Below are 57,671 nucleotides of genomic sequence, written 5' to 3'. Positions count from 1 at the left end.
GTCACGGGCAAAACCAGTTTGTACAAATTGTCGTTGCTCGTTACTCATACCTGCATGGTAAGCGGCAGCGTTTAGCCCTGCATCTGCAATTTTTTCAGCAATATCGTCTACGCGTTTACGGCTGGTGCAATAAATAATACCGCTTTGGCTTTTTTGCTCTTTTAAGTAGCGAAGCAGTTGCACCATAGGTTTAAATTTTTCTTCTATGGTGTAGCGAATATTGGGGCGATCAAAGCTGCCAGTATGAATATAAGGCTGTTGTAGTTTTAGTTGCTCAACTATATCAAAACGGGTGGCTTTATCGGCAGTTGCAGTGAGCGCCATCATGGGTACATGTGCAAAACGTTGCTTTAATTCGTTTAAGCGAAAGTAATGAGGCCTAAAATCGTGACCCCAATGCGACACACAATGCGCTTCGTCAATGGCAAATAAGCTTACATTTAAATGCGATAAACGCTCTAAAAATTCGCGTTGTAATACTTTTTCAGGTGCCACATATAAAAGCTTAATTTGCCCCTGATGAAGCTGTTGATACACCAATTGCTGCTCTTCTCGCGCTAAGCTGTTATTTACGTAAGCGGCTTTAACCCCAAGTGCTTGAAGTTGACTTACCTGATCTTGCATTAGCGATATGAGCGGAGATATAACAATAGTGACGCCTTCAAGCACTAAAGCGGGTATTTGATAGCAAACCGATTTTCCGCCGCCAGTAGGGAGCAATACAAGCGAGTCTTGGCCGTTAATAGCAGCATCAATAACTGTTTTTTGGCCGTCGCGAAATTCACTGTAGCCAAACACTTGTTTGAGGACAGTTTCGGGTTTACGCACAAGGGTGCTAGAAGGTGGTGTTGATGTATTCATTGGCGGGTATTTTAGTGGTTTTTTAGTGAGATGTCTTTAGCTGAGTTACTTATACCAATCCGCAATACTACTTAATCAATTTGAGGGATCAAATCTGACGCTCGCTGCGTTAAAAATTTCTGATATAGAACAACTAAATAACGAGTTTTTTGCCTTGTTATAGACACTATTTTCTTACCTCCAGATAGATCACTTAATTAAGCTAATTGGTATTAACCTCAACTCTATTGTAAGTAAATTAAACTCTGGTAGTGTTGAAACCGCTTATTAAGATAGATCTGCTTCCTTAAAGTTAGGTTGCTAAGTAAATGATTTAACTAGAACCTCGTAGTTTTGCTTAAGTTATGCTTTACTCATCGTACCAGTTTAAGCATGGAGAATAATAATGAATAAAGAAATGTTAATTGAACAAGTGGGTGCATTATTTGTAAATGGCATGCCGTTTAACCAGTTTTTACAAATATCGGTTGAGTCGTTGAGCCCTGAACAGGCCAAAATTACGTTTCCGTGGCAGGATGTACTCATTGGTAACCCTGCGCAAAAAATACTGCACGGTGGTGTTATTTCAGCCGTACTTGATAATGTAGGCGGTATGCTCGCGGCAGCAAGCGTGATTGATAAGCTCACCGATTTAGATATAGGAAGTGTGCAAACAAAATTAGCCACGCTTGGGACTATCGACTTGCGCACTGATTATTTGCGCCCTGGTAAAGGAGAGAGCTTTACAGCGAGTGCCACACTTATTCGCTCAGGTAATAAAGTGTGTGTTTGTCGAATGGAATTACATAATGAACAGTCTGTTCAAATTGCTTTTGGGACAGGCACGTATTTAGTTGGATAAAACGTGTATGGGAAGTAAACTAGCGGCCTTTTAAATCACTAAGTGTTTATTATGTCGATTGATACTGAGCAGCGTAAAGGTGCTATTTTTGCTTGTCTTGCTTTTTTTATGTGGGGCCTTGCGCCAATATATTTTAAGTTGATTCAGCATGTTTCTGCCTTTGAAATTTTAATGCATCGGGTTGTTTGGTCGGTTGTATTTTTAGTACTAGTAGTAAGTGTTTTAAAGTATTGGGATAAAGTTAAACGCATTATTGTTCAGCCTAAGCTTTTGCTTATGCTTGTTATTACCTCAACATTACTAGGGTTTAACTGGGGTTTATTTATATGGGCTATAAATAATAACCATATGCTTGATGCGAGTTTGGGCTATTACATAAACCCTCTTTTAAATGTATTACTGGGTATGCTCTTTTTAGGTGAACGCCTGCGTAAGTTTCAAGGTGTAGCAGTGGCACTGGCCTTTACCGGTGTTGTGCTGCAGCTAATTAGTTTTGGCTCGTTTCCGGTAGTGGCATTTTCATTAGCTATATCATTTGCACTTTATGGGTTGTTACGTAAAAAACTACCCGTTGAAGCCTTGCCTGGCATTTTACTCGAAGCACTTATATTACTGCCTGTTGCACTCATTTATTGGTGGTTAATGGTGCCTACAACAACATCAAGCCTGCCAGCTAACGATTGGCATACTAATGCATTACTGATTAGTGCAGGTATTGTAACTACATTACCATTGCTGTGTTTTACCGGCGCCGCTAAGCGTTTGCAATACACTACATTAGGCTTTTTTCAGTATATTGGGCCAAGCCTAATGTTTATATTGGCAGTGGTGTTTTACGGTGAAGTGTTTGACGCTGAGAGATTAGTAACGTTTGCATGTATTTGGAGTGCGCTAGCTATTTTTAGTTGGGATTCTTACAATCAATCACGCAAACGTAAAAAAGCGGCTATTACAGCCGCTGAAGTATAATTAACCTAATAGAGCTGTTAGCTAACTACTTTATTACGACCAGATTCTTTAGCGTCGTAAAGCTTTAAATCGGCCTGTTTTAATAATTCATCAATTTGATAAACAGGTCCATCTGCAAAACCAATAGATATAGTAAATTTGATTTTTTCTTTACTAAACTCTTGGCTATTCGCCTCTATAAAGTACCTAAAACCTTCAAGTCTTTTTAGCGCTTCTTGTTTATCCGCATTTGCAAAGTAAACGGCAAACTCTTCGCCACCTAAGCGGGCCACTAAATACTTTTTAAAATATTTGCTAAAGCAAATGGAGAGCCCTTTTAATACTTCGTCGCCTACATCATGCCCGTGAGTGTCATTAATTATTTTAAAATGGTCAATATCAAGCATGGCTAGCGCTCCTGAACCTTGCTTATTTTTAATCTTTTTGAGTGATTTGTTTGTTTCTTCAAAAAAGTAACGACGATTAGGTAGATTAGTTAGGTAATCGGTGTTGGCTTGGCGTTTAATTGTGGCTATTTGTTCTAGCATATCGACGTTTTGGCTAAGCCTGCAGTAAAACTCTTCACTATTAAAAGGTTTATGTAAATAATCGTTTGCGCCATTTTTTAAAAATAAACTAGAAAGCCCTACAGAGTCAGAGCCCGAAATACCAATAATGGCTTTTTCGTCATTGCTATATAAGCGGCGAATTTCGCTACATAACTCATCACCATTCATGTTTGGCATTTCGTTATCAGTAATGATGACTGAAATGTGGGGTGAACTTTCGAGCATTTTTAATGCTTCTTGTCCGTCTTGTGCTTCAATAATTTGATATTTGTGACGAACTAACAAGCTGCAAATGTATCGTCGAGTCGATTTAGAATCATCAACAACGAGTACTTTTACATTTTCATTGCGAGGTAAGCGGTGTAATTGTTTTTCTAGGTATTGGTAAGCTTGTTTGTTTTCTTTAATGATGTAATCGATGATTGGGTATTTTTCGACGGTGTCGCGGGTTTTTTTATCAATATTACCCGTCATTACAATAGTTGGGATATCAGCATTAACAGTGCAGGGTACTGCTTCACCTGATGGGGCATCAGGTAATATAAAGTCAACTACAGCGCAAAAGTAGCTATTTTTACTTATAAGCTCTTTTGTTTGTGCTAATGACTCTGCTATATCAACTTCATAGCCTGCTTTAAGCGCGATGTGCTTTTGCACTCGCGCCATTGCAGGTGTATCTTCAACTATTAGTATTTTTCGCGTCACGGAACAACCCTGTTTATATTTTGCAAAAATATTTGCTTATACAAGTTGTAACTGTTAAAACGCAAAAAAGCAAATAACTTAAGTACTTACAGATTATCCGCTTCTGAATAATACTCTTGGCTAATCGGTGCCGGTCCTGACATTTTTGAGCGGCCAAATAAAGTATGAAACTTAGTTTTACAGGTCGTTAGCTTTAAGTATTTTACCCAAGCACGTTCGATTGGGTTAGTAGGTTCTTGTGAGCCAGTGACTACTGCTACAAACTGTTCTTGATGTTCGTTTTGCGGCTCAATTGTTTTACTGTATAAGCCTCTTAAAACAACACCGTGTTGTTCTAATATACTGGCTTCTAATAAGGTGAAGTTTCCGCTGCGGCTAAAACCACGTGGAAAATTCTGATCATCATAAAATTGACGTTGGCTAACAAATGCTTGGCGTAGTAATGAAATGTTATTGCTCATAGCTTTATCCTCATACCCTATTAATTAGCTGGAGTATGATGCAAGTTTGGCAATTTATTAAACAAATTATTTTTATCGTGAGGATAAAAAATTGGATATCGATTTATTAAAAACATTCGTTGAGGTAGTGCGTACGCGTCACTTTGGTAAAGCGGCCGAAAACCTTTATATTACGCAGTCTGCAGTGAGCTTTAGAATTCGCCAATTAGAGCAAGGGCTTGGTGTTAATTTGTTTATTCGCCAGCGTAATAATATTCAACTTACAGCACCTGGCGAGCGCTTATTACCGCACGCACAAATGATTATTACGGGCATGCAGCGGGCCAAAGTCGATGTTGCACTTGCCGACAATATGCATAAGCAAATTAGCTTAGCAGGAACGCCTAATATTTGGGATGCTTTTTTACAGTTTGGTATAACAAATATTGTATCGGCGATGCCGGGCGTGTCGTTAGTTGCAGAAGTTAAAGCACAACAAGAGAGCACTCGACTTTTATTAGAGCGTACTCTCGATTTGGCAATATTATTTGATCCACCAAAAGTAGATGAACTCGTAGTAGAGCGTATTTGTGAGTTGCCAATCATTCCAGTAAGCGGATACGACACCGCAACGAACGAAAACTTTTTTGATAATCAATATGTGTATGTGGATTGGGGAACTACTTTTTCTCTTTGGCATGCGCGTCAGTTTACAGGAAAAACGCCACCTTACTTTAGAACCAGCACGGGACGTATTGCACTTGATTTAATACTGCAATGTGGTGGTAGTGCATTTATACCTCAAGTATTGGTTGAAGGGCATTTAGAAAAAGGTGAGTTGTTTCATGTTAAAGGGGTAGAAAACACCTCAAGAGACGTATTTATTGCGTATCACAGAGACAACGAGCAAAAAGAGCTAATAGAAACCTTAGTTAATTTACTTTCGCAAATGACGCCAAGCTTGTCATTAAAGCAAGGTAAGTAAGTACGACCATCTACTAGGCTTTCATGTTATTTTGATTTCATATTTAATGCATTTTTATTAACAAAAAAAGACAGTAATATTTCTATTGTAATATTACTGTCATTTAGGAATGACAAAATGCAGCAGTTTTGAAAATTAGTCTTTTGTGATTATCCAAGGAAATAACATGAAATTTGTAAAATCGAGCTTATGCTTAGCACTATTAAGTGGTTTATCTTTTAATGCACTTGCCGACGTAGACATTTACGGTAAAGCGAATGTAACAGTGCAATCATCTGATGATGGCGAAGGGTCTTTTACCGAGATAAAAAGTAATGCATCTCGTCTTGGTGTTAAAGGTTCTGAAAAAATAAATGATAGTTTAGAAGCGGTATATAAGTTTGAGTTTCAAGTTGATGTGTCTGATGCTGATTCAAAAGGCGATAACGACGACAATATTTCTGCGCGTAACCAATATGTTGGTTTAAAAGGTGCGTTTGGTCAGGTTGTAATTGGTCGTAACGATACTGCGCTTAAGCAATCTCAAGGTAAGTTAGATTTATTTAACGACCTTGAAGGCGATATTAAAAATGTATTTAAAGGTGAAAACCGCTTAGGAAACACAGTTAGCTACTCATCAAACTCATACGAAGGCTTTAAAGTACTTGCTACTTTTGTAGCTGAAGACGATGTAGACGCTGATAACGGTTATTCAATGGCGGTGACATACGGTGACGTGGCTCTTAAAAAGAGCGCGGTATACGCCTCTATTGCAGCCGATAGTGAAGTAAATGGCTACGACGTAGTGCGTGCATCAATCCAAGGTAAAATCGAAAACTTTAAATTGGGTGCAATGTACCAAACACAAGAAGCAGTAGATGGCAGCGCAGAAGCGGATGGTTACTTGCTAAATGCTGCTTACAGCATGGGTAGCAACACATTTAAAGTGCAATACCAAGATATGGACTTTGACGACAGCGACGATAAGTCAGCAATTTCAGTTGGTCTTGATCACAAATTAAATAAAAACATTAAAGTATTTGGTTTTTACTCAAGCTTTGACATGGACAACAATGTTGACCAAGATTACGTAGGCTTAGGTATGGAATACAAGTTTTAACGACTAGTCTAATTAGTTAGAACACTCCCTTTTTAACCGCGCTCCTTTGAGCGCGGTTTTTTTTGCTTTAAATTATTTACCCGCCCATAATAGACCCTCATTTGGAATGAGGTGCAAATCCTCAACTATTCCCGTAACTGTAATTAGTACAACGCTTTAAGTCAGATACAAATGAGCAATACCAATCAGCATAAATATTTGAACAATTTAACGAATTAAATTTATCGCTTAATAGGTTCTATATCTAAATAGATTGGTATAATTTTTTAACGAGCGGGTTTACTCATTTTTATTAATGCACTAGTTATTGTTAGCTGTATTGTTAGTGAGTACACGCCTACCAAGGACTCACTGTTGCACACTAAATCAGCGCTAAACACGCCTTTACTAAACGTTAAAAACGTATCATGGGGTATTGGCAATAAAACGATTCTCAAAAAAATAAACCTTAAAATAACCACAGGTAAATTTGTTGGTTTAATTGGACCTAATGGCGCAGGTAAATCGAGCTTATTGCGTTGTTTATATCGTTTTAATAAACCAAGTGATGGCGTTGTAGAGTTTAACAACACCGACATTTGGCAGCTAAAAAGTGATGAGTACGCAAAAAAAGTCGCGGTTGTTTTACAAGAAACCCCTTCGCAATTTAACTTAAGCGTATTTGATGTTATTGCACTTGGGCTAACGCCTCATAAATCGCTATTTAGCTCAATAACCAATATTGATAAACAAAAAATCATCCAAGCTATCAACACCGTAGGGTTAGTGGATCATATTGATCAAAGTTTTGAATCGCTCTCAGGCGGTGAAAAACAAAGAGCGCTTATTGCTCGTGCTATTGTGCAGCAACCTCAACTATTAATTATGGACGAACCAACCAGCCATTTAGATGTTAAATACCAAATACAGGTTATGGAGCTTGCTAAATCGTTGGGTGTAACGGTATTTGCATCGTTTCACGATTTAAACTTAGCCTCTGCAATGTGCGATGAACTAGTGGTTATTAAAAACGGTGAAATTACACATACAGGCACGCCAAGTGAGGTATTAACCGAAAACATGCTAGGCGACGTTTTTGGTGTTTGCGCCCAAGTAAATAACCACCCGCAAATATCGAAGTCGGGAAATAGCATCCCTCATATCACTTACTTTTATGGCTACAAATAATATGAGCGCAGTTAATACTCGCCAATCATTTGCGCTATTTATAAGTGTTGTAGCTGCTTTATTTAGCTTATTTGCAGCACTTAGTTTTGGCGCAGCAGAGACCTCACTTCAAGATGTATTTAATAGCTTTTTACTCTCAAATGATGCGTCTTTTAATTCGCGTATTATTTTTGAACTAAGAATGCCACGCACATTACTCGCCTTTTTAGCAGGCTCTGGCTTAGCAATTGCGGGGCTTATTTTACAAACGGTAACGCGCAACCCTTTAGCCGATCCTTACTTATTTGGTATATCGTCGGGTGCCTCATTTGGCGTGGTGTTACTTATGGCGCTAGCAGGCATTAGCGCAGGCTTTATGCTATCGGCAGCAGCACTGCTGGGCAGCTTACTCGCTATGAGTTTATTAATACTTATTGCAGGTAGGCAGCAAAGTGCACAGGTAGAATCAATGTTATTAGCTGGTGTTGCTCTGTCATTTTTATTTAGTGCATTTACCAGTTTGTTGCTTTATTGGAGCGACCCTCAGGCGGTAGCCGCTATTTTATTTTGGACACTGGGCAGCTTTGCTCGTGCGCAGTGGGCTACGCTTTGGTTACCTTTATTGGTAATCACATTGTGTACGTTTGTAATGCTGAGCTTTAGAAGGCAACTCAATGCTATGTTACTTGGCGATGAAAGCGCAATTACATTAGGTGTTAGGGTCCAGCGCTTTAGAATACTTATGCTGGTTTTGAGCTCATTAATTACCGCTGTGCTGGTGGCTATGTGTGGTGGTATTGGGTTTGTAGGATTAATGGTGCCGCACATTGTGCGCTTTTTTATATCCCAAGGCACCATCGCTGGCTTACTGGTAACCAGCTTAGTGGGCGGTACATTTATGGTGTGGGTTGATGTACTTTCGCGCTCCTTGCTAAAAAACCAAGAATTGCCCGTAGGCGTTATTACTGCTGCTATTGGTAGTGTGTTCTTTTTAAGTTTATTGTTTTTTAGAAAGCGAAGGGTGTAATTCCATGAAAACCTTAATGGTGCAAGGCACTACTTCCGACGCAGGTAAAAGCACTTTAGTTGCAGCCCTTTGCAGGGTATTTGCTAAGCGAGGGGTAAAGGTTGCGCCTTTTAAACCACAAAATATGGCACTTAATAGCGCAGTAACAAAAGATGGCGGCGAAATTGGTCGTGCGCAAGCTTTGCAAGCAATAGCAGCTAAAGTAGAGCCCGAAATAGATTTTAACCCTATATTACTTAAGCCTAATAGCGACACGGGCGCACAAGTGATTATTCACGGAAAAGCCATTAGTAATATGGAAGCTGGCAAATATCACGACTATAAAAAAGTCGCGATGGATGCAGTAATTACCTCACATAACCGCTTAGCTAAACGCTTTGAATTACTCCTTGTTGAAGGAGCGGGGAGCCCTGCTGAAATAAACCTGCGTGAAAACGATATTGCCAATATGGGTTACGCCGAAGAGGTAGATTGCCCTGTTATTATAATTGCCGATATTGATAAAGGTGGTGTGTTTGCACATTTGGTAGGTACGCTTGCGTTGTTAAGCGAGTCAGAACAAGCGCGCGTAAAAGGCTTTGTTATAAACCGCTTTAGAGGCGATATAGGTTTGCTGCAAGGCGGGCTAGATTGGCTTGAAGAATACACAAACAAACCCGTACTTGGTGTATTACCTTATTTGCACGACCTAGCGCTTGACGCTGAGGACGCCGTTGCAATTGATAATAACGTAACCAATGCCACAATTAATATTGCAGTGCTGCTCGTGCCACACATTAGTAATCATACCGATTTTGATGCACTGCGTTTGCACCCAAACATTAATATAAATTATGTGCGCCACACGCAAACGATCCCAGAAGTTGATCTGATCATTCTACCAGGCAGTAAAAACGTGCTGGGGGATTTAACCTTTTTGAAAAATGAAGGCTGGGATTTACAAATTAAGCGCCACTTACGCTATGGTGGCAAAGTACTTGGAATTTGTGGCGGCATGCAAATGCTGGGCAATACGCTCAACGATCCCGATGGTATTGAATCGTCATTAAAGCAAGTAAATGGGCTTGCTCTGTGCGATTTTGAAACCACGCTGACAACACAAAAAGTATTAACCAAAATAACCGCTACACTACTTTTAAATAACCAATCAACACCCTGTAGTGGTTACGAAATACATGCAGGTATTAGCCAAGGTGCAGCGCTTAATAAGCCGTTTTTAACCTTTGACGAAAACCACCCAAATGGCTTTAAAACTGATGGCTTTATTAGTGACGATAATGCTATTGCAGGCACCTATTTACATGGTTTATTTGATGAAGCCGATGCGACATCGCAAATTTTAAAATGGGTAAAACCAAGCGCTACCATTAATCCTATTAGTATTACCGATCACCGCGAGCAGCAGTTAGAGCGCTTAGCAACCATGTGCGAAACGCATTTAAATATACAGCAAATTATCTCGATTTATGAAGGGCACAATAATGACTGAACAAAATAACGATAAGCACCAACAACGCCAACAAAAAGTAAAAGAGCAAGTGGATGCACGTGTTGCTGCCGCACAAGATGTTAAAGGTATTTTTCAGGTGATTACGGGTAATGGTAAAGGTAAATCAACCTCGGGTTTTGGCGTTGTAGCACGCTGCGTAGGTCATGGTAAAAAAGCAGCCGTTTGCCAGTATATCAAAGGTACTTGGGAATGTGGCGAGCGTAATTTATTACAAGGTGCAGGTGTTGAGTTTGTTGTAATGAACACCGGTTTTACCTGGGATACGCAAAATAAAGAAGCTGATACCGCAGCCGCCCAAGCAACATGGCAAGAGTCAAAACGCATGCTTGCTGATAGCAGTATTGATTTAGTATTACTCGATGAACTTACTTACATGGTGACTTACGGTTACGTTGATTTAGATGAAGTAGTAACAGCGCTTAATAACCGCCCGCCAATGCAGTCGGTTATTATTACAGGGCGTGCAGCGCACCGCACTTTAACCGACCTTGCCGACACAGTAAGCGAAGTGCGTAATGTAAAACATGCATTCGATTCAGGCATAAAAGCGCTTGAAGGGTTTGATTACTAATGTTTAAAGCGTTTTTTATTGGGCTGCTGCTTTTTAGTTTATCGGGCAGTGCACTTGCAGAGCAGACTAATGATTCTAAAAAACTGCGAATAATCGCGCTTGCACCACATATAGTTGAAAACCTATTTGCCATAGGGGCGGGCGATAATATTGTGGGCACGGTTGATTATGCCGACTATCCTGCTGAGGCCCAAAGTATTGAGCGCATAGGGGGTTATTACGGCATCTCGCTTGAAAAAGTATTGGCGCTTAAACCCGACTTAGTAATTGCGTGGAAAAGCGGAAATCAAAGCGAAGATTTAGCCCAAATAGAGCGCCTGGGCATAAAAGTATATTTAAGTAACCCGACCACAATCGCTGGTGTAGCCGACGAGTTACTTACTTTTGGTGAATTTACAGGGAATATTGAGCAAAGCCAGCAAGCGGCAAATGCATTTACACAAAAACTAAACGCGATTGTTAAAAGCCAGCAAGATAAAAAAAATATTACCGGATTTTATCAGTTATGGGCTGAGCCTATGATGACAGTAAGTAAAAATACGTGGATAAGCCAACTGATTGAAACATGCCATGTAAGTAATGTATTTGCCGATAGCGTTACAGATTACCCACAAATTAGTATCGAAAATGTCATTGTTACTAAGCCACAAGTTATTATTATCCCTGATGAAAAATCAAAAACGCCACAGCCGGTTGTTAATTGGCAAAAGTGGCCAGAAGTGCCCGCTGTTAAAAATGATCAATTTATTAGCGTAAATGCCGATTTATTACATCGTTTTACTCCGCGCATGCTAGATGGACTCGCGGATATGTGTGATAAAATAGACGCATCACGTAAACAGATTAAGAGTACACAATGAGCGATTGGGCTACATTTTTAGAAAGTGAATTACAGCAACCTTACATGCAGGAAACGTTAGAGTATGTGGCTAATCGCCGCAATGAAGGTGTTGCTGTTTATCCGCCTGAACCTCAAGTATTTAGTGCTTTTGATGCCACAGCACTAAATGACATCCGCGTTGTAATTTTAGGACAAGACCCATACCACGGAGAAGGGCAAGCGCATGGCTTGTGTTTTTCGGTATTGCCTGATGTAAAAAAGCTGCCGCCGTCGCTTAAAAATATGTACAAAGAGTTAGCTACCGACATTACTGGTTTTACTATTGCTGATCACGGTTACTTGCAAAGTTGGGCAGATCAAGGCGTGTTTTTACTTAATACCGTACTGACCGTTGAGCAAGGGCAAGCGCATTCCCATAAGCATTTAGGGTGGGAGCAATTTACCGATAACGTAATAGCGCACATTAATGAACACTGCGAAGGTGTAGTCTTTATTTTATGGGGCGCACATGCACAGAAAAAAGGTAAGGGCATAGACAGCGCTCGCCATCATGTTTTAAAAGGGCCGCACCCATCGCCACTTTCGGCGCATAGAGGCTTTTTTGGTTGTCAGCATTTTTCAAAAACGAATGAGCTATTACAAGCCCAAGATAAAAAGCCGATTAACTGGCAGGTGTAAATAACCTGGGCTCTGAATAATAAATTTATCTCATACAGCTAATTTCAGCGCATTAAAAAAGGCTTTCATATAATGAAAGCCTTTTTGTTTAGTTGGGGCGTATTGGATTAAAAATTTAGCTCATCAATCGCAATACTGTCTGTAAAAAAATCATATTCCTGTAATTCTTTACGTAAGCGGTGTTTGTCTTTTATTGCTTCTATTTCCCGCCATTTTCTTTTTTTATTTTTCTGAGAGGTTTTCCTTGTTGTATCTGGTCCTTCTAATATCTCTAATATATCGTTTAGGCTATCCATGTACTTCTCCTATTGATTTTATTGACCTCAAGAATACCTATACCACAGGCCTAGCTAAAATAGAACAAAAAAGTGACAGTAATGTTACGAAGATGTGATGAATTGATGAAGGTTTATATCAATATTTATATTAAGGAATAGCGTATTTTAGGCATAAAAAAACGCCGCAATAGCGACGCTTTTTAAAGTATGTTTAAAGCAAATTACATTGCTTTAAAACGTGCTTCCAGTTGTTCTTGTGCATCAGCAAAAGAGCGAATACCTTCAGCTAGTTTTTCAGTAGCCATAGCATCTTGGTTATGTAACCAACGGAACTGTGCTTCTGTTAAAGGCTCTGGTTTTGGCTCTTGTGGAACATCGCTTTCTAGCAAGTATTCTTGTGCGCCTTCTAAGTTACCTAAATCTTCTAAAAGATTAGGGCTAATAGTTAGCTTGTCACAACCTGTAAGTGCAATAATTTCGCCTGTATTACGGAAACTTGCACCCATCACAACTGTTTTGTAGTCATGACGTTTGTAAAATTCAAAAATGCTGCGTACAGACTGAACACCTGGATCTTGTAGCGGATCGGTTGGTTTTTCCATGCCGTTAGCAACGTGCCAATCTAAAATACGGCCAACAAATGGCGAAATTAAAAATACATTTGCATCGGCACACGCGCGGGCTTGGGCATCGCTAAATAATAAAGTAAGGTTACATTTAGTGCCTTCTTTTTCTAGCTGCTCAGCGGCTTTAATACCTTCCCATGTAGACGCAACTTTAATTAAAATTTTGTCTTTGCTTACGCCTTCTTTTTCGTAAAGGCTAAGTAGAGTATGTGCTTTATCAATCGTAGCTTGCGTATTAAACGAAAGGCGTGCATCTACTTCAGTAGAAATATAACCAGGTACAATCTCGCTAATTTCTTTACCTAGTAATACGGCAAAGTAATCACATGCTAGTTCAAGTTGTTTAGCTGGCTCTTGCTCGGTTTCTTTTGCATAGCTCCAAGCTTTATTTAGATAAGGCTTATAAGCTTCAATCTCGCTCGCTTTTAATAAAAGCGACGGGTTTGTTGTTGCATCTTCTGGTTGATGCTTTTTGATCGCTTCAATATCGCCAGTGTCGGCCACGATAGATGAATGTTGTTTTAGCCTTTGTAGAGCTGAAGTCATTTGCTTTCCTCATTCCAAGCAAGTTAAAAGAATAATCTAATCACTCTTAATATATACAATCCATACTGCAACAGTGTGACAATGCTTGATAGGTCTTATGTCCTGATCAATAAAAAAACGGCAATGCATGGGTTATTAAGAGAGGATTTATTTAAACAAAACGTGCTTTTCGTTTCATTTAATGTTGAAATTGACACTAAATAAATTACAAGTCAATAGCTAACTATGATCACTGTTATTTCACCTGCAAAAAATCTTGATTACGAAACGCCACCCGCAACAGACAAGTTCACTCAGCCTGAATTACTAGAGCACAGCGAAGAGCTCATGAAAGTATGCCGTGAACTAACACCAGCGCAAATTGGCAGTTTAATGAAAATTAGCGACAAGCTATCTGGGCTTAACGCAGCACGCTTTAGCGAGTGGGCGCAGCCGTTTACACAAAGTAATGCTAAACAAGCAGTGCTTGCCTTTAATGGCGATGTATACGGCGGTTTAGATGCAAGCACGCTTAAAGCTAGCGAGCTTGATTATGCACAAAACCACTTACGTATCCTTTCTGGCTTATATGGCTTATTAAAACCACTTGATTTAATGCAAGCTTACCGCCTAGAAATGGGCACCAAGCTTGAAAACTCGCGTGGCAAAAACTTATACGAGTTTTGGGGCAGCGTAATAGCGAATAAATTAAACGAAGTATTAAAAGCACAAGACGCGCAATACTTAGTTAACCTTGCTTCAAACGAATACTTTAAAGCGGTAGATAAGAAAGCATTAAATGCACAAATTATTACCCCACACTTTAAAGACTGTAAAAACGGTCAATACAAAGTAATTAGCTTTTACGCTAAAAAAGCACGCGGCATGATGGCGCGCTACATTATCGAAAATAAAGTAACGCAGTTAAGCCAACTTAAAGAGTTTACGGTAGCAGGTTATTACTTTAGCCCAGAGGCAACAGTTAAAGAGCTTGAGCCGGTATTTATGCGCGACGAACAAAATTAGGTTTATAAGCTTAAATAAAAAACTTAAAAGCCATGCATTGCATGGCTTTTTTGATGTTGGCGTTATATTTGCAATCTCATCTAATATTAATGAGAACACTAATTAAATAGGTGCAAATAAAATGATCAGCATTCCGTCAATTGACGAAGCCGAAAAACTAATAGAAGAAAAGCTCGGAGGGTGGTTTGATGTTGTAATAAGTCATATCCCTAATTTTATAGTTGCGATACTGATCGCAATTGTGTTTTCAATATTGGCACGCTTTGCTGGCAAGCTGATGAAAAACGTATTACGCCGCTCACTCGACTCAAAACAAATTGCCGACTTAATGGCGTCAATTTTTAAAGTTATTGTGTTGTGTATAGGCTTATTTATAGCGCTCGATTTTGTTGGCTTAAAAGGCACTGTTACCTCACTGCTTGCTGGTGCGGGTATTGTTGGTTTAGCAATTGGTTTTGCTTTTCAGGATATGACCGAAAACTTAATAGCCGGTATTGCTATGGGTGTACGCAAACCATTCAAAACAGGCGACGTAATAGAAACCGATGACGTGTTTGGTTCAATACATTCTATAAACCTACGTAACACGCTAATAGAGAGCTTTTATGGGCAGTTAATACTGGTACCAAACAAAGTATTATTTAGAAATGTACTAAAAAATTACACCACGCTAGGTGTTAGGCGCATAGAAGTACCTGTAGGTATTTCGTACGGCGACGACATAGAAAAAGCAAAGGACGTCATCGTCGAAAAAATAAATGAATTTGACTTCGTAATACGTAAAGACGAAACCGCTGTATACGCCGAAGGTTTTGGCGACAGCAGCATTAACTTACTGGTGTGGTTTTGGATTAAATACCCAGGTGAGCCTGACTTTATGACGGTACGCCACAAAGGTGTTGTTGCCGTTAAGCAGGCACTCGATGAGGCTGACATTAGTATTCCATTCCCAATTCGTACTTTAGATTTTGGTATTAAAGGCGGCGAAAAACTCGATGCCATGATAAGCGACAAAATAAGCCAGCAGTCATCAAATAAAGACAGTAGCGACGGTACTGACTCTAACCAAAGTGAGTAATTTAGTTAAAGCTCATTAGGCAAAAGCATTGGGAAATAGTTACTTACCAACAGCGCATTTTTACAGAGTAAAAAATGCGCTTTTTAATTAGTTCAAGTCACTTTTCTTTATTCATTAATTATTTTCTCCAGCAGATTTTGTAACGTATTTTTTATAAGGTAAGTTTCCCTTTTATCTATTTATTATGCAATTATTGGTTATACAAGGTGTATTTTTTTTAGATATTAGGGTTACAAACAAATGAAGTTAAGGATTAAATGGTTTACAAAAATAATTTTATTTTCAAGCCTAGTTATTAGCTTTATTTCAGTAGGTAACGAATATAATGCTAAATATGATGTGAGTTATAAATTAAATATAGATAACAATACCGCTGAAATACTTTTTCTCGATAAAAACAAAAACCTTACCTCTACATTAATCTTACCAAATAAAGCGGCATATATTGAAAAAGAGAAGTTACGAGAGTTTTGTAGCTCAGATGATGTTTTATGCCCTAGAAAAAGTTATGAAAGTAACGTTATCACTTGGTCACCTGATAATGAATATTTAGCTGTGTTTGTGGGTAATACAAAAGGGTTTTGGTTTATCCCCAGTAAAGAGATAACAAAAGCCGCATTCAATAAAAATAATGTAGTTAAAGTCGGCGTACATACTCAAAACGATAAAATAAATATTGCTCTATTTCATGGCGCGGCAGGATGGGTTGATAATCATCATTACGTTTTTTCAGCGGGTTTAAGTGGTGACAATTTTGTTTATAAGTTTAACCCAAAAACAAAGGAACTTAAGGGTTTTCCTTTTGAGCTAAATGAAGATTCTACGGTAAGCAGTTTTAAAGAAGTTTTTGTTGAAAGTTTTAATTCACAAAAAAGTAGTTTTAAATTAAGTGATGTTATTCAACAACTAGATAAATTGAAATAACTACAAAAAATAAACATAAAAAAGCGCAGCTTGTGTTGGAGTAACAAGCCGCGCTTATGAATTAGTTATACAAATAAGTTTATGTGGTGCGTATTAAATAACGCTAATTTTGTTACGAATGATTTTAACCCCATCCATATTTTCTAAAAACTTTTGAGCCAGTGCGCGCTGAAAACCAGTTTGTGCTTCACCGTATAAATCTACTTCACCATTTTTTACCTGCACGCGAATATCACTTAACGCTAGGTTAGGATTAGTTCGTAGGGTGTTGGTGATAGCTTGTTGTAAGTTAGGTTGAGTGGCTACACTGCTTACTACGGCCATGTTGGTTGCTGCACTTACTTTTGTAGCGCAAGCTAATAAAAATAAACAACAAAATGATACTAAAGCGATAGTTAACTTGAAGCGGTTCATAACTTAATCCTTACATTACGGTGAATAGTGCAGCCACAATATGGAAATTCCATCGGCTAGGTTATCTTTGTAGTTACAATTTCGGTGCCAATATTAACGCTATGAAATATAAGGGAATTTTATTAAGTGGGAATTCAGGTGGGCAAAAATTACATTTAAATGAGTATGAGTTACATGCTTGGGTTACATATGTAACAGGTACAAACAGCAGAGCCTGCAAGGCTTGCATTAAAAAGCCGACAAAAGTCGGCTTAGTATAAAAATGTTTTAGGTTACTTTTTCTTTTTAACCTTAGCCTTTTTCTTGGCTTTCATTTTTACTGGATCTTTACGTTTTTTAGCCGGTGGCTTAGCTTCTTTATGCTGTGGCTCGACACCTCTAATTACACGGCGTTTTAATTTTTGTTCAACGTAGCGCTCTACTTTATATAAAATACCAATATCGTGTGCTTCAACTAGCGATATTGCTATCCCTTTTTTACCAGCACGGCCAGTACGACCAATACGGTGTACATATACGTCGGCAGTACGCGGCATATCAAAGTTAATAACGTGGCTGATGTCAGATACATCAATACCACGTGCAGCTACGTCGGTAGCAACTAATATGCTTGTTTTGCCACTGTGGAAGTTTTCCATGGCTTTCATACGTTTGTCTTGTGGCATTTCGCCGCGTAACCACGCCGCTTTTACATCATTAGTTGTAAGTTCGCCAATCAATGTTTCTAAGCGTTCGCGAGTTTTAACAAACACAATCGCTTTAGTTACGTCAGGGTTTTTTAGCGTATTAACTAATAATTCAAGTTTGTGATGATAATCGTCGGCTAAATGTACCCATTGGTGAATTTTAGCTTTTTCTTTACGTGACGATTCGGCTTCTAATAGAGCTGGGTCGCTTAATGTTTTTTCAGCAAACCTTTCTACGCTGTCACCTTCAAGTGTTGCTGAGAATAAAAAACATTGGCGACGATTTTTAGCTTCGTCACAAATACGGCTCATTTCTTTTTTGAAACCCATATCTAACATGCGATCTGCTTCATCAATAATAAGCATTTCTACGTGTTCAGCATGAAAGTTTTCGGTTTCTAGGTATTCCATTAATCGACCTGGTGTGGCGATTAAAATATCATTATTTTTTTCAAAAATTTCTTTATGCGTGCCGTAGTTAATACCGCCTGTTACTACACCAATTTTTAGGTGTGTGCGTTTAGCTAGCAGTTCACATTGTTCATGAATTTGATAAGCCAGCTCACGAGTCGGGGTCATAACGAGTACGCGCGCAAAACCAGGGTCACGACGTGGGAAATCCAGTAAGTACTGAATAGCCGGAATTAAAAATGCCGCTGTTTTACCTGTACCAGTAGGCGCAGATGCTAAAATATCGCGCCCCTGTAGTGCTTCAGGAATAGCTTGTTGTTGAATGCTGGTTGGCGTCTCGTAGCCCATTTTATTAATGGCATCGAGTAGCTTGTTATCAAGATCAAATTCAGAAAATTGCATAGAGTGTCTAAAATAAGGGACAATTACCCTGATTATACGCGCTATGCTGCGCTTGGTGAATGAAAAGGTGAAAAAATGTCTGGTTTTGTATTTAAACAATTTAAAGTTGAACACGACCACTGTGCAATGAAAGTTTCTACCGATGGCATTTTGCTTGGCGCATGGGCTAATTTAAGCGGTGCAAAGTCATTACTTGATATAGGCACCGGCACCGGCTTACTAGCACTAATGTGTAAGCAGCGCAGTAATGAGCTTGATATAACTGCGGTAGAAATTGACGAAAGCGCCTATACCCAAGCATTACAAAATGTAGCTAATAGCCCGTGGCCAACTATAAGTATTACGCACCAAACTATTCAAAGCTTTAGTAGTGAAGTTAAATTTGACGTGGTTATCTCTAATCCACCGTATTTTAATCACAGTTTAAAAGGCGATAATGTTGCGCGTAATACCGCACGCCATACCGACGGCCTAAGTTTTGAAGAGTTAATTAATGCGTTTAAACGTTTAAGCCATAGAAGCTCTCGCTTTAGCTTAATACTCCCGAGAGTTGAAGGCGTGCTATTTATTGAGCTTGCTACTCAAAATGGGCTTTATTTAAATACTCATTGCCAAGTGAAAGCCACGCCAAATAAAGATATTAGCCGCAGTTTAATGACATTTAGCTACGTAAAAAGCGATATAGAATCATCAACACTGTGTATTAGAAACTTAGATAATACCTACACGGCTGATTATATAGCCCTGTGCAAAGCATTTTATTTGAAAATGTGAAGCAATTGTAAAATAGGAACGAATAACGCAAACTAACTAAAACTTATCGCTGAGAACAGATATGGATAGTCAGATACCTAAACCCTTTATAATTACACTTGCTGTATTACAGGCTATTGCTCTTACTCTTTTATATAGCAGTATAGAAAACAATGTGTGGCCAGCAACAAGCCCTACATGGCTAGTCTCACTTATTACATTTTCTATGAGCTTTCCTTTATTAATGCTAATGACTGTTAATAAAAATAATATAAAAACGTCGTTACTTTTAATCCTTCCTTTTTCCTTGTTGTTATCTTTACTGGGTGCGTATGCAGGCTTTCAGCAAGAGCCTCAAGAGTACGTAAGTAATAACACTTTAATGTCAGCTTTTATTTTTACTAGTTTAATAGCTGGCTTTAAAGGCCTTATGTACATTCAACAATTTGGTAGTTCGGAAAATGTTAGCTACAGTCGTTTGTTTAAGCTTTCTTGGCGCAATTTTATAATTTTTGGGGAATGCTGGCTGTTCGTGCTTATTTTTTGGGGAATTCTAAATTTAGGTGCGGCTTTATTTGATATTTTAGATATAAAATTTTTCTCTGAGCTACTAAGAAATGAATGGTTTTGGATCCCAATCTTAACGCTCGCATTTGCCTTTGCGAGTATCATATTTAGAAAGCTTTTGAACATTGAAGATAATATCGCTTTTTTACTACAAACTTTAATTAAGTTTTTACTTCCTGTTTTATCAGTTATTTCTCTCGGTTTTTTAGCAACACTTCCTTTTACCGGGCTCAATAAATTATGGGAAACCGGAAGTGGTAGTTTGTTAGTAATGTGGCTGCAGGTGCTCACCTTATTTTTTGTTAATACAGTTTATAAAGATGACTCATCAGTTCGCCCTTATTACTTGCTCTTGCATCGACTCGTTTTTATAAGCGTTGCGTTACTTCCCGTTTATAGTGTTATTTCTGCCTATGGAATTTACTTACGGGTAGATCAGCATGGGCTAACGGTAGATCGTTGTTGGGGTATTTTAATTTGGTTTTTATTGGCGTGTTTTTCGTTTAGTTATCTTGTTGGAATAATTACAAAGAGAGATAATTGGCTAGAGCCGCTTAGCAAAATAAATATTGTGATGGGCTGGGTTGTACTTGTAAGTATGCTTGTTGTTAACTCTCCTTTATTAAACTTTCAAAGCTTATCTACAAACAGCCAAATAGCGCGTTTAGATGCAGGTAAAGTAACAGTAGAAAAGTTTGATTATTACTATTTTGAGTACAGCTTAGGTCGTCAAGGTTATTTAGCTATGCAGTTATTAAAACAGAAAATTGAAACGAGTCACCCAGAGCAATACGCTATTGTCGATAGGATGTATGTAAATAATGAGTTTGCTTTAACGCTTGAACACACAGTCGATGATTTTATTGAGCGCAGTGTATTTTGGCCATCACAAGCGCTAATACCTCAAGGTTTAATAGAGGCAGTATTTTCTGAACAACATTTTTACGATCGTAACTCTTTAAAAGAACATACTTACTATTTCATTGGCATGGATTTAAACAATGATGATGAGCTAGATTTTATAGTGATAGACGAAAATAATGGAAATACGACCGCATATTTTTGGTTATTCGACATGGGTAAGTGGCGCTCAAGGTATATGAATGTCGAAAATCCTGAAGAGATTAGATACCTTAAAAGCATGATTGATAATAACGAATTATCTTTAGTTGAGCCTGAATATTCAAATCTAAAAATAGGGGATGTTGTTTTTAAAGTGAGGTAATACGTTACTTTTTTTTATGCTACTGCCCCTTAAACCTAAACTAATGATTATTAGTTTAGGTTTTTTCTTTTAGTTTTTTATTTTATGTACAGCGCTTTAATAGTGTGTTTATAAATCACCTGATATGATTTAGCCATTGGCCACTTAATTTAAAAGGCAACACAATGAAAAAGTTAAATAAATTAGCATTACTTAGCACGTTAGCAGCCACCATTTTTGCAAGCCAAGGTGTGTTTGCTGCTATTACGCCTGTAGGGCTTTGGAAAACGATTGACGAGGATACAAACCAAGCTAAGTCGTATGTACGTATTACCCAAACCAACGGTGTATTAAGCGGCAAAGTTGAAACCATTCTTAACCCGGCAAAACAAAATGATATATGTAGTAAATGCGATGATGAGTTAAAAGATCAGCCTATTTTAGGAATGACTATAATCACGGGTGTAAAAGCACAAGATGATGGTGTTTGGGGAGACGGTGAAATACTCGATCCAACAAATGGTAAAACCTACACTTTACAACTAACTCCGCAAGATGAAGGTAAAAAGCTCGAGGTACGCGGCTACATTGGCTTTTTTTACCGAAACCAATATTGGCTAAAAGTAGAGTAAGTTTTACTACTTATTTAATCACTGGGCGTTAAATAATTAAGTATTAACTGAAATCATTTTTGCGCTTTGCCTTTCTTACTCACTAAGCCAGCTATATTTAATTGGCATTCAATTTTGAGTAAATAATAAAGGAAAAAAGATGATTAAGTACATAGTTGCTTTAATAATGCTTAGCGCACTGTTAATAAGCGGTGGGGCAAATGCAAAGGATGATGCTGTAAATACGGGTTGGTTTAATAACACGGCTATTAAAGGGTACGACAGCGTTGCTTATTTTACGCAAAATAAAGCCGTTAAAGGCAGCGACAAATACACGTTTAGTTATTTAGGTGCCAACTGGCACTTTTCGAGTGAAGAAAACAAAACGACATTTGCAGAAAACCCAAAGCGTTATGCACCGCAATACGGTGGTTGGTGTGCTTATGCAATGGCTGATGAAGGTAACGCTGTAGGTATAGACCCAGAAGCATTTTATATTCACGAAGGTAAGCTTTACTTAAACTATAGCGAAAGCGTGCAGCAAAAATGGTTAAGTAATTTATTACCGTACATTGTTATGGCAGATGGGTACTACCCACAAACAACCAATGTTATGACGTTTCAATAAATTACTCATATTGCTAGGGCGTGTTGATCTTTGTGGATTGAAATTTGTTCAATCTAGGGGCGATTAAATCGCGGCGCGAGGTTTGTAACCTAGTGGGCTAAGTAAAAACCGAGCAACAAAGAGTTGATCGCCCCTAAAAAGAACCCAGAGGGCAGTGCATGTTTGGCATTTATGCTGCGTTATCGCCTATTTATGGGGAATAACCACACTACATAGGCTCTGCCTTGCCTAAAAACCAAACATACTGCTGCAAATTCCCCCACCAAAGATCAACACGCCCTAATTAAAAAGCCCGCAGCTAAACTAGTTGCGGGCTTTTTGCTTTTTATTTGTCAGTATTGATAAGTAAATTAAAGCGTTTCGCCGTATTCAGTCATTACCTGTTCAACCCACGTTGCAATACGGTCGTCGCTTAGCTCGTATTGACTGTCTTCGTCGAGTGCGAGTCCTACAAACTGTTTGCCATCAGGCGTTAATGCTTTTGAAGCTTCAAACTCGTAACTACTGTCGTTTGGCCAAAAACCAAGTTGAGTAAATGTTTGCGTATTTATTTCGTCGTGTAGCATGCCTAGCGCATCTTGAAACCACTGCCCGTAACCTTGTTGATCGCCCATGCCAAATAAAGCAATGGTTTTACCATTTAGGTTTACGTCGGCTATGTCGTCCCACTTTGACTCCCAGTCTTCTTGTATTTCACCAAAATCCCATGTTGAAATACCAAAGATGATAAAGTCATACTGCTCTGCATTTTTTAGTGGCTCGTCTTTAATATTGTGCAGGGTAACTATATCGGCACCAATAATGTCGCGAATCTTTTCTGCTGCCATTTCGGTGTAGCACGTAGTAGAACCAAAAAATAAACCAATTTGCATCGTATTTATCACTGTGTAATTGCCTGATATGATAGGCTCAAGTTTACCGTAAGGTATTTTTAATTGATACCTTAGCAAAGCATGAGAGCATAATGTGACAACGCTATCTGACGATTCTTTTGAAAATAACAGCAGTATGAGCAGTAATAGCGACTACCTAGAAACTTTTTTAGATAGCCTGTACTTAGAACAAGGCGTAAGCGAAAACACATTAAGTGCTTATCGCAGTGATTTAGATAAGTTTTGCCTATTTTTAAAGGGCGAAAATTTAATGACGGTAACAGGGCTTGATGTTGAAAGTTACTTAGCGCACCGAGTCGATTTAGGCTTAAAACCACGCAGTACGGCACGCAGTATTAGTGCGCTAAAGCGTTTTTATCAGTACTTTGTGCGCGAAAAACTAATTAGCGACACCCCCATGCTAAATATTTCTCAGCCAAAAGCAGGGCAGTCGTTACCTAAAACACTCTCAGAGGCCGAAGTTGAGGCATTATTAAATGCGCCTAATACCGAAGAAGCGATGGGACTGCGCGATAAAGCCATGCTAGAGCTACTTTATGCAACGGGTTTGCGTGTAAGTGAGCTTGTTGGACTGCGCATGGAGCAAATTAATTTGCGCCAAGCAGTGGTGTTTGTAAAAGGTAAAGGTAATAAAGAGCGCTTAGTTCCACTGGGTGAAGAAGCCATGTATTGGCTTGAGCAATTTTTAAAGGGTGGGCGTGCGCAAATGATAAAACATGCCACCGATTTTGTGTTCCCATCTAAACGCGGAGTAGGCATGACGCGACAAACCTTTTGGCATAGAATTAAACACTATGCTATTTTGGCAGCAGTTGAGTCTCCATTATCGCCCCATACTATGCGCCATGCTTTTGCTACGCACTTATTAAATCATGGGGCAGATTTACGTGTGGTACAAATGATGTTGGGCCATAGCGATTTATCAACGACGCAAATTTATACCCATGTTGCCAATGAACGGTTAAAGTCGGTACATGCAGAGCATCATCCGCGTGCGTAAGTTTGAAAGTAAATATCATTAAGCCGGTCAATATATTAAGTATTTTTAGGATAGAGAGAAGTTATGAAAAAATTAATGTTAGCAGGTGCCATGTTGTGCACAAGTATTAGTGCATTTGCAAATGGCGTTGCTGTAACACCAGATGCTAATGATCCTATTATTACTAAATTTGCCGAGCTTGGTGTAACTGTAAAGCAAATTAACCCAAGTCCAGTAACGGGTTTAAAAGAATTGATTACTAACAAGGGCGTGCTTTACGCAAGTCCAGACGGTCAATATTTAATGCAAGGTACGTTAATTGATTTAAATAATCGTAATAACCTAACAGAGCAAGCATTAAATGGCGTGCGTGTTGAAGGTCTTAAAGAATACGAAGAGTCGATGATTGTGTACAAAGCGCCAAACGAAAAACACAGCATTACTGTATTTACCGACATTAGCTGTGGTTACTGTCGTAAATTACACCGCGAGTTAGACGATTTACTTGATGCGGGTATTACCGTTAAGTACTTAGCGTTTCCACGTGGTGGCTTACAAGGTTCAGGTTACGCAGATTTAATGAACGTATGGTGTGCACGCGATCAGCAAGAAGCACTAACAGAAGCTAAATCGGGCACAAGCACTAAAGTAGTTGCAGGCTGTAGCGCACCGGTTGCAGAGCATTACCAATTAGGTCAAAGCTTTGGTATTAGCGGCACACCCGCTATTATTTTAGAAGATGGTACAATGATCCCTGGTTACCAGCCAGCAGCAGCACTAAAAGCAGCATTAGAAGCGAACAAAGCGTCGTAATTAAACGCTTAGTTATTATTAAAAAGGCCTTAATGGCCTTTTTTTGTCTTTTTAATACGACTCAATAAGTTAAAACCCTGCATGAAAAAACTAATCATTGCGCGTGAAAACGTTGACGACTCGCATCTGCCGAGTAATTTACACCCTGTAATTAAACAAATTTATGCTAACCGCAATGTATTCAATGCCGAAGAGCTAAATAACAGCGTAGCTACGCTTCACGACTTCAAATTGTTTAAAGACATCGACAAAGCCAGCGACTTATTAATTGAAGCATTAAAAGCGCAAAGCCAAATATTAATAGTTGGCGACTTTGATGCCGATGGCGCAACAAGCACTGCAACATTAATGCAAGGCCTTGAGATGTTTGGCTTTAAGCATTTAGATTACTTAATTCCTGACAGGTTTAGCTTAGGATATGGCTTAAGCCCCGCGCTTGCTGAGCAAATAGTGCAAATTAAGCCTGATTTAGTGATCACCGTAGATAACGGCATATCGTGTATTGCTGGTATTGATATTTTAAAAGCGGTTGGCATAAAAGTGCTGGTAACAGATCATCACTTACAAGGTGAACAGCTGCCAAATGCCGATGCAATCGTAAATCCAAATAGGCACGAATGTGATTTTCCGTCTAAATCTATTGCAGGCGTTGGCGTTGCTTTTTACTTATTAATAGCGCTGAGAAGCGTAATGCGAGATCTAGGTTATTTTGAGCAGCAACCGCCGCCTAATTTAGCTAACTTGCTCGACATTGTAGCGCTTGGTACGGTTGCTGATGTAGTGGCACTTGATGCAAATAACCGTACCTTAGTACACCAAGGTTTAGCACGTATTCGCAGTGGTAAAACACGCCCAGGCATTACCGCGCTAATTGAAGTGGCTAATCGCAATGCTGCCCGCTTAAGTGCAAGCGACTTTGGCTTTTCACTTGCACCGCGTTTAAATGCAGCAGGGCGATTAGACGACATGAGTTTGGGTATAGCGTGCTTGCTTAGCACCGATATAAACCAAGCGCGTAGTATTGCGGGCGAGCTCGATAGCTTAAACTTTGCAAGGCGCGAAATAGAACAAGGCATGCAAGCCGAGGCGCAAGCCGTGCTTGATAGGCTCGCATTTAGCGACGATAACATCCCTGATGCAATTTGTTTGTTTCAAGACGATTGGCATCAAGGTGTTATTGGAATTTTGGCTGGTCGCTTAAAAGAAAAATACCACCGCCCAACAGTTATATTTGCTGGTGGCGAAAACGGTGAAATTAAAGGCTCGTGCCGCTCTATTGAAGGGCTACACATGCGCGATTTACTCGAAGGGCTTAATACAGCCGACCCACACTTGATTAATAAATTTGGTGGCCATGCCATGGCAGCCGGCTTAAGTATTAACGAGCAACACTTTAACGACTTTAAAAAAGCGTTTGATGCCGCAGTTAGCGCGCAACTGAGTGAAGAAAGTAAACGCTGTATTGTATTTACCGACGGTGAGCTGCCAAACGACTGCTTTACGATGGAATTTGCCCAGCTATTAAAGCAATCGGGCCCGTGGGGTCAGCAATTCCCTGAGCCGGTGTTTGAGCATACCTTTGAAGTAATACAGCAGCGCATAGTAGGCGAAAAGCATTTAAAGCTCGTGTTAAAACATCAATCAGGTCGTTTAGTTGATGCCATTGCTTTTGGTATTGATGTAAAAGAATGGCCAGATACTGAGGCGAAGTTTGTAAAAGTAGCGTACCAGCTCGATATAAATGAGTTTAGAGGTAAATTTACGCTGCAATTAATAGTTAGAGAGCTTGAAAAAGTGCACTAAAAAATATGTAATATCATGCATAAAATGCTAATAAAGCGCGCGGTTTTTTGTTAAAATCGGGCGTTTTTATCATTTGACGATAATTTATTGCGAAAATCCCATTTTAAGGGGCGCAATTACCTAGCCATTTTGGAGTGATGTACATGTTTGAAGTGAATCCTGTGATTAATCAAATCAAGGAAATTCGCGAACGTACTGAATTGCTTCGGGGGTACCTTTGACTACGCTCTTAAACAAGAACGCTTAGAAGAAGTTAACGCCGAGCTTGAAGATTCAGCCGTATGGAATGAGCCTGAACGCGCACAAGCGCTTGGCCGTGAAAAATCAGCATTGGAAGCGGTTGTTGAAACAATCGACAACCTTGTAGCCGGTACAGACGACGTTGAAGGCTTACTTGAGCTAGCAGTAGAAGCTGAAGACGAAGATACCTTTGTTGAAGCACAAACTGAACTTGCTGATTTAAACGAGCAGTTAGAAGGTTTAGAGTTTCGTCGTATGTTTAGCGGTCCTCACGACTCAAACGATGCTTATCTTGATTTACAATCGGGTTCTGGCGGTACTGAAGCTCAAGACTGGTGTAATATTTTACTTCGTATGTATTTACGCTGGGGCGAAGCTAAAGGCTTTAAAGTTGAGCTAGTTGAAGCGACCGACGGCGACGTAGCCGGTATTAAAGGCGCAACAGTTCGCTTTGTTGGCGAATATGCTTACGGTTGGTTACGTACCGAAACTGGCGTGCATCGCTTAGTGCGTAAAAGCCCATTTGACTCAAGTGGTCGTCGTCATACTTCATTTGCTTCTGCGTTTGTATACCCAGAAGTTGACGATAATATTGAAATTGATATGAATCCGTCAGACCTACGTATAGACGTTTACCGTGCATCAGGCGCGGGTGGTCAGCACGTTAACACCACCGAATCGGCGGTTCGTATTACGCACGTACCAACAAATACCGTAGTGCAGTGTCAAAACGAGCGTTCGCAGCATAAAAATAAAGCCCAAGCGATGAAGCAGTTAAAAGCTAAATTATTTGAGCTTGAGCTACAACAGCAAAATGCTGAAAAACAAACGCAAGAAGACGCGAAATCTGATATTGGTTGGGGTAGTCAAATTCGTTCATACGTACTTGATGACGCACGCATTAAAGATTTACGTACAGGCGTTGAAAACCGCAATACCCAATCGGTACTTGACGGTAACTTAGATAAATTTATTGAAGCCAGCCTTAAATCTGGCCTATAACCACCAAGCTAATAAAGAGCTAAAAAATGACTGATAAAATCCAAGACGAAAACAAGTTAATCGCTGAGCGTCGCGGCAAGTTAGACGCTATACGCGAAAATTGCCCAGCCAACGGTCATCCAAACCAATTCCGTCGTGAGCATTACACGGCTGATTTGCAAGCCCAGTTTGGTGATAAGAGCAAAGAAGAATTAGTAGAGATGCAAGAAGTTGTGTCTATCGCTGGCCGTATTTTAGCAAAGCGTGGACCGTTTTTTGTAATTCAAGACATGAAAGGTCGCGTACAAGCGTATGCATCTAAAGATGTTCAAAAAGATCTTAAAGAAAAATATGGTCAACTAGACACTGGCGATATTATTGGTGTTAAAGGTGCGCTAAATAAATCGGGTAAAGGCGATTTATACGTAGAAATGACTGAGTATCAATTATTAACTAAGTCACTTCGTCCGTTGCCTGAAAAATTCCATGGCTTATCAGATCAAGAAACAAAGTACCGCCAACGTTACGTTGATTTAATTACCAACGAAGCAACGCGCGAAACATTCCGTATTCGCTCGCAAGTAGTTGAAGGCATTCGTCGCTTTTTAGCAGACCGTGACTTTATGGAAGTAGAAACACCTATGCTACAGGTTATACCTGGCGGTGCATCTGCGCGTCCGTTTGTAACTCACCATAACGCGCTTGATATCGACATGTACTTACGTATAGCGCCTGAGCTTTACTTAAAGCGCTTAGTGGTAGGTGGTTTTGACCGTGTATTCGAAATTAACCGTAACTTCCGTAACGAAGGGTTATCTACGCGTCACAATCCAGAATTCACAATGATTGAATTTTACCAAGCATACGCTGATTACATCGACCTGATGAACATCACCGAAGACATGCTACGTACAGTTGCAGAAAACGTACTTGGTAGTGCAGTTGTAGTTAATACAACTAAAGACGAAAACGGCGAAGTGATTGACTCAGTAGAGTACGACTTTGGCCAACCGTTTACACGTTTAAGCATGGCGGACGCTATCTTAAAATATAACCCTGAGTTTGATGCTGCGGTATTTAATGACCCAGAAAACCACTTTGACGAATTAAAAGCGTACGCTAAACAAGTGCACGTTAAAATTCCAGAAAACTGCGTTTGGGGGCCTGGTAAGTTCTTGTGTGAAATATTTGAAGAAACAGCAGAGCACATGCTTATTCAACCTACGTTTATTACTGGCTACCCGTGGGAAGTATCGCCACTTGCACGCCGTAACGACGACAATGCATTTGTTACAGACCGTTTTGAATTTTTTGTTGGCGGTCGTGAGCTTGCAAATGGTTTCTCTGAGCTTAACGATGCACAAGATCAAGCTGAGCGCTTTACTCGCCAAGTTGAAGAGAAAGACGCAGGCGATGATGAAGCAATGCATTACGATGAAGACTACATACGCGCACTTGAGTACGGCTTACCGCCAACTGCAGGTGAAGGTATTGGTATTGACCGTTTAGTAATGTTGTTTACTGACTCATCAACAATTAAAGACGTTATTTTGTTCCCGCATATGCGTCCACAAGCTGACTAAGCTTTGGGTAGAGCAAAGTAAGTTAATAAACGCCGCTTAATAGCGGCGTTTTTTTGTTTTTTAAATCGGCTTTTGTTATTTTAGTTAATAAGTACTACACTAAAAATTAAATGTAGTTATTAGTACTGGTTAATGTGCAATTCAGCTTCGCTAATTTATTGTTATTGGCAGTTTTAATATTAAAACTAACAGTGCTATAACTTTTTAGTATGATTGTTTTTTAAACATATGTTGTATTAATGTAAAGGTTTTAGCTAAAATACGCACGAAATTTAAACTGCTTAGCATTTAGCAGATCAATATAGATTCTTAAAGGACTTAGAATAATAGTATGAAAGATAAACGAGTAGATGATTTATCAGAAGAATGCACAACAGAGCAAGAACGAGATGCTTACTACCGTGCTTGTATTGCCGAATTTCAACAATTAGGTTACCAAGAACAGTATTTGGCTCAGTTAACGGATGACTTAGTTCCTGTGCTAGGTGTTAATCCTTCAAATAAAAATACGTAACCCGCTTAAATTTCAAACTAATTACACTTTTAAACCAAGCATATGTGCAATCTGTAACCATATAGTCGTTTTTGGTAGAAAAGTGTTTGACATATTTTCTGAAATCTTTATTATACGCCCCACAAGACGGAGAGGTGTCCGAGTGGCCGAAGGAGCTCCCCTGCTAAGGGAGTATAGAGTTTGTAGCTCTATCGAGGGTTCGAATCCCTCCCTCTCCACCATTTCTTTTAATGGCGTGTTTTGTAAAGTTTTAAAGTATGGGTGCATAGCTCAGCTGGATAGAGTACTCGGCTACGAACCGAGCGGTCGGAGGTTCGAATCCTCCTGCGCCCACCATACTTTAATAACTCTGCTTAGAGTCTAAATAAGAAAAAGCTCTACTTAGAGTTAAAATAAGTAAACTATAAAGTGGGTGCATAGCTCAGCTGGATAGAGTACTCGGCTACGAACCGAGCGGTCGGAGGTTCGAATCCTCCTGCGCCCACCACTTTATAGACTCTCACTTAGAGTAAAAACAAGTAATAGTAAAAATGAAAGTGGGTGCATAGCTCAGCTGGATAGAGTACTCGGCTACGAACCGAGCGGTCGGAGGTTCGAATCCTCCTGCGCCCACCACTTTATAGACTCTCACTTAGAGTAAAAACAAGTAATAGTAAAAATGAAAGTGGGTGCATAGCTCAGCTGGATAGAGTACTCGGCTACGAACCGAGCGGTCGGAGGTTCGAATCCTCCTGCGCCCACCACTTTCATGTTTTCATACACTTTTAAGTGTAAGAAAAATAAACCGATGGAAATCGGTTTTTTTATGCCTGAATTTATACGCTCTGCTTAGAGTTTAAATAAGCAATCTATGAAAGTGGGTGCATAGCTCAGCTGGATAGAGTACTCGGCTACGAACCGAGCGGTCGGAGGTTCGAATCCTCCTGCGCCCACCACTTTCATAACAAGCCGACATTAAGTCGGTTTTTTTGTGCCTGAAATAAAGTGAAATGTAAACTACCACTCCTGTAGCCGCAGAGCTTGCTCGCGTGAGAAGCGCAGCTTCTAATCACTTACAATCGATATAACCAGACTTTATTTACGAGCTACGCTCGTCGCGTCAGCAAGCTGCACGCCTACAAGTAAAAACAGCTCTAATCTTTAAATCCAAACCCCGAGTTTAATAATCCGTTGTAGCCGCAGAGCTTGCTCGCGTGAGAAGCACAGCTTCTAATCACTTACCACCGATATAACCGATACTTTATTTACGAACGTTGCTCGTCGCGTCAGGAAGTTGCACGCCTACAAATAAAACCAGCTCTAATTTTTAAATCCAAACACCGAGATTATTTATCCGTTGTAGCCGGAGAGCTTGCTCGCGTGAGAAGCGAAACTTCTAATTACTAACCACCAATATAACCGATACTTTATTTACGAGCTACGCTCGTCGCGTCAGCAAGCTGCACGGCTACAAGTAAAAATAGCTCTAATCTTTAAATCCAAACCCCGAGCTTATTTATCCGTTGTAGCCGCAGAGCTTGCTCGCGTGAGAAGCGAAGCTTCTAATCACTTACCACCGATATAACTCAGACTTTATTTACGAACGTTGCTCGTCGCGTCAGCAAGCTGTACGGCTACAAGTAAAACCAGCCCTAATCTTTAAATACAAACACCGAGCTTATTTATTCGTTGTAGACGCTGAGCTTGCTCGCGTGAGAAGCGCAGCTTCTAATTACTTACTATCGATATAACTCAGACTTTATTTACGAGCTACGCTCGTCGCGTCAGCAAGCTGCACGCCTACAAGTAAAACCAGCCCTAATCTTTAAATACAAACTCGAGTTTAATAATCTGTTGTAGCCGCTGAGCTTGCTCGCGTGAGAAGCGCAGCTTCTAATCACTTACCACTGATATAACTCAGACTTTATTTACGAGCTACGCTCGTCGCGTCAGCAAGCTGCACGCCTACAAATAAAACCAGCTCTAATTTTTAAATCCAAACTCGAGTTTAATAATCTGTTGTAGCCGCAGAGCTTGCTCGCGTGAGAAGCGAAGCTTCTAATTACTAACCACCAATATAACGGATACTTTATTTACGAGCTTTGCTCGTCGCGTTAGCAAGCTGCACGCCTACAAGTAAAACCAGTCCTAATCTTTAAATACAAACTCCGAGATTATTTATCCGTTGTAGCCGCAGAGCTTGCTCGCGTGAGAAGCACAGCTTCTAATCACTTACCACCGATATAACCGATACTTTATTTACGAACGTTGCTCGTCGCGTCAGCAAGCTGCACGCCTACAAGTAAAAACAGCTCTAATCTTTAAATCCAAACCCCGAGATTATTTATCCGTTGTAGCCGCAGAGCTTGCTCGCGTGAGAAGCGCAGCTTCTAATCACTTACCACCGATATAACCGATACTTTATTTACGAACGTTGCTCGTCGCGTCAGGAAGTTGCACGCCTACAAGTAAAACCAGCCCTAATCCTTAAATCCAAACCCCGAGTTTATTTGTCCGTTGTAGACGCTGAGCTTGCTCGCGTGAGAAGCGCAGCTTCTAATTATTATATCTATTCAAAACCTACTCGACCCCTTTCTAAAGCTGCTCTTTAATATTACCTATGTTATTTTAAACGCCTTGTTTAAAAGGATATTGCAGTATGTTTAAAACCGCATTTATTACTCTATTTTTATTTCTCAACGCCACTTTTATTTTCAGCGCACAAGCCAACGAATCTGAAAGCTCACTTGTTGTTGGTGCGCAGCAATATGCTAAATATTTACCAGAGTTAAAAAATAAACGCGTAGGGCTGGTAGTTAATCAAACATCAACGGTAGGGCAAACTCACTTAGTAGATGCTCTACTGACTAAAAGCATCAACATAACTAAAATTTTTGCACCAGAGCATGGTTTTAGAGGCGATCACGATGCAGGCGCACATGTAAAAAGTGCCGTTGATAATAAAACTGGTATTCCGCTTATTTCAATTTATGGTAAAAATAAAAAGCCAAACCAAGCTGCTCTAGCCGATGTTGATGTAATTATTTTTGATATTCAAGATGTGGGCGTACGTTTTTATACTTACATAAGCTCTATGCACTACATGATGGAAGCCGCTGCAGAGCAGGGGATAGAATTTTTAGTACTCGACAGACCAAATCCAAATATTGCCTACGTTGACGGACCAATATTAGAGCCGCAATTTAAATCGTTTGTAGGCATGCACCCCATTCCTGTTTTGCACGGTATGACCGTTGGCGAGCTTGCCAAAATGATCAAAGGCGAGGGCTGGATCAATAAAGCGGCCGATTTAAAACTAACCGTGATCCCTGTTGATCATTACACTCGCAAAAGTACGTATAGCTTGCCTGTAAAACCAAGCCCTAACTTACCAAATGACCAAGCGATTGCGCTTTATCCGTCGCTTTGCTTTTTTGAAGCAACGCCCGTAAGTATTGGTAGAGGCACCGATTTTGCGTTTCAAGTAATAGGCTATTCGCCAGTTGCATTAGGTGATTTTAATTTTACGCCGCGTGCAATTAAAGGTGCGGCTTTAAATCCTAAATTTAAAAACCAAACCGTACAAGGGCTCGATTTAAGACAGGCAAATATCACAGGCCTAAACTTAACTTACTTAATAAATGCGTACACGGAGCTTAGTAAAAGCAACATCTCGTTTTTTGAGCGCGCTGACTTTATGGATAAACTAGCGGGTACTAATAAATTGCGCTTAGCTATTGAAGCAGGGCAATCAGAGGCGCAAATAAAACAAAGTTGGCAGGCGGGGCTTGCGCAATTTAAAGCGCAAAGAGCGCCTTACTTGTTATATAAATAAGGGCTAAGCATGTTTATTGCTTTAAAAAATCAAAGGTGTAGTTATATAAAAAAAGCATTTATAGCGGCGTTAAGCTTTATTGTTGTGGGTTGTAGTACACCACCTGAGCCTATTAGCTCGGTGCTACCACTTACAAAAAGCCAACTTGTAGAACTGCCTAACGCACAAGTGGTTGTAACGTTTCCTGAGGTAAATCCAAGTAGCCGGTTTTATGTAAATAACCGAGGAACGTTTAAAGCTTACAAAGGGCGCGGGCAATTATTAATACAAAACCACAACGCACAAAGCGCCGATATTTACATTAATAATCAAAAGCTCGACGTTAACCAACTAAGCGCCAACACCTTATACAATTACAGCTTGGCAAAAAACACTCACAACGGCGTTAATACCTTTAAAGTTGAAAATATTCTCCCTGCTGGCGCAAGTTTAACGCTGCGTTTTGCATTTCCTACTTTAAGCGACGATCCAGTAAAAAATGTAGATTTTAGCGAAGTGGATGCGTTAATAAATCGCGATGTAAAAGCGGGTTTTCCTGGGGCTGTGTTGGCTGTTGTTAAAAATGGCGAGCTAATAAAGTTAACTGCTTATGGCGATGCAAAGCAATATCAGCAAAGTGACTTAATGCTGTTACGCCCGGAGCTAATGCAAACTAATACCTTGTTTGACCTTGCTTCAAACACCAAAATATTTGCCACCAACTTTGCCCTTATGAAATTAGTAAGCGAAGGGCTATTAAATATTAATAAACCCGTACAAAGCTACCTAAGCGAATATAAAGGCGAAGGGCGCTCACAACGCACAGTAAAAGATTTACTTACACACAGCGCCGGATATCCGCCAGTATTTGACTTTCACCGTAAAGATGGCAGCAATGGCGACGCGTTTTATTCGCTAAATAGTAAAACCACCAAACAGCTATTACTTACCAGCGTGCCTTTTAGCAGTGAATCATCTGGGCAGCCTATTTATTCAGATATTGATTACATGATTTTAGGCGTACTAATTGAGCGTATCACTGGGCAGCCCCTTGACCAATACCTAGAGCAGCACGTGTATGCGCCACTAAAATTAACTAACACGTTATTTAATCCACTTAAAAAAGGCTTTAAGCCGCAGCAATTTGCAGCCACCGAGCTTAGCGGCAACACACGAGACGGGCGTATTAAGTTTGATAATATTCGCACCACTGTTTTACAAGGCCAAGTGCATGACGAGCGCGCTTACTACTCGCTTGATGGCGTAGCAGGGCATGCGGGGCTATTTAGTAACGCTCATGACTTAGCCGTGCTTTGCCAGCTATTATTAAATAATGGTGGCTACGGCGACCAACAATTATTTAGTGCAAGCGCCTTAGCGCAATTTTTAACGCCGCAATCAAGCGACGAAACCTACGGGCTTGGCTTTAGGCTTGCTGGTAACAACCAAGCAAGGCGCTGGCATTTTGGCCCTTATGCAAGCGCGCAGGCTTATGGACACACAGGTTGGACGGGGACAGTGACCGTAATTGACCCCGCTTACGACTTAGCTATTGTTTTACTTACCAATGCTCGCCATAGTGCAATTAAAGGCTCGCTAAAGCGTTACGAATTTACAGGCAAACAATTTGAAACCGCACAGTACGGATCGGTAGTGTCGCTTATTTATGAAGCACTACTAAATCAATAAGCTATCGTATAGGTTAAAACGTACTAACTGTGCCACCTTAAGTGATTTATTTACAGGTGACTTGAGTAAGCCAATCCATTAAGCTAAGCGGTCTATAAAACTAAGCCGGTTTATGTTGTTAGGCTTAACAAATAAGCGTTAAAACGCGTACAAAGCGAGGCTACTCGCTAATAATTAAGGTTAACTTTTTATGCATTGGTATTCTATTTTACCGCCGCTAATTGCGATTGCTATCGTGTTTTGGCGAAAAGAAGTGATTATGGCGCTACTTGTTGCCGTTGCTTCTTCTGAGTTTTTACTCGCCTTGCAGGGCGAAGGTAATAGCTTGTTTGATACTTTTTTAAATACCATTGAACGTATTATTTCGGTTGCTAGTTCGCCAGGTAATACACGCATATTAATATTTAGTATTTTAATTGGTGCACTGCTTGCCTACATTCGTGAATCTGGCGGTGTGGCAGCAACGGTTAATATGCTAATGAACAAAGGTATTGCAAAAAGTAAGCGCCAAGTGGGCTTTTTAACCATGTTTACTGGCATAGCGGTATTTATAGAATCTAACCTGAGCGTACTTACCTCGGGTATTTTATCGCGTGGCTTATTCGACAAATTTAAAATGAGCCGAGCGCGACTAGCGTACATTATTGACAGCACCAGTGCGCCAGTGTGTATTTTAATACTACTTAACGGCTGGGGGGCATTTGTGCTTGGTTTGTTAGGTAATTACGAGCTAGGTGAGTCGGCCGTATCGGTATTATGGGGCAGCGTAGGGTATAACTTTTACGCCATAATTACCCTTGTCATTGTTTTTTACACCATCGCGTTTGATAAAGTGCACGGCCCTATGAAAGAAGCCGAAGAAAAACTAGAGCTTCAAACAACCGACTTAAAAGATGAAATAAAAGCCTCTAAAGCGCGTTACATGTTAATCCCGCTTATTACGCTCATTACCAGCATGGTTGGCTTTATGTATTACACTGGTAATGGTGTATTAGCAGAAGGCAGCGGTTCTAAATCAGTATTATACGCAACGGTTTTAGCCATTGTTGTTGCTTACTTTTTAATGATTGGTTCGCGTAAATTTACGCACCATCAATTAGTTGATACCGGTTTTAAAGGCATGGGCGAATTAATGCCACTGGTCGCCATTGTACTGCTTTCGCTTACACTTGGCGCAAGCTTAAAAGAGTTGGGTACTGGCGTATTTGTAGCGTCACTTGTTGGCGACTACCTACCTATTTACTTAATAGTACCTGTGCTGTTTTTAACTGGTGCGGTTATGTCGTTTACTACGGGTACATCGTGGGGCACGTTCGCTATATTAATCCCAATTGGTGTGCCACTTATTCAAGCGCTAGGTTTACCGCCATCGCTTGTGGTAGGTGCTATTTTGGGTGGTGGTATATTTGGCGATCATTGCTCGCCTATATCCGACACCAGCGCTGTATCGGCTATTGCATCGGGATGTGACTTACTCACCCATGTTAAAACGCAGCTACCGTATGCCTTATTTGGTGGTGGCCTTACGTTTTTAGCGTACTTAATAACAAGCATTATTGTTTTATAAAATACGATAGTTTAAATAGTTAAAAGCCTGCTTAATTGCAGGCTTTTTTGTTTTCAAAATAAATAAAGCTAATTAATATAGAGCCAAGCAATACCAAACTAAAAGGCTCTATAGTTATTAGAAAAACTATTTAATTATAGACTTAAGTACCCGTATTTATATTTTTTAGGTTATTGTATAGCATGAGCTTTAAGCTTTTTGTTAGCTATAAATTCTTACTTTTTAATACCAATTCGCTTAATTAAGTAATCTATTTTGAGGCTGGAAAAACGTATTGATAGCTAGGCAAAAAATTCGCTATTTAGTTGTTCTCGGCAATTGCTCCTGCATTGCTCTACCTTCTGCATCCATGCAGTCGTAAATGAGAATTTTTTAACGCAGGTAGCGACACGTTTAGCCCCGCAAAATGACTAAGTATTATTGCGGATTGGTATAATTCATATAAGGCTGTAAATCCACACTATGTTTGCAATTGATAATATCATTCTCGTTAGTGCCATTTTAATTTTACTTGGAGTGATCTCGAGCAAATTATCTGCACGCGTTGGCTTACCGGTGCTAGTACTATTTTTACTTGTAGGTATGCTCGCAGGTGAAGACGGTATTGCAGGTATTTCATTCGACAACGCAGAGGCCGCACATGCTTTGGGTACTCTCGCGCTTGCCATTATTCTATTTGATGGCGGTTTACAAACGCCTACCAGTTCAATAAAACAAGTGTGGAAACCCGCGTCTGCTTTAGCAACCGTCGGGGTGTTATTTACCGCTGTAATTACAGGCCTTGTGGCCACTTATATTTTAGATCTGCCCATATTACAAGGTGTATTACTGGGTGCTATTGTTGGCTCTACAGATGCCGCAGCAGTGTTTGCGCTTTTACGAAGTGCGGGTATTCACTTAAATAAAAAGCTTAAATCTACCCTTGAAATAGAAAGTGCCTCGAACGATCCAATGGCTATTTTTCTAACGGTTGGTTTGTTAGAAATGCTCGTTAATGACATGCCAATAGGGATGGAGTTACTGCAGTTATTTGCTCAGCAAATGGGTGTAGGCGCTATTTTTGGTCTTTTAATCGGTAAAGTATCGGTTTGGTTTATTAATCGAATTAAGTTAAATGCATCGGGTTTATATTTAGTCATGGTAACCGCATTCGGACTCCTCTCTTTTGGTCTTTCTGCAACGCTGGGCGGCAGTGGATTTTTAGCGGTATTTATAACGGGTGTTATTTTAGGTAACAGCAAATTTGTATATAAACGCGGTATTTTTCTGTTTCATGACGGCTTAGCATGGCTTGGGCAAATAACCATGTTTGTTGTATTAGGGCTCCTTATTAACCCATCGTCATTGGTTGATGTATGGTTAGAAGGATTGCTTATTGCACTGGCACTTATTTTTGTTGCTCGCCCATTAGCTGTAGCGCCTATTTTAAAACTGTTTGGCTTTAATAATCGCGAAACTTTGTTTGTATCTTGGGTTGGCCTTAGAGGCTCAGTACCCATTATTTTAGCTATATTCCCATTACTATTTGGCCTTTCAGGGGCAGAGCTTATTTTTAATGTGGTTTTTTTCGTGGTGTTAATTTCAGCCACGTTACAGGGTTCAACAATGCCTTGGATGGCTAAAAAACTAAATTTAGTAGAGCCGCCACCTGATCTCGCTGCTGCAACGCTCGAAATCACAGCACTAAACGATATTGATATAGAAATTGTAGAATACACTTTAAGTGACGTTTCGCGGGTTTCTGGGCGCAGCTTGTCACATGCTGCACTTCCTGAAAGTGTGGTTGTTGCTATGATCACTCGGGGTCCGTCAATCATACCGCCAAGAGGCTCAACTAAGTTAAAAGCAAACGATCATTTATTTGTTGTTTTAAAACCAGATAACAGGCCTTTTGTTGATTTAGTTTTTACAGCAACCGATAAAACAAACCATCAAGATAGCCACTTAGCGCACAACGAACTTAAAGTGAAAGGAGTAACGTTGGTAGGTGATATATTTTACTCTTATCACATGCATATAGACGCCCCAGAAGAGATAAGCTTGGAAGAAGTGATTAACCAAAAGCTTTCAGGAGAAGTCAGTAAAGGCGATATTGTTGTTATTGGAAATGTGCAAATACGCGTTATAACAATGGTACATACACGCATAGTTACTATTGGCTTAAAGTATTTAAACAATCCAGAAAAGCGACTTTTAAAACCGTAATTATTTACAATGATTTATTAAGTGGTGACAGCTCGCTTTTAGCTATGTAAATACTATCTCTTCTAACCAGCCTCAAGCTTTCTTTAAACTACTTGAGGCTGATATCTAGTTTTTTTCTTCACAACACCAAACAGATGTGTTGGGTTGATTAACACGAAACCCAACTCCTTTTTATTGCTCTAAAGCCCCATCCTATCTTCTTAATTTAATTAGTAGTTTTACTAATTCCTCATACTGTAACCATATTTCAGGGTTCTCTTTGTGAGTTCGACGATAGAAAATATATGCCTCGTACCTATGGTAACTATTAATTATTTCCTGACCTGATAGTGAGTTTAACGCTTTTATCTCATATGCCTTCAAATCCACTCCTGTAGCTAGCTGCTCATATTTATTCAGAATATGGTGAAGGGTTTCTTTAATATCGGATAAATTTACGACTTCCCTAACCTCATTAGCATGGAGCTTACCTGGGTATTTATTATTAAACTTAATAAGATACGGGATAACTTCTTGATGAAACTTCCCCCAATACTCTAAGGTTGATTTGATTCTCTCTTTTCTTGAGTTAACTATATAAATATAAATACCAAAAAGAAATGAGCATCCAGTAAACAGTACAGCGATTACTTTACTTATTTCTATGATGTAATTTAATTCCATTTTGATTACTCCGTGCAATTATTTTAATCTTAGCTAAATATTAGGTTAAGTTAGATATAACTAAGCCCCACATTGCCTAACCCCAACTCCCGCATGTTTAAGCGCTATAATTTGCCCCTTACCGTTATGCGCCATAGCGAGCATATCACCCGTATTTAGACCACTTTCTACCGCATGCTTACCCTTTAAATCACTTAACAGCGAATGCTTAATTTGCACTAGCACCTCGTCATTACAGCTGGCTATGTACCAGTCGTTGTCGACCTTCACGAGTGTGCCGTATTCTACAATGCGTTGTTGGTGGCGACGTAAATCGTTAGCTAATTGACTGTCGAGCGCGTGCTTTTGCTCTTTAATAGAGCTTGCGTAGCTGCCTGCTTGGTTTATTTCGTGTGTTTTAATAATTGAATAGTCGTGAATGTCTATAGTTTTAAATACGCTGTTAAGTACGGTTTTAGGTGCAGTATTTATTATGTCGTTATTATCAAACACAATAAAGGAGAACACACCAAGCGCACAGGCAAGGCTGGTTAGTTGTAGCGTAAAACTAAGCCTTGTGGGCTTTTTAGGCTTTATATGTGTGGCTTTTTTGAGTAGCGCTTTTTGCTGGGTAGCGCTGAGTGTAGTGCGTGCTTTTCGCTCTTTGTAGTGTTGTGTGAGCTTTTGATCGAACGGCTCATCAGGCTTGTTCATTGCTTGCTCCTAATAAACGTTTAAGGTTTTGTTTGGCGTAGCGCAGCCTTGTTTTAATGGTTTCAGCATTGCTATGCGTTATAAGTTCTATGTCGGTGAGCGAAAAGCCTTCTTGTTGTAATGTTATGGCTTCGCGCTGTACAAAGCTAAGTTGTTTTAGGGCGGCGTCGAATGCGTCATAACTTATGTTTGAGCTGCCTATATGCGAGTCACCACTAGTTAAGTCACTGCTATTTAAGTCGCTTTCGCTTTTATGATTTTGTGCTGGTAAGTGCGTGCTTTCGTCAAGCTCTACAAAGTGCTGTTGCTTGCGGTATTCGTCAATGAGTGTGTTGCGGGCAAGTTTAAATAACCACGCTTTGGGTGTGGTTTGTGCTTGGTAAAGGTGGCGTTTTTCGATTACTTTTAGCCATGTTTGTTGGCTTACGTCGTATGCTAAATGCGTATTAGATTGCGTAATAAGGTAGTGGTATAAGTCGTTACTGTAGAGGGCAATAAGCTGCTCTAAGTAACGATTGTCGCCACTTTTTGCGTAACTTGCCATGCAGTCCTTGCTTGGCGTTTCAAATAACCATGACTTAATACTTAGTAGCATAGGCTCATCGCTTTTATTGTTGTAATTTGAAGTCGAGTTGTACGGTTTGACCTGTTTGTAATTGTGCCACACCTTCAATTACTTTGGGGCGATATTTCCAGCGTTTAATAGCTCTTATTGCTTCGCGGTCAAAGGTGCGTTTTGGCTCGGCGTTAATAACTACTGGGTCGATTACTTCCCCTGTTGGCGAAATACTAAAGCTTAGTTGTACCCAACCTTCAATGCCATCGCGCGCGGCTGTGGTTGGGTATTTAGGGTTTATGCGCACTATGGGTGTTGCATCCCCTGTTGGGCGATTAATGGTGTTATTTATGTCGCCACCAAAATCGTCAATCATCACTGGCGTAAAGTCGCTAATTGCAAGCACAGGATCGGCTGATGTATCAAGCGGTGGAGCTTTTGGCGGCACTTTAGGCATTGGCGGTGGCGGCTGTATTTTTTGTATATGCCTTAGCTTTGAATCCTCAGGCGCTTGAAAAATCTCTACTATAATATCGTCCCCAGGTTTAACCGGTGCGCGTTGCTCGCCACTTATTAAATATTGCATAAACGCAAAAGCTGCAAAGGTCATTACTGCACCGCCAATAACGGCGGTTGATGTTTTAATAAATACTGGGTTGTTAGGTACTTCAAGTGTGTGCATAAGCCGCTCCAAATTTTATTGATCACAACAATTAGGGTGTTTTCAAAGCTATAACGGGTGGCAAATCAAAAAGGGGTGAAATAATTTTATAAAAAATGTGGGGTTTAGTTACAATAGCCATTCGCAAATATTAAAACTTACATTTTTAGGCTGTTATGCAACTCATTGAAATAAATAAAGCGCGTTACCGTAAACATTTAAACCGTGTTATTGCAGGGTGTGGTATTGGTTTAGCTGTAGGCAGCTTGGCTATATCGCAAACGCTAATTGCTTTATTTCCTGATGAAAGTGGTAGCCATTTTCATTGGAACTTAATAGGTGTTGCTATTACTAGCGTTGGGCTTGCGTGGTTACTTAATAAATACCGTACACATAGTTTTATGACAGAAGTTGTTTATGTGTGGGAGCTTAAAAAAGCACTTAATAAAATAACCCGCAAAATGGCTAAGTTAAAAGCAGCAGGGCGCGAGGGTAATGCCGATGCGTTATTAGCGATTCATTATAGTTACGCAGGCTCTCGGTTATTGTGGCAGCTAGACGATAATCTAATCACCATGGACGATTTAGCCATTAAACAAGCTGAGCTTGAATCTGTTGCAGCGCAACATAACGTAACGCTTAACGTTGAAGATTACGACGCAAGTATTTTAAAACAGTTTTAAAGTTTAGGTTTTTAAATTAGTTAGAGGAGCCTTAATGAAAAAAATACTCATAGTGTGTTTAGGTAATATTTGCCGCTCGCCAACCGCAGAAGCGGTATTAAAAGCCCGTGCTAAAAAACTAGGCGTTAACGTTAAAGTTGATTCGGCAGGGACTATTGGTTACCACGAAGGTAAAACGCCTGATAGCCGCTCAATGGCAGCAGGCGAAAAACGTGGTTATAGCTTTAAAGGTATTTGTTCACGTAAAGTACGCAGTAGCGACTTTACTGAGTTTGATTTGATTTTAGCGGCCGATACGCAAAACTTAGCTGATTTAAAAGCCCAGTGCCCTGAGCATTTACGCTACAAGCTGGCGCTATTTTTAGAATATGGCGAGCAAACCCAAAGCGCTATTCCTGATCCTTATTACGGCGGCGATGATGGCTTTGAAAATGTGCTCGATTTAATTGAAGCGGCTAGCGATAAAATACTCGCTAAAATTTAATCCCTATTTTATTACTAAAGCTAAATTTAACGAGCTTTTTGTCGTATTGCACAGTGTCCCTAAAGTAAGTACATTTTATGCTTACTCAAAGGGAACTTTATGAAAATAAAAATATTACTACTCACTTTATCTATCGCTTCTTGTTCTACTTTTGCTAACAATGTTAGTTTTTCGATTGGGGGTGGCTATCCTTATTTAGTTATTCCTGAAGTGTCTTTGTCGGCTAACGACGACACACAACGCTGGTATGCAAACTACAAAATAGGCCTTGATGATGGTTTTTCAGCAGGTTTTGAACAAGCGGTAAGTGATAATAAAAAACATGCTTTTGGCGCGCTTGTAGGTGCAATTGGCGCAAGAGATACAGACCAAGAGTGTGAAAGTTCAACAAATGATGTAGCAACTGACTTTGCTAATACGCTAGGTTGTGTAATTGGCGGTATTTTTGATGAAGAAACAACAAACGGCATAGGGCTTACGTACAGCTACAACTTTAATGGATTGAACCACGCTGGTTTTAGATTAGAGCTAGATGTGGGCTACGGTAAAGCAAGCGATAGCAATGAAAAAAGAGCCGATGGCGGTATTAGCGTAAGTTATGAATTTTAACTACATGAGTTTTGTATTAGTTAGTTTTAAAAAAGGCGCATAAAGCGCCTTTTTTAATGAGCCGCTTTTAGTGGCGGTTAATTTTAAAGTCGAGTTGTACCTGAGAAGTAGCGCTAACGGGTTTGCCATTTTCGAACTTTGGTGCGTAACGCCATTGCTCAACAGCTGCTTGGGCTGACTTTTCAAATGCGTTGCCACCTTCAGAACTAAGCACTTTTAGGTTTTTTACAAAGCCAGCTGCGTCTACCTCAAACTCCATAACAACGCTACCATCGGTACTAAACCGGGCTTTATGCGCTGGGTATTTAGGATTAACACGATAGAGAGGTGTTTGCTCTTGTGATTCTTTCCATGGCACCATTTGAGCGATAGCTAGGCAATGTTTAGTTGCTTCTTCGCTTTTACCTTGTTTTTCGTACAGACCTACAAGCTTTGAATGAGCAGTTAGCTCAGCACTGTGATCAAAGCTTAAGTTATCGTCAAATGCAGTAACTATATTATTTAAGCGCTCAATTGCTCGGTTATATTTTTTGCTACCTTCGGCAAATGCGGCTATTAAAAAATTGGCTTTAATTTGTTCTACCGAGCTACTCGGAATATTTTCACGGTAGTATTCGTCGGCTTCTTCTAGGTAGTTTTTAGCTACGCGATATTTTTTAGAGCTAAACTTTTTAGCAAGCAGCGTTGCCGCTTCTAGTTTCATGTCGGCTACAAACTTAGGCTTATTTTGTGTTTTAGCTATTTCAATTACTTGTTCTAAAAAGTTAGCTGCTTTGTAAGCTGATGTTGTGTAGTTAGCTTGGCCGAGTAGTGCATCAATTGTTTCTATTGATAGTTTACCGTGATTTGCAGCTAAAATAGTATGGGCTTCGTTATAAAGTGCAAAACGCTGTTCGTTTAGCTCATCGCCGTAGCCTTTTATTGCTTTAGCGTAATTAATAGCTAAGTTGGCAGTATTGTCGTCGCTTTTACCGTAAACGGCTTTACCTGATGTGTAAGCAAGTTTGGCAGTTTGTTGTACGTTTTTGTCTGCTTTAACTGCTGCTAAATAGCTTTGGTATGCTTGGCTAAATACCGTTTGAGGATCGCTTGCTTGGCTGGCGAGTGCTGTAGTACTTAAAGTTGTTGCGCTTAGAGCAGATAAACTTAAGCCTATAAATAAAGCGAGTTGCTGACGTTTCATAATAATCCCTATTAACTTTTAAATTGAAACTAGGTTGACGTAATTACAACAGTTTCTTATTAATATAATTTTTGACTGAATGGTAAAACTACTTAAAGGCGTTCAAAATACAGTTCAGCTTGAGTTGTTGCATTTACAGGTTTTCCATTTTTAAACTTTGGAGCGTAACGCCATTGTTTAACAGCGGCTATCGCTGATTTTTCAAACGCTTTAGAACCTTCAGAACTAATAACCTTAGGATTTTTCACAAAGCCATGGGTATCAACAGTAATCTCTAATATAACTATTACATGACTTTTAGTTTCACCGCGAGGGTATATAGGCTCGGTTATGTAGAGTGGATTTTGCTCTGAGGTATTTTTCCAGTGCGTATTTTTAGCAAAGGCTAAGGCGTGTTTAGTCGCTTTATCGCTTTCATCTTGTTTTTCATATAGCTGAACTAAGCCAACATGCGCATTAAGCTCAAAGCTTTGATCTAAATTTTTATATTTATCAAATAAGCCAACTATACGGTTTAGCCTTTTAGTTGCTTTGTCGTAATCTTTACGGCCACTCTCAAATGAAACCATTAAAAGGTCAGACTTTATACGCTCTACTGCATTATCAGGTAGCTGGGCTTGGTAATATTTATCTGCATCTTGAGCGTATTTTTTCGCTAAAGAATATTCGCTATGGCTAAACCCATAAAGTAATGTTTCTGCAGCTTCAAATTGCATATTAGCGACAAGGCCAGGGTCATTTTGTAATTCAGCGATTTTAATGAGTTGCTTAAAGTTTTTGACTGCGGTATCTGATTTATTCGTATGAGTGGCTTTGGCTAGTAGCGTATCCATAGTCTCTATTGAGTTTTCGCCATAGTTTTTAACTAAAATACGGTGGGCCTGTGAATACAAATCAAACCGTTTCTCTTCATTACCATACCCTATAGCCACAAGGTTCTTTGCAACATAACTGTTGATGGCTTTAGCGTAGTTAATAGCAAGCTTTGCCGTTTCATTGCTATTTTCTCCATATAGAGCGAGCCCTTTTTGATAAGCAAGTTGTGCTTCTTTTTCAGCTTGTTCTTTGGCTGCAACGAATGCTGAGTCAGTTTCTTCGGCGTTTGCAGATACAACTTGAATGCTATTTACTTGGTTTGCGAAAGTGTAGTTAGCAAAGGCTAATAAGCTTAATCCTATTGATATGGCGAGCTGTTGGTGCTTCATAATAATCCCTATTATTTATTAGCCCATAAAATTACCAAAACTATCAAGGTCTGTCATTATTTTAGGTAAATTAAAGTAAACAAGCGAAGTTGTAATATTCGGGTTATTAATTGCTTAACAATCATTGAAAATAACGCCTGTCGTCGCCATATAATTGCCATAAACAGTCTTGTACTACGGTGTATTTATCCTATTTTGTGATATTATCACTTTATTGTCGTGTCGTAGTTATTTAAATATTTGGATTTGTCGTGGCGCAAGTAAGAGCAAGAGTCCAGCTTAATGTTGGCAGAAATAGTGATATCCCTGCAGAAATAATCTCATTTACTGATTTAAAAGATGGTAAAGAACATATTGCTATGGTGTTTAACAACGCTGATACAGAGCAAGATGTACCGCTTATTCGTATGCATTCAGAGTGTTTAACAGGCGATGTATTTTACTCATCGCGTTGTGATTGCGGCGAGCAGCTAAATGAATGTATTGAAATGATGCACGAGCAAGGCGGTATTTTATTGTATTTACGCCAAGAAGGCCGTGGCATTGGTTTATACAACAAAATTGATGCTTACGTATTGCAATCGCAGGGTATGAACACCTACGAAGCTAATAATCATTTAGGCTTTGCTGATGATTTACGTGATTTTTCGGATGCGGTGTTAATGCTTAATGCGCTTAATTTAAGCCACGTTAAATTAATGACCAATAATCCTAAAAAGCTTAACGCATTAAAAGATGCCGGTATTAATGTTGACTCGGTTGTTGGCACGCATGCGCATATTAAAGCGGGTGTTGCGGGTAACAAGTCGTACCTAGAAACTAAAATTAAGCATGGCGCGCACATGTTAGATATTAAGAAAATTAAAAAACCTTAAGTATTTAATTACGTTTCGTCTATTAATACCCCCTCACGCCAAGTTATACTTGGCGTGTTTCGTTTTAAATTAAGAGCAAGTATGTCTACACAATTACGAATTTTTAAAGCCGATGCAGGGCTAAAGTGGTTAAAAGCCGGATGGCTTATTTTTAAAACCCAGCCAGCAACCTTTATCGCGATGTTTTTATTTATAGGTATATCTAACTTATTTTTTGCAATAGTACTACCTCAAAAATTGCAAGTACTTGCTTTATTGCCAATTTCATTTTTAACAATCGGGTTTTATCGAGCGGTATTAACAAAACAGCAAGGTGGAAAAATTATCCTCTTTGATATTTTCAAAGTATTTTCAAGTACAGGGAATCGGATAGGTTTATTTCGCTTAGCATTAATTCAAATGAGTATTGCACTTGTGTTGGAGTTTTTAGCTAAAGTGTTATTTCTTCAGGCTGAGGCTGTTATCAATGATCCTAATACAGCTGCTATATTAAGTGATCCCAATATAACTATGCCCCAAATCACTCAATTATTTCAAAGCATTTTGAGTAGTATTCCGGTAATTAATATGATTTTATTTTTGATTGCTCTATTCGTTTACTTAGCTTCATTTGCTTACGCAGGGCCTTTGGTATATTTCAATAATGAACAAAGTATTTTAACGGCGCTTAAAAAATCGTTAATGGTGTTTTATCATAACATTTTGCCACTTGGCGTTTTTGGCCTTATTTGCGCATTATTTATGGCGCTTTCGATGTTCTTATCGTTCTTACCACTGTTGATTTTAATGCCAATTTGCTACATTAGCTTTTTTGTATCTTATCAAGCCATTTTTATGCCTGTTGTACCACCAAGTGACGACATTAATGTTAAGCCTCTTAGCAGTGAAGAAAGCGGGCGTTTTGACGCTTAATGGATGATAAATTAAAGCAAAAGCTAAAAAATTATGTACTTTGGTTACTAGGGCGCCAAGAATATTCGCGTCGTGAGTTAACGCTTAAGCTACAGCAAAAAGAAGCTACAGAAGAGTTTATTGAAAACTTGCTTGATTGGTGCGAAAAGCATAATTTTATTAACGAGCAGCGATACTGTGAAGGCTTTGTAAGAAAACACATATTTAAATGCCACGGGCTTAAGCGAATACAAAGCGAAGCTATGGGCAAAGGGATTGATCGTTCGCTACTTGAATTAGTAGTAGAGGAGCTTGAAGTAGATTGGTTTGAGCTTGCGCAGGATGCGTACAATAAAAAATATTCAAATACACCGCCAGATCTCGATTACAAAGACAAAGCTAAGCGCGTGCGCTACTTAATGTATCGGGGTTTTAGCTACGATGAAATTAATTTTGCAATGCAAGCACAGTAAATACAGGTGAGACTTTCAAATGCAGCACATGACTACCGCACAAATTAGGCAACAGTTTTTAGACTTTTTTGCCAGCAAACAACACCAAGTTGTACCTTCAAGCTCGCTTATTCCGGGTAACGATGCCACGTTGTTATTTAACAATGCCGGCATGGTGCAATTTAAAGATGTATTTTTAGGCGCAGAAAGCCGCCCTTATACACGTGCGACTAGCTCGCAGCGCTGTGTACGTGCTGGCGGTAAGCATAACGATTTAGAAAATGTGGGCTACACTGCTCGCCACCATACATTTTTTGAAATGTTAGGTAACTTCAGCTTTGGTGATTACTTTAAGCAAGAAGCTATTAAGTTTGCATGGGAGTTTTTAACTGAAGAAGTAAAACTACCAAAAGAAAAGCTTTTAGTAACTATTTACCACGATGACGAAGAAGCGTTTGAATACTGGTCAAAAGACATTGGCTTATCTGAGGATCGTATTATTCGTATTGCTACCTCAGACAACTTTTGGTCTATGGGGGATACCGGTCCGTGTGGTCCGTGTTCTGAAATATTTTATGATCATGGCGAACACATTTGGGGCGGACCTCCGGGCTCTCCAGAGGAAGACGGCGACCGTTTCATCGAAATTTGGAACCTTGTATTCATGCAGTACAACCGTCAAAGCGACGGCACAATGTTGCCTCTACCTAAGCAATCTGTTGATACGGGAATGGGCCTTGAGCGTATTTCTGCTATTTTGCAGGGCGTGCATTCAAACTACGAAATCGATTTATTCCAAGGCTTAATTGCCGCTGCTGCAAGTGTTACTAATGCACAAGACATGGACGATAAATCACTACGCGTAGTGGCGGATCATATTCGTTCGTGTGCGTTTTTAATCTCAGACGGTGTTATGCCATCTAACGAAGGCCGTGGTTATGTACTGCGCCGTATTATTCGTCGTGCTGTGCGCCACGGTAACAAGTTAGGTGCACAAGGTTCGTTTTTCTATAAATTAGTTGCTGCGCTAATTGAGCAAATGGGTCAAGCGTACCCTGAGCTTGCTAAGCAACAAGAAATTATTGAAAAAGTATTACGCATTGAAGAAGAACAGTTTGGTAAAACACTTGAGCGTGGCTTAGCTATTTTAGAAGAAAGCTTAAGCGACCTTAAAGGCGATATTATACCGGGCGACTTAGTATTTAAACTTTACGATACGTATGGTTTCCCTGCTGATTTAACAGCCGATGTTGCGCGTGAGCGCCAGATGACAATTGATCATCAAGGCTTTGAAGAGTGTATGGCTGTACAACGTAAAACAGCGCAGCAAGCAGGTAAATTTGGTGCAGATTACAATGACCAATTAAAATCAGATAAACACACTGATTTTAAAGGTTACGACAGTACACATTACAGCGCGACCGTTATTGAAATTTTTGCCGGTGGCGAAGCTGTTCAGTTATTAGAAGATGGTCAACAAGGTATTGTAGTACTAGACCGCACACCGTTTTACGCTGAATCAGGCGGTCAAACGGGTGACACGGGTACTATTACAGTTGCTGGTGGCGAATTTAATGTTACTAATACCACTAAGCTTGGTAATGCTTTTGCTCACCACGGTACTGTACAAGGCCGTATTGGTGTTAATGACAAAGTTGACGCAACTATTGATGATACGCGCCGCGACAGCATTAAGAAAAACCATACCGCTACGCATATTTTACACGAAGCACTACGCCAACTATTAGGCGAGCATGTAGGCCAAAAAGGCTCACTTGTTCAGCCAGATCGTTTACGTTTTGACTTTTCGCATTTTGAAGCCGTTACTAAAGATGAGCTACGTGAAATTGAGCGTGTAGTTAATGACGAAATTCGTCGTAACTTTGCACTCAATACTGAGCTTATGGCTATTGATGATGCTAAAGCGAAAGGTGCTATGGCGTTATTTGGCGAAAAGTACGATGACGAAGTACGTGTAGTTACTATTGGCGACTACTCTATTGAGCTTTGTGGTGGTACGCACGTTGAGCGCGCTGGCGATATTGGTTTATTCAAAATTGTATCTGAAAGTGGTATTGCCGCAGGTGTTCGCCGAATTGAAGCCGTAACCGGTGCAGATGCTGTAGCGTACGTTAGCGAGCAAGAGCAACAACTTAGCGATGTTGCAGCTTTAGTTAAAGGCGATAGCGCATCGGTACTTGAAAAAGTAACTGCGTTGCTTGAAAAATCTAAAGGTCTTGAAAAGCAAATTGCACAGCTTAGCGATAAGCTAGCAAGTGCAGCGGGCGCGTCTTTACTTGACTCAGTAGTAGAAATTAACGGCGTTAAGTTACTTGTAGCTAACGTTGAAGGGACTGAATCTAAAGCGCTTCGCGGTATGGTTGATGACCTTAAAAACAAGATTGGCTCAGGTGTTATTGCACTGGGTGTTGCCAGTGGCGACAAAGTAAGCCTAATTGCCGGTGTAACTAAAGACTTAACAGGCAAAGTAAAAGCCGGTGAGTTAGTTAACCACATGGCAGGCCAAGTAGGTGGTAAAGGTGGCGGTCGTCCAGATATGGCACAAGCCGGTGGTAGTGAACCACAAAACCTTGCTGCTGCACTAGATAGCGTTACAGCTTGGTTAACTGAGCGTACTTAAGCCTAAGTGGCACTTATTGTTCAAAAATTCGGTGGCACTTCGGTCGGCTCAATAGAGCGAATTGAAGCGGTCGCCGACCTTGTTGTTAAAACCAGACAGCAAGGACATCAAGTGGTTGTGGTGCTTTCGGCTATGTCGGGAGAAACCAACCGCTTAATTAATCTCGCCAAACAAATTGATACTCGCCCGAGTAGCCGTGAACTAGATGTACTTATTAGCACCGGAGAGCAGGTTTCTGTATCACTGCTTGCTATGGCTATTATCAAACGTGGCCACTCAGCGGTGAGCTTATTAGCCGATCAAGTCAATATTCAAACCGACAATATGTTTGGTAAAGCCCGTATTGAAGACGTTGCCGCTACACGTTTAAAGCATGAGCTTGAGCATAACCGCATTGCTATTATTGCTGGCTTTCAGGGGCGTGACGTTGAGGGCAATATTACAACGCTTGGACGCGGCGGCACCGATACATCGGCTGTAGAAATAGCAGCGGCTATAAAAGCCGACGAATGCCAGATCTATACAGACGTTGATGGCGTATATACTACAGATCCTCGTGTTGAACCTAACGCGCGCAGAATGAGCCAAGTTACTTTTGCCGAAATGCTAGAACTGGCAAGTTTAGGCGCAAAAGTTTTGCATATTCGCTCGGTAGAAGCTGCAGGTAGACACAATGTGCCACTTAGGGTGCTTTCTAGTTTTAATCCTGATGAAGGCACATTAATAAGTTTTGAGGAGAACGATATGCCAAGCAAGGTGGTATCGGGGATTGCGTTTAATCGTGACGAATGTTTAATTAAAGTAGATGGTGTGCCAAGCGGTACGCAATATCTTTCAAAAATATTGAAACTTTTTGCTGATAATGGCATCGAAATAGATATGATTAATCAAGTTAATCATATCTTTGAAAAAATAGACTATGCTTTTACTGTGCACTCGAATGATTATCTGCAAGCACTTGAATTATTGAGCGAAGATCAAGCTCAACTCAGTGCTCAAAATATAAGCGGATTACCAACAGTAGCTAAAGTTTCTGCTGTTGGAATGGGTATGAAATCGCATTCTGGTGTAGCAAGTTTATTTTTTGATGCATTAGCGCAGGAAAATATTAATGTAGTTTTAGTCTCGACTTCTGAGATTAAAATTTCAGTTTTAATAGATGAAAAGTACCTAGAGTTGGCAGTTCGTGCATTACACAAAGCATTTTTAACAGAAAATGGATAGATTGAGAGTTTTTACTTACTTTTCAGTCTAATTTTCATTAGTATGTTTAAGCGGAATCTTATAATTTTTATTGGAACATGGGAGCAAGAGAATGCTAATACTAACTCGTAGAGTAGGTGAAACCCTAATGATTGGTGACGAAGTAACAGTTACTGTTCTAGGTGTTAAAGGAAATCAAGTTCGAATCGGTGTTAATGCACCAAAAGACGTATCAGTGCATCGTGAAGAGATTTACATGCGCATACAAGCTGAAAAGTCGAACCCTAATCCGGGCAATGCTTAATCAACACGTATACGTAGTTGAGTAATTAGCTCAACTAGACTAAAAGCCACTCACTGAGTGGCTTTTTTGTTTATAAAAGCGAGTATTTCAGGGGTTAGTATTTGTTTTGAAATGTACTGCATTCCGCTTTTATTTTTAATAATAATACCTTGCTGAGTATCTATTACTTCGCTTATGTTTTGCCAAGTTAGCTCAAAACTTTTGTAATGATTAGCCGACTTAATGCCTTCTTCATCAAAGGTAAGTGTTACCTCAGAGCCTGACGCTCTGCTGAGCATTTGTCTGGTTACCCACCAAGGTCTGCGATAGTAAAAAGCGACGCACTCTAGTACACCTAGCATGATCATAAACGATCCTAAGTAATGATCGTTTAAAACATAAATGCCAAATAAACCAAGCGCAACGAGGAGTACAAGTAAAAAGTACTTAGGTTTGGCGCGCTTACTGTAGGGGAGTGACTCGTCAAAGCACTCGTAAAAGTAAGGTTTATCTAGTGTGTAGGTTGTTGTAAATGCCATATTGCCTTGCTTTAAATATCGTTTTTTTTATTTTAACAAGCTAGCCGCTAAATGAGCAGCTTTATAGTCAGTGATTTTATTACAGACACAAAAAAACGGCCCTAAGGCCGTTTTTTAGCGATACAAGAAGAATTAACAGTTAGTTTCTTCAGCGTTTACGCCTTCTTTAACATTTTCACATGCATCTTCTACTTTGTTTTGCACGTCAGTTACTGCTTCGTCAATACGTTCGCCTGCGTCTTCTGCATGATTGTCTTCACAACCCATGATAAAGAAACTTGCGAATAGACCGATTAGTGCTGCTTTTACAGTTGTTGAATTCATAATGTAATTCCTTGTAAGTGTTAATTAAATTTTAGTGTTTGTTAGTTGAATGCTTTATCTACCTGGGTGATTTACCACGTAGTGCACCTGAAACTAATGAGATCACTAAAAGTACTAAAAATATAAAAAATATAATTTTTGCTATACCAGCTGCGGCACCTGCGATGCCACCAAAACCTAACACTGCAGCGATTAAAGCAATAACTAAAAATGTAATTGTCCAGCGTAACATTGTTTTCTCCTTGGTTATCAAATTTGCTCACAATAACTAATGCCAGTTATATGCCAAAGTTTATTTTTGTTTTATATCAAGTGGTTATGATTTTTAACTGTGTTTTTAGTTATTAGTTAGTTAGTAATTTTTACGCTTTGTTATGTAAGTTATTCACACTGTTACAAGTTACCGGTAAATATTCACTAAAAATAATCTTTTTGGTAAGACCAATTAACAATTGGTGTGTGTTTTTGTACTTATTATAAAATTTGGCGGTTATTTTTATTAAGTTGAATAGTTAATTAACAACTTCCATATAACTATTAGCTATAGTCGTTATTTTCTGTATGTATTGTAGGGCGCATGATTGCTGGGTTATGGCATGTAAATTTGTTGAGTGTTATGTTGTTTATAGTTTAATTGGTTTTACCAATTTACAAGATGTAGACAAAGCGACTAGTTTTGTTATTATCCAGTGAATAAATATTTAATTAAATCGATTTTTTATTTTCGATATGGGTTTCAAGGGGGAGAAAAATGGATATAGGTGCTCTACTCACAACGGCTGGTAGCTTAATGCTAACTGGTATGGTTGGGGTGTTTGTATTTCTGTCGATATTAATTGGTGCAGTAACGCTTATGTCTAATTTGGTGACGCGCTATAGCGAACCAGAGGCATCACCAGCTAAATCACCGTCTTTTAAATCTCAAGGTGTGCCTAATGAGCACATCGCTGCTATTAGTGCTGCCATTGCTCAGTACAAATCAAATAATAAATAAGGGGCACACACATGGCTAAATTAAAATTAACAGAATTGGTATTACGCGATGCGCACCAATCATTGCTCGCAACACGTATGCGCCTAGACGATATGCTACCTATTGCTAGCAAGCTAGATGATGCAGGTTATTGGTCTATTGAATCGTGGGGCGGTGCTACATTTGATTCGTGTATTCGTTATTTAGGCGAAGATCCTTGGGAGCGTATTCGCGCGCTTAAAAAAGCGATGCCTAATACTAAACAGCAAATGCTATTACGCGGTCAAAACCTATTAGGCTACCGCCATTACGCTGATGATGTAGTTGAAAAGTTTGTAGAACGCGCACATAAAAATGGCGTTGACGTATTTCGTATTTTCGATGCAATGAACGATGTACGTAACCTAGAAACAGCGATTAAAGCGGCTATAAAAGTAGGCGCACATGCTCAAGGTACTATTTCGTACACGGTAAGTCCTGTTCATACGCTTGATATGTGGCTGACTCTTGCTAAGCAATTAGAAGATTTAGGCTGTCACTCAATTTGTATTAAAGATATGGCGGGTTTATTAAAGCCGTACGATGCTGAAAAACTAATTAAAGCACTTAAGGAAACCGTGTCGGTTCCTATTGCTATGCAGTGCCACGCTACAACTGGTTTAAGTACTGCGACTTATCAAAAAGCGATTGATGCAGGCATTGATATGCTTGATACCGCTATTTCATCTATGAGTATGACTTACGGACACACAGCAACTGAAACTATTGTATCGATAGTTGAAGGAACTGAGCGCGATACTGACCTTGATTTAAATCATCTAGAAGAAATTGCTGCTTACTTTAGAGATGTACGTAAAAAATATGCGGCATTTGAAGGTAGCTTAAAAGGGGTTGATGGTCGTATTTTACTCGCTCAAGTACCTGGTGGCATGCTTACAAACATGGAAAACCAACTTAAAGAGCAAGGCGCGGCAGATAAGCTTAATGAAGTTTTGCTTGAGATCCCACGGGTACGTGAAGATCTTGGTTTTTTACCTTTAGTAACACCCACGTCGCAAATTGTAGGCACTCAAGCAGTACTTAACGTGCTAACCGGTGAGCGTTATAAAACAATTACTAAAGAAACTGCTGGCGTATTAAAAGGTGAATATGGCTTAACACCAGCACCAATGAATAAAGAGCTACAAGAGCGTGTGCTTGATGGAGCAGAGGTTATTACTTGTCGCCCTGCAGATAACATTGCACCAGAGCTTGCAACGCTTGAAGCTGAATTATTAAAAGAAGCACAAGAGCAAGGTTTAACACTTGCTGATGAGCAAATTGATGACGTACTAACTTATGCATTATTTCCGCAGGTTGGTTTGAAATTTATTAAAAATCGTAATAACCCTGATGCATTTGAGCCTATTCCTACCGTTGAAGATAAGAGCAATAAGGCAGCACCAAAATCAGGATCAAATAATAACAGCGTTAAAGCTGAGCAATACAGCGTAAAAGTAGATGGTAAAGTTTACGACGTAGTAGTGGCGCAAGGTGGTGAGCTAAAAGAAGTAACATTAAAAGACTCTGAGCACATTCCTCAGTCTGCTTCAGTTGCATCAGGTGAAACACTTAATGCACCGTTAGCAGGTAATATTTTTAAAATTAAAGTAAAAGCTGGGCAAGTTGTTAATGAAGGTGATGTAGTGATTATTATGGAAGCCATGAAAATGGAAACTGAAATACGCGCAATGCATACCGGAACTATTGCCGAAGTGTTGGTTGGTGAAGGCGATGCTGTAACTACCGGCGACGCTATGATTGCATTAGCTTAGGAGTAAATAGAGGATGGAAGGTATTTTAAACCTCTGGAATGCGACAGGCATTGCTAACTTTACAATCCCATCATTAATTATGATTGCGGTAGGGTGTTTATTACTGTTTTTAGCGATAGCTAAAGGCTTTGAACCACTATTATTACTACCTATTGGTTTTGGTGCAATTTTAACAAATGTACCAGTGGCAGGTTTGTCAGACCCAGGTGGGCTTTTGTATTACGTTTATTACGTGGGTATTGATACGGGGATTTTTCCGTTATTAATATTTATGGGAGTAGGGGCGCTGACCGACTTTAGCGCGCTTATTGCAAACCCACGTATGTTGTTATTAGGTGCGGCTGCACAGTTTGGTATTTTTGCTACTTTGTTTGGCGCAATATTATTAAATTATGTACCAGGTTTTGAGTTTACCCTACAGGATGCATCAGCTATTGCCATTATTGGTGGTGCCGATGGGCCAACAGCAATATTTTTAGCATCAAAACTGGCACCTGATTTACTTGGTGCAATAGCGGTAGCCGCATATTCATACATGGCTCTTGTACCAATTATTCAACCGCCAATTATGCGTGCGTTAACAACCCCAGAAGAACGTAAAATTAAGATGCCAGAGCTTCGCAAAATATCTAAAAAGGAAAAGATTATTTTCCCTCTTATGGTGCTTAGCTTAACGGCTATGTTTTTACCGGCTGCTATACCGCTTGTAGGTATGTTTTGTTTAGGTAACTTAATGCGAGAGTCGGGTGTTGTTGATAGATTAAGTAACAGTGCTCAAAACGAAATCATCAATGTTACAACTATATTTTTAGGTTTAGCTGTAGGTTCAAAGCTTGCTGCAGATAAGTTTTTAACTGTTGAGACGATTGGTATTTTAGTGCTTGGCGCACTGGCTTTTGCAATTGGTACTGCATCTGGCGTATTTATGGCAAAAGGACTTAACCGCATATCTAAAACACCTATAAACCCATTAATTGGGGCAGCAGGTGTATCGGCTGTGCCAATGGCGGCACGAGTAGTTAATAAAGTTGGCCTTGAAAGCAACCCACATAACTTTTTACTTATGCATGCTATGGGACCCAACGTAGCGGGTGTACTTGGTAGTGCAGTTGCTGCGGGTATTTTATTAGCACTTGTTGGCTAATAATTAACGTGGTAGTTAATAAATGATTTAGCGCAGTTTACTGCGCTTTTTTTTGTTCTTAATTTGTTCACCGCTAAATGGTTTCTTGTTCAGCGCTTTTTGTTTACAGTAACAGCTCTTCAAAATTTTAAGGATAGTTATCATGCTTCACACACCTTTAGCAAAGCACTTACCTCATGTTAGTAAACTTGTATTCGGATGCATGGGTCTGGGAGGCGGTTGGAATAAAGACGCAATCACTGATGCACATGTTAAGCAAACTCATGAATGCATAGATAACGCTATTGAAGGTGGCATTAACTTTTTTGACCATGCTGATATTTATACTTTTGGTAAAGCGGAGCAGGTTTTTGGTAAAGCATTAAGCGAGCGACCAGAGCT

The 57,671-nt window shown here is 39.7% G+C and carries 57 protein-coding genes, 6 tRNA genes and 1 riboswitch (2 of these 64 running past the window's edge); of the genes, 46 read left to right on the top strand and 17 right to left on the bottom strand.

All coding sequences use genetic code 11. From position 1 onward, the window contains the following. Positions 1–861, bottom strand: partial view of a DNA helicase RecQ gene (recQ, locus tag I6F45_RS04815; RefSeq protein WP_010553279.1) — the start only. It extends 963 nt beyond the left edge of the window; the window shows 861 of its 1,824 coding nt (coding positions 1–861); it begins with the start codon at positions 859–861; its stop codon lies off the left edge, out of view. 385 nt (positions 862–1,246) lie between these two features. Here recQ and I6F45_RS04810 point away from each other — a divergent pair, with 385 nt between their 5' ends. Continuing rightward, positions 1,247–1,702 (top strand): thioesterase family protein, encoded by a 456-nt coding sequence (locus I6F45_RS04810; protein ID WP_007583728.1) that lies wholly within the window; start codon positions 1,247–1,249, stop codon positions 1,700–1,702. A 51-nt stretch (positions 1,703–1,753) separates the two neighbouring features. Continuing rightward, entirely contained in the window at positions 1,754–2,671 is a 918-nt protein-coding gene (gene rarD, locus I6F45_RS04805; protein ID WP_165740539.1) for an EamA family transporter RarD, read from the top strand. Positions 2,672–2,688: 17 nt separating this feature from the next. Here the strand turns inward: rarD and I6F45_RS04800 are convergent, their stop codons facing one another. Both I6F45_RS04800 and I6F45_RS04795 read right to left on the bottom strand, forming a co-directional pair. Further along, positions 2,689–3,924, bottom strand: coding sequence for a diguanylate cyclase (locus tag I6F45_RS04800; RefSeq protein ID WP_197159802.1), 1,236 nt, complete (start codon positions 3,922–3,924; stop codon positions 2,689–2,691). Between the two features lie 86 nt (positions 3,925–4,010). Continuing rightward, entirely contained in the window at positions 4,011–4,385 is a 375-nt protein-coding gene (locus I6F45_RS04795) for a DUF413 domain-containing protein (RefSeq protein ID WP_007583734.1), read from the bottom strand. Positions 4,386–4,476: 91 nt separating this feature from the next. On the opposite strand from I6F45_RS04795, the gene I6F45_RS04790 reads away from it, so the two are divergent. The 8 genes from I6F45_RS04790 (at position 4,477) to ung (ending at position 12,221) form a co-directional block, all read left to right on the top strand. Next, complete coding sequence (locus tag I6F45_RS04790) at positions 4,477–5,349, top strand: LysR family transcriptional regulator (RefSeq protein ID WP_010553277.1); 873 nt, start codon at positions 4,477–4,479, stop codon at positions 5,347–5,349. Positions 5,350–5,515: 166 nt separating this feature from the next. Next, positions 5,516–6,448 (top strand): porin, encoded by a 933-nt coding sequence (locus tag I6F45_RS04785; RefSeq protein ID WP_165740538.1) that lies wholly within the window; start codon positions 5,516–5,518, stop codon positions 6,446–6,448. Between the two features lie 103 nt (positions 6,449–6,551). Continuing rightward, positions 6,552–6,617: riboswitch (cobalamin riboswitch) on the top strand. 185 nt (positions 6,618–6,802) lie between these two features. Continuing rightward, positions 6,803–7,615, top strand: a complete 813-nt coding sequence (locus I6F45_RS04780; protein ID WP_165741358.1) for an ABC transporter ATP-binding protein — start codon at positions 6,803–6,805, stop codon at positions 7,613–7,615. Position 7,616: 1 nt separating this feature from the next. After that, positions 7,617–8,621 (top strand): FecCD family ABC transporter permease, encoded by a 1,005-nt coding sequence (locus tag I6F45_RS04775; protein ID WP_165727209.1) that lies wholly within the window; start codon positions 7,617–7,619, stop codon positions 8,619–8,621. A gap of 4 nt (positions 8,622–8,625) precedes the next feature. Beyond that, positions 8,626–10,110: a cobyric acid synthase gene (locus tag I6F45_RS04770; protein ID WP_165741360.1), complete on the top strand. Its 1,485-nt coding sequence runs from the start codon at positions 8,626–8,628 to the stop codon at positions 10,108–10,110. Further along, on the top strand, positions 10,103–10,702 hold the full coding sequence (gene cobO, locus I6F45_RS04765; protein ID WP_165722116.1) for a cob(I)yrinic acid a,c-diamide adenosyltransferase: 600 nt from the start codon (positions 10,103–10,105) through the stop codon (positions 10,700–10,702). The genes I6F45_RS04770 and cobO overlap by 8 nt, the downstream gene beginning before the upstream one ends. Beyond that, on the top strand, positions 10,702–11,562 hold the full coding sequence (locus tag I6F45_RS04760) for a cobalamin-binding protein (protein ID WP_165741362.1): 861 nt from the start codon (positions 10,702–10,704) through the stop codon (positions 11,560–11,562). Before cobO ends, I6F45_RS04760 begins: the two co-directional genes overlap by 1 nt. Beyond that, complete coding sequence (gene ung, locus I6F45_RS04755) at positions 11,559–12,221, top strand: uracil-DNA glycosylase (RefSeq protein WP_197159798.1); 663 nt, start codon at positions 11,559–11,561, stop codon at positions 12,219–12,221. The genes I6F45_RS04760 and ung overlap by 4 nt, the downstream gene beginning before the upstream one ends. A gap of 107 nt (positions 12,222–12,328) precedes the next feature. Here ung and I6F45_RS04750 read toward each other — a convergent pair whose 3' ends face one another. Both I6F45_RS04750 and tal read right to left on the bottom strand, forming a co-directional pair. Further along, on the bottom strand, positions 12,329–12,517 hold the full coding sequence (locus I6F45_RS04750) for a DUF3545 family protein (RefSeq protein WP_166421303.1): 189 nt from the start codon (positions 12,515–12,517) through the stop codon (positions 12,329–12,331). A 203-nt stretch (positions 12,518–12,720) separates the two neighbouring features. Next, positions 12,721–13,671, bottom strand: coding sequence for a transaldolase (gene tal, locus I6F45_RS04745; protein WP_197159796.1), 951 nt, complete (start codon positions 13,669–13,671; stop codon positions 12,721–12,723). A gap of 225 nt (positions 13,672–13,896) precedes the next feature. Between tal and yaaA the strand changes: the two genes are divergently transcribed. The 3 genes from yaaA (at position 13,897) to I6F45_RS04730 (ending at position 16,678) form a co-directional block, all read left to right on the top strand. Continuing rightward, a complete protein-coding gene (gene yaaA / locus I6F45_RS04740; protein ID WP_039488339.1) occupies positions 13,897–14,676 on the top strand; it encodes a peroxide stress protein YaaA in 780 nt (259 codons plus the stop codon). A gap of 121 nt (positions 14,677–14,797) precedes the next feature. Then, positions 14,798–15,754, top strand: a complete 957-nt coding sequence (locus I6F45_RS04735) for a mechanosensitive ion channel family protein (RefSeq protein WP_165725197.1) — start codon at positions 14,798–14,800, stop codon at positions 15,752–15,754. A gap of 240 nt (positions 15,755–15,994) precedes the next feature. After that, the gene (locus I6F45_RS04730) at positions 15,995–16,678 is read left to right on the top strand and encodes a hypothetical protein (protein ID WP_166376490.1); all 684 of its coding nucleotides are present in this window, start codon (positions 15,995–15,997) and stop codon (positions 16,676–16,678) included. A gap of 93 nt (positions 16,679–16,771) precedes the next feature. Here I6F45_RS04730 and I6F45_RS04725 read toward each other — a convergent pair whose 3' ends face one another. Together I6F45_RS04725 and srmB are read right to left on the bottom strand one after the other, a co-directional pair. Continuing rightward, positions 16,772–17,092, bottom strand: coding sequence for a BON domain-containing protein (locus tag I6F45_RS04725; protein ID WP_010553266.1), 321 nt, complete (start codon positions 17,090–17,092; stop codon positions 16,772–16,774). A 272-nt stretch (positions 17,093–17,364) separates the two neighbouring features. After that, positions 17,365–18,591: an ATP-dependent RNA helicase SrmB gene (srmB, locus tag I6F45_RS04720; protein WP_166376491.1), complete on the bottom strand. Its 1,227-nt coding sequence runs from the start codon at positions 18,589–18,591 to the stop codon at positions 17,365–17,367. A gap of 75 nt (positions 18,592–18,666) precedes the next feature. On the opposite strand from srmB, the gene I6F45_RS04715 reads away from it, so the two are divergent. The 4 genes from I6F45_RS04715 (at position 18,667) to I6F45_RS04700 (ending at position 22,354) form a co-directional block, all read left to right on the top strand. Continuing rightward, the gene (locus I6F45_RS04715; RefSeq protein WP_165727218.1) at positions 18,667–19,365 is read left to right on the top strand and encodes a tRNA1(Val) (adenine(37)-N6)-methyltransferase; all 699 of its coding nucleotides are present in this window, start codon (positions 18,667–18,669) and stop codon (positions 19,363–19,365) included. A gap of 61 nt (positions 19,366–19,426) precedes the next feature. Next, positions 19,427–21,136 (top strand): DUF4153 domain-containing protein, encoded by a 1,710-nt coding sequence (locus I6F45_RS04710; RefSeq protein WP_197159794.1) that lies wholly within the window; start codon positions 19,427–19,429, stop codon positions 21,134–21,136. A 164-nt stretch (positions 21,137–21,300) separates the two neighbouring features. After that, positions 21,301–21,747, top strand: a complete 447-nt coding sequence (locus I6F45_RS04705; RefSeq protein WP_024596176.1) for a DUF2147 domain-containing protein — start codon at positions 21,301–21,303, stop codon at positions 21,745–21,747. A 139-nt stretch (positions 21,748–21,886) separates the two neighbouring features. Then, entirely contained in the window at positions 21,887–22,354 is a 468-nt protein-coding gene (locus tag I6F45_RS04700; protein WP_007583762.1) for a YHS domain-containing (seleno)protein, read from the top strand. Between the two features lie 350 nt (positions 22,355–22,704). Here the strand turns inward: I6F45_RS04700 and fldB are convergent, their stop codons facing one another. Further along, complete coding sequence (fldB, locus tag I6F45_RS04695) at positions 22,705–23,226, bottom strand: flavodoxin FldB (RefSeq protein ID WP_007583764.1); 522 nt, start codon at positions 23,224–23,226, stop codon at positions 22,705–22,707. Positions 23,227–23,320: 94 nt separating this feature from the next. Between fldB and xerD the strand changes: the two genes are divergently transcribed. From xerD to I6F45_RS04615, 16 genes are all read left to right on the top strand, one after another. Then, positions 23,321–24,247: a site-specific tyrosine recombinase XerD gene (gene xerD, locus I6F45_RS04690; protein ID WP_024590718.1), complete on the top strand. Its 927-nt coding sequence runs from the start codon at positions 23,321–23,323 to the stop codon at positions 24,245–24,247. A gap of 63 nt (positions 24,248–24,310) precedes the next feature. Next, a complete protein-coding gene (gene dsbC / locus I6F45_RS04685) occupies positions 24,311–25,039 on the top strand; it encodes a bifunctional protein-disulfide isomerase/oxidoreductase DsbC (RefSeq protein WP_007583768.1) in 729 nt (242 codons plus the stop codon). An 81-nt stretch (positions 25,040–25,120) separates the two neighbouring features. After that, the gene (gene recJ, locus I6F45_RS04680; RefSeq protein WP_007583770.1) at positions 25,121–26,842 is read left to right on the top strand and encodes a single-stranded-DNA-specific exonuclease RecJ; all 1,722 of its coding nucleotides are present in this window, start codon (positions 25,121–25,123) and stop codon (positions 26,840–26,842) included. A gap of 143 nt (positions 26,843–26,985) precedes the next feature. After that, positions 26,986–28,084 (top strand): peptide chain release factor 2 gene (gene prfB, locus I6F45_RS04675; protein ID WP_165727224.1). Its coding sequence is split into 2 segments (ribosomal slippage): positions 26,986–27,060 and positions 27,062–28,084, totalling 1,098 coding nucleotides; the frame shifts between segments, so codons are not numbered across the junction. Positions 28,085–28,110: 26 nt separating this feature from the next. Continuing rightward, complete coding sequence (gene lysS, locus I6F45_RS04670) at positions 28,111–29,646, top strand: lysine--tRNA ligase (protein WP_165727225.1); 1,536 nt, start codon at positions 28,111–28,113, stop codon at positions 29,644–29,646. 331 nt (positions 29,647–29,977) lie between these two features. After that, positions 29,978–30,160 (top strand): hypothetical protein, encoded by a 183-nt coding sequence (locus tag I6F45_RS04665; protein ID WP_165727226.1) that lies wholly within the window; start codon positions 29,978–29,980, stop codon positions 30,158–30,160. A 128-nt stretch (positions 30,161–30,288) separates the two neighbouring features. Then, a tRNA-Ser gene (locus I6F45_RS04660) sits at positions 30,289–30,381 on the top strand. A gap of 38 nt (positions 30,382–30,419) precedes the next feature. Beyond that, positions 30,420–30,496 (top strand) — tRNA-Arg (locus I6F45_RS04655). Positions 30,497–30,570: 74 nt separating this feature from the next. Further along, positions 30,571–30,647 (top strand) — tRNA-Arg (locus I6F45_RS04650). A 51-nt stretch (positions 30,648–30,698) separates the two neighbouring features. Next, a tRNA-Arg gene (locus I6F45_RS04645) sits at positions 30,699–30,775 on the top strand. A gap of 51 nt (positions 30,776–30,826) precedes the next feature. After that, positions 30,827–30,903 (top strand) — tRNA-Arg (locus I6F45_RS04640). A gap of 115 nt (positions 30,904–31,018) precedes the next feature. Beyond that, positions 31,019–31,095 (top strand) — tRNA-Arg (locus I6F45_RS04635). A gap of 1,703 nt (positions 31,096–32,798) precedes the next feature. Then, positions 32,799–33,974: an exo-beta-N-acetylmuramidase NamZ family protein gene (locus tag I6F45_RS04630; protein WP_197159793.1), complete on the top strand. Its 1,176-nt coding sequence runs from the start codon at positions 32,799–32,801 to the stop codon at positions 33,972–33,974. Positions 33,975–33,983: 9 nt separating this feature from the next. Beyond that, positions 33,984–35,642 (top strand): penicillin binding protein PBP4B, encoded by a 1,659-nt coding sequence (pbp4b, locus tag I6F45_RS04625; RefSeq protein WP_197159791.1) that lies wholly within the window; start codon positions 33,984–33,986, stop codon positions 35,640–35,642. Between the two features lie 190 nt (positions 35,643–35,832). Next, entirely contained in the window at positions 35,833–37,209 is a 1,377-nt protein-coding gene (locus I6F45_RS04620) for a Na+/H+ antiporter NhaC family protein (protein ID WP_165740614.1), read from the top strand. Positions 37,210–37,671: 462 nt separating this feature from the next. Then, positions 37,672–39,414, top strand: coding sequence for a potassium/proton antiporter (locus I6F45_RS04615; protein ID WP_197159788.1), 1,743 nt, complete (start codon positions 37,672–37,674; stop codon positions 39,412–39,414). Between the two features lie 192 nt (positions 39,415–39,606). Here I6F45_RS04615 and I6F45_RS04610 read toward each other — a convergent pair whose 3' ends face one another. The 4 genes from I6F45_RS04610 to I6F45_RS04595 are packed head-to-tail and all read right to left on the bottom strand — an operon-like array spanning position 39,607 to position 42,008. Further along, entirely contained in the window at positions 39,607–40,077 is a 471-nt protein-coding gene (locus I6F45_RS04610) for a DUF4760 domain-containing protein (RefSeq protein WP_197159785.1), read from the bottom strand. 60 nt (positions 40,078–40,137) lie between these two features. Continuing rightward, the gene (locus tag I6F45_RS04605; RefSeq protein WP_197159783.1) at positions 40,138–40,770 is read right to left on the bottom strand and encodes a hypothetical protein; all 633 of its coding nucleotides are present in this window, start codon (positions 40,768–40,770) and stop codon (positions 40,138–40,140) included. Further along, entirely contained in the window at positions 40,757–41,365 is a 609-nt protein-coding gene (locus I6F45_RS04600; protein ID WP_165727234.1) for a sigma-70 family RNA polymerase sigma factor, read from the bottom strand. The genes I6F45_RS04605 and I6F45_RS04600 overlap by 14 nt, the downstream gene beginning before the upstream one ends. Before the next feature lie 13 nt (positions 41,366–41,378). Next, a complete protein-coding gene (locus I6F45_RS04595) occupies positions 41,379–42,008 on the bottom strand; it encodes an energy transducer TonB (protein WP_165727235.1) in 630 nt (209 codons plus the stop codon). A 155-nt stretch (positions 42,009–42,163) separates the two neighbouring features. Between I6F45_RS04595 and I6F45_RS04590 the strand changes: the two genes are divergently transcribed. The 3 genes from I6F45_RS04590 (at position 42,164) to I6F45_RS04580 (ending at position 43,763) form a co-directional block, all read left to right on the top strand. Then, positions 42,164–42,670 (top strand): DUF3087 domain-containing protein, encoded by a 507-nt coding sequence (locus tag I6F45_RS04590; RefSeq protein WP_165727236.1) that lies wholly within the window; start codon positions 42,164–42,166, stop codon positions 42,668–42,670. A gap of 34 nt (positions 42,671–42,704) precedes the next feature. Further along, positions 42,705–43,154 (top strand): low molecular weight protein-tyrosine-phosphatase, encoded by a 450-nt coding sequence (locus tag I6F45_RS04585; RefSeq protein ID WP_165727237.1) that lies wholly within the window; start codon positions 42,705–42,707, stop codon positions 43,152–43,154. Positions 43,155–43,253: 99 nt separating this feature from the next. Further along, complete coding sequence (locus I6F45_RS04580; RefSeq protein WP_197159781.1) at positions 43,254–43,763, top strand: hypothetical protein; 510 nt, start codon at positions 43,254–43,256, stop codon at positions 43,761–43,763. 67 nt (positions 43,764–43,830) lie between these two features. Here the strand turns inward: I6F45_RS04580 and I6F45_RS04575 are convergent, their stop codons facing one another. Together I6F45_RS04575 and I6F45_RS04570 are read right to left on the bottom strand one after the other, a co-directional pair. Further along, a complete protein-coding gene (locus I6F45_RS04575) occupies positions 43,831–44,946 on the bottom strand; it encodes an energy transducer TonB (protein ID WP_165727239.1) in 1,116 nt (371 codons plus the stop codon). A 92-nt stretch (positions 44,947–45,038) separates the two neighbouring features. Further along, positions 45,039–46,151, bottom strand: coding sequence for an energy transducer TonB (locus tag I6F45_RS04570; protein ID WP_165727240.1), 1,113 nt, complete (start codon positions 46,149–46,151; stop codon positions 45,039–45,041). Positions 46,152–46,402: 251 nt separating this feature from the next. Between I6F45_RS04570 and I6F45_RS04565 the strand changes: the two genes are divergently transcribed. The 6 genes from I6F45_RS04565 to csrA all read left to right on the top strand — a co-directional run bounded on the left by I6F45_RS04565 (position 46,403) and on the right by csrA (position 52,517). Continuing rightward, positions 46,403–47,026 (top strand): GTP cyclohydrolase II, encoded by a 624-nt coding sequence (locus I6F45_RS04565; RefSeq protein ID WP_007583803.1) that lies wholly within the window; start codon positions 46,403–46,405, stop codon positions 47,024–47,026. An 81-nt stretch (positions 47,027–47,107) separates the two neighbouring features. Then, on the top strand, positions 47,108–47,938 hold the full coding sequence (locus tag I6F45_RS04560; RefSeq protein ID WP_165741084.1) for a hypothetical protein: 831 nt from the start codon (positions 47,108–47,110) through the stop codon (positions 47,936–47,938). Then, on the top strand, positions 47,938–48,390 hold the full coding sequence (locus I6F45_RS04555; protein WP_197159779.1) for a regulatory protein RecX: 453 nt from the start codon (positions 47,938–47,940) through the stop codon (positions 48,388–48,390). The genes I6F45_RS04560 and I6F45_RS04555 overlap by 1 nt, the downstream gene beginning before the upstream one ends. 19 nt (positions 48,391–48,409) lie before the next feature. Beyond that, a complete protein-coding gene (alaS, locus tag I6F45_RS04550; RefSeq protein WP_197159778.1) occupies positions 48,410–51,010 on the top strand; it encodes an alanine--tRNA ligase in 2,601 nt (866 codons plus the stop codon). Between the two features lie 6 nt (positions 51,011–51,016). Continuing rightward, a complete protein-coding gene (locus I6F45_RS04545; RefSeq protein WP_197159776.1) occupies positions 51,017–52,234 on the top strand; it encodes an aspartate kinase in 1,218 nt (405 codons plus the stop codon). Positions 52,235–52,325: 91 nt separating this feature from the next. After that, a complete protein-coding gene (csrA, locus tag I6F45_RS04540) occupies positions 52,326–52,517 on the top strand; it encodes a carbon storage regulator CsrA (protein WP_004587515.1) in 192 nt (63 codons plus the stop codon). A gap of 50 nt (positions 52,518–52,567) precedes the next feature. Here csrA and I6F45_RS04535 read toward each other — a convergent pair whose 3' ends face one another. The 3 genes from I6F45_RS04535 to I6F45_RS04525 form a co-directional block, all read right to left on the bottom strand. Further along, positions 52,568–53,035 carry a YcxB family protein gene (locus I6F45_RS04535; protein ID WP_165727244.1) on the bottom strand — a complete coding sequence of 156 codons (468 nt, stop codon included), beginning with the start codon at positions 53,033–53,035 and terminating at the stop codon, positions 52,568–52,570. Between the two features lie 132 nt (positions 53,036–53,167). Next, complete coding sequence (locus I6F45_RS04530) at positions 53,168–53,359, bottom strand: hypothetical protein (protein ID WP_007378921.1); 192 nt, start codon at positions 53,357–53,359, stop codon at positions 53,168–53,170. 58 nt (positions 53,360–53,417) lie between these two features. Beyond that, a complete protein-coding gene (locus I6F45_RS04525; RefSeq protein ID WP_002961939.1) occupies positions 53,418–53,591 on the bottom strand; it encodes a DUF1328 domain-containing protein in 174 nt (57 codons plus the stop codon). Positions 53,592–54,110: 519 nt separating this feature from the next. Here I6F45_RS04525 and I6F45_RS04520 point away from each other — a divergent pair. From I6F45_RS04520 to I6F45_RS04505, 4 genes are all read left to right on the top strand, one after another. After that, the gene (locus I6F45_RS04520; RefSeq protein WP_007583814.1) at positions 54,111–54,353 is read left to right on the top strand and encodes an OadG family protein; all 243 of its coding nucleotides are present in this window, start codon (positions 54,111–54,113) and stop codon (positions 54,351–54,353) included. An 11-nt stretch (positions 54,354–54,364) separates the two neighbouring features. After that, the gene (gene oadA / locus I6F45_RS04515) at positions 54,365–56,146 is read left to right on the top strand and encodes a sodium-extruding oxaloacetate decarboxylase subunit alpha (protein WP_165722092.1); all 1,782 of its coding nucleotides are present in this window, start codon (positions 54,365–54,367) and stop codon (positions 56,144–56,146) included. Positions 56,147–56,159: 13 nt separating this feature from the next. Further along, a complete protein-coding gene (locus I6F45_RS04510) occupies positions 56,160–57,290 on the top strand; it encodes a sodium ion-translocating decarboxylase subunit beta (protein ID WP_197119248.1) in 1,131 nt (376 codons plus the stop codon). A 142-nt stretch (positions 57,291–57,432) separates the two neighbouring features. After that, positions 57,433–57,671, top strand: the start of a protein-coding gene (locus I6F45_RS04505) for an aldo/keto reductase (RefSeq protein WP_197159774.1). Its footprint extends 733 nt past the window's final position; only the first 239 of its 972 coding nucleotides appear in the window; it begins with the start codon at positions 57,433–57,435; its stop codon lies off the right edge, out of view.

It is taken from the genome of Pseudoalteromonas sp. SWYJZ19 (assembly GCF_015864375.1).
GTDB classification, from domain to species: domain Bacteria; phylum Pseudomonadota; class Gammaproteobacteria; order Enterobacterales; family Alteromonadaceae; genus Pseudoalteromonas; species Pseudoalteromonas arctica.
Note: the sequence above shows the minus strand (reverse complement) of the source record. Positions and strands in the feature narration are given on the sequence as shown.

Excerpts from the sequence above, each read along its gene's own strand:
- recJ (WP_007583770.1), top strand. The coding sequence starts at position 25,121 with ATGAAAAAACTAATCATTGCGCGTGAAAACGTTGACGACTCGCATCTG.
- I6F45_RS04525 (WP_002961939.1), bottom strand. The coding sequence starts at position 53,591 with ATGTTACGCTGGACAATTACATTTTTAGTTATTGCTTTAATCGCTGCA.
- I6F45_RS04585 (WP_165727237.1), top strand. The coding sequence starts at position 42,705 with ATGAAAAAAATACTCATAGTGTGTTTAGGTAATATTTGCCGCTCGCCA.
- cobO (WP_165722116.1), top strand. The coding sequence starts at position 10,103 with ATGACTGAACAAAATAACGATAAGCACCAACAACGCCAACAAAAAGTA.
- I6F45_RS04725 (WP_010553266.1), bottom strand. The coding sequence starts at position 17,092 with ATGAACCGCTTCAAGTTAACTATCGCTTTAGTATCATTTTGTTGTTTA.
- srmB (WP_166376491.1), bottom strand. The coding sequence starts at position 18,591 with ATGCAATTTTCTGAATTTGATCTTGATAACAAGCTACTCGATGCCATT.
- I6F45_RS04715 (WP_165727218.1), top strand. The coding sequence starts at position 18,667 with ATGTCTGGTTTTGTATTTAAACAATTTAAAGTTGAACACGACCACTGT.
- I6F45_RS04530 (WP_007378921.1), bottom strand. The coding sequence starts at position 53,359 with ATGAATTCAACAACTGTAAAAGCAGCACTAATCGGTCTATTCGCAAGT.
- I6F45_RS04575 (WP_165727239.1), bottom strand. The coding sequence starts at position 44,946 with ATGAAACGTCAGCAACTCGCTTTATTTATAGGCTTAAGTTTATCTGCT.
- I6F45_RS04510 (WP_197119248.1), top strand. The coding sequence starts at position 56,160 with ATGGAAGGTATTTTAAACCTCTGGAATGCGACAGGCATTGCTAACTTT.
- I6F45_RS04710 (WP_197159794.1), top strand. The coding sequence starts at position 19,427 with ATGGATAGTCAGATACCTAAACCCTTTATAATTACACTTGCTGTATTA.
- I6F45_RS04810 (WP_007583728.1), top strand. The coding sequence starts at position 1,247 with ATGAATAAAGAAATGTTAATTGAACAAGTGGGTGCATTATTTGTAAAT.
- yaaA (WP_039488339.1), top strand. The coding sequence starts at position 13,897 with ATGATCACTGTTATTTCACCTGCAAAAAATCTTGATTACGAAACGCCA.
- I6F45_RS04730 (WP_166376490.1), top strand. The coding sequence starts at position 15,995 with ATGAAGTTAAGGATTAAATGGTTTACAAAAATAATTTTATTTTCAAGC.
- I6F45_RS04785 (WP_165740538.1), top strand. The coding sequence starts at position 5,516 with ATGAAATTTGTAAAATCGAGCTTATGCTTAGCACTATTAAGTGGTTTA.
- I6F45_RS04795 (WP_007583734.1), bottom strand. The coding sequence starts at position 4,385 with ATGAGCAATAACATTTCATTACTACGCCAAGCATTTGTTAGCCAACGT.
- rarD (WP_165740539.1), top strand. The coding sequence starts at position 1,754 with ATGTCGATTGATACTGAGCAGCGTAAAGGTGCTATTTTTGCTTGTCTT.
- I6F45_RS04665 (WP_165727226.1), top strand. The coding sequence starts at position 29,978 with ATGAAAGATAAACGAGTAGATGATTTATCAGAAGAATGCACAACAGAG.
- I6F45_RS04520 (WP_007583814.1), top strand. The coding sequence starts at position 54,111 with ATGGATATAGGTGCTCTACTCACAACGGCTGGTAGCTTAATGCTAACT.
- alaS (WP_197159778.1), top strand. The coding sequence starts at position 48,410 with ATGCAGCACATGACTACCGCACAAATTAGGCAACAGTTTTTAGACTTT.
- I6F45_RS04735 (WP_165725197.1), top strand. The coding sequence starts at position 14,798 with ATGATCAGCATTCCGTCAATTGACGAAGCCGAAAAACTAATAGAAGAA.
- I6F45_RS04620 (WP_165740614.1), top strand. The coding sequence starts at position 35,833 with ATGCATTGGTATTCTATTTTACCGCCGCTAATTGCGATTGCTATCGTG.
- tal (WP_197159796.1), bottom strand. The coding sequence starts at position 13,671 with ATGACTTCAGCTCTACAAAGGCTAAAACAACATTCATCTATCGTGGCC.
- I6F45_RS04770 (WP_165741360.1), top strand. The coding sequence starts at position 8,626 with ATGAAAACCTTAATGGTGCAAGGCACTACTTCCGACGCAGGTAAAAGC.
- ung (WP_197159798.1), top strand. The coding sequence starts at position 11,559 with ATGAGCGATTGGGCTACATTTTTAGAAAGTGAATTACAGCAACCTTAC.
- I6F45_RS04600 (WP_165727234.1), bottom strand. The coding sequence starts at position 41,365 with ATGCTACTAAGTATTAAGTCATGGTTATTTGAAACGCCAAGCAAGGAC.
- dsbC (WP_007583768.1), top strand. The coding sequence starts at position 24,311 with ATGAAAAAATTAATGTTAGCAGGTGCCATGTTGTGCACAAGTATTAGT.
- I6F45_RS04580 (WP_197159781.1), top strand. The coding sequence starts at position 43,254 with ATGAAAATAAAAATATTACTACTCACTTTATCTATCGCTTCTTGTTCT.
- lysS (WP_165727225.1), top strand. The coding sequence starts at position 28,111 with ATGACTGATAAAATCCAAGACGAAAACAAGTTAATCGCTGAGCGTCGC.
- I6F45_RS04630 (WP_197159793.1), top strand. The coding sequence starts at position 32,799 with ATGTTTAAAACCGCATTTATTACTCTATTTTTATTTCTCAACGCCACT.
- I6F45_RS04700 (WP_007583762.1), top strand. The coding sequence starts at position 21,887 with ATGATTAAGTACATAGTTGCTTTAATAATGCTTAGCGCACTGTTAATA.
- csrA (WP_004587515.1), top strand. The coding sequence starts at position 52,326 with ATGCTAATACTAACTCGTAGAGTAGGTGAAACCCTAATGATTGGTGAC.
- I6F45_RS04615 (WP_197159788.1), top strand. The coding sequence starts at position 37,672 with ATGTTTGCAATTGATAATATCATTCTCGTTAGTGCCATTTTAATTTTA.
- I6F45_RS04760 (WP_165741362.1), top strand. The coding sequence starts at position 10,702 with ATGTTTAAAGCGTTTTTTATTGGGCTGCTGCTTTTTAGTTTATCGGGC.
- I6F45_RS04560 (WP_165741084.1), top strand. The coding sequence starts at position 47,108 with ATGTCTACACAATTACGAATTTTTAAAGCCGATGCAGGGCTAAAGTGG.
- fldB (WP_007583764.1), bottom strand. The coding sequence starts at position 23,226 with ATGCAAATTGGTTTATTTTTTGGTTCTACTACGTGCTACACCGAAATG.
- I6F45_RS04555 (WP_197159779.1), top strand. The coding sequence starts at position 47,938 with ATGGATGATAAATTAAAGCAAAAGCTAAAAAATTATGTACTTTGGTTA.
- I6F45_RS04590 (WP_165727236.1), top strand. The coding sequence starts at position 42,164 with ATGCAACTCATTGAAATAAATAAAGCGCGTTACCGTAAACATTTAAAC.
- I6F45_RS04750 (WP_166421303.1), bottom strand. The coding sequence starts at position 12,517 with ATGGATAGCCTAAACGATATATTAGAGATATTAGAAGGACCAGATACA.
- I6F45_RS04570 (WP_165727240.1), bottom strand. The coding sequence starts at position 46,151 with ATGAAGCACCAACAGCTCGCCATATCAATAGGATTAAGCTTATTAGCC.
- I6F45_RS04535 (WP_165727244.1), bottom strand. The coding sequence starts at position 53,035 with ATGGCATTTACAACAACCTACACACTAGATAAACCTTACTTTTACGAG.
- pbp4b (WP_197159791.1), top strand. The coding sequence starts at position 33,984 with ATGTTTATTGCTTTAAAAAATCAAAGGTGTAGTTATATAAAAAAAGCA.
- I6F45_RS04605 (WP_197159783.1), bottom strand. The coding sequence starts at position 40,770 with ATGAACAAGCCTGATGAGCCGTTCGATCAAAAGCTCACACAACACTAC.
- oadA (WP_165722092.1), top strand. The coding sequence starts at position 54,365 with ATGGCTAAATTAAAATTAACAGAATTGGTATTACGCGATGCGCACCAA.
- I6F45_RS04705 (WP_024596176.1), top strand. The coding sequence starts at position 21,301 with ATGAAAAAGTTAAATAAATTAGCATTACTTAGCACGTTAGCAGCCACC.
- I6F45_RS04775 (WP_165727209.1), top strand. The coding sequence starts at position 7,617 with ATGAGCGCAGTTAATACTCGCCAATCATTTGCGCTATTTATAAGTGTT.
- I6F45_RS04595 (WP_165727235.1), bottom strand. The coding sequence starts at position 42,008 with ATGCACACACTTGAAGTACCTAACAACCCAGTATTTATTAAAACATCA.
- I6F45_RS04610 (WP_197159785.1), bottom strand. The coding sequence starts at position 40,077 with ATGGAATTAAATTACATCATAGAAATAAGTAAAGTAATCGCTGTACTG.